Raw genomic sequence first — 57,671 nt, forward strand, 5'->3', positions numbered from 1 at the left:
GAAGGGGAATACACGGTTTCTTTCCGCACTTCGGAACGACATTTCCGCTACGTGTTGTCGATCGACAGTGTACAGGGCGCGTGCTTTTACGGCACTTTGCGTGCCGACACAGCCTTGTACAAAACGTTGCGCGATTTCGTACACGTAAAAGGAATGATCGCCGGCCACCGCAACTACGACTTTATCATGAAGCCGATGTTTAACAAAGGAATACCGTATACGCTGGGCTGCATTCCCAGTGACTGGCTATTCAACAACAAGGTGTATTTTTCCCGGAAGGAAAATAACCGGCTGGTAGGCTACATGGTCGTGTGTAATGAAAGGGCACCGTACACATTTAACTTTTACGGGATGAAACGTCCGGATGAAGTATCGCCCCCGTACCTGGCCGTTCGGCATAGATAATACGCCCGTTCACGATCGTTACCCCCTCTGCTATGTCTTCGGCCAACAGCAGCGGACCATCCATGTCGGTATAGTCCAGGTAAGGAAGTAAATGGGCTACGGCAGATGTGCCCACGGTGCTTTCATTCATGCTGCCTGTCATGGTTTTCATGCCGAGCCGTTTAGCGGTATCGATCATACGGCGTGCGGGGGTAATACCGCCGCATTTGGTGAGTTTGATGTTGACGCCGTGGAAGTAGCCCTGGCACTTCTCCACGTCCTGTTCCGTGATGCAGCTCTCGTCTGCGATCAGGGGGAGGGCGCTTTTTTCGTATACTTCCTTCATGCCGTCCCAGTTATCGGCGCGCATGGGTTGTTCTATGAACTCTACGCCCAGTTGTTTAAAGGCCGCGGCGTTACGGAGGGTTTCCTCTACGCCCCAGGCGCAGTTGGCGTCTACGCGGAAAATGGCGTCAGTATGTTTTCGCAACTCAGCGATAATGGCTATATCTTCATTCGTACCCAGTTTGATCTTATAAATCGGCCAGGGAAACTCCTGCAGCTTCTTCACCATGTTCCCGATGGTGTCGATGCCGATCGTATAGTCGGTGAGCGGGTTGCGCGAAATATCGAGGCCCCACACTTCATATAGCTTCTTATCCAGTCGCTTCGCATACAGGTCGTGCGCCGCCAGGTCGAGGGCGCAAAGGGCGAACATGTTATGTTGCAGCTTCGGGTACATGGCCGCCCAGAACGCCTCAGGCGTATCTAACTGATAGCTTTCGATGAAGGCGCGGTGTTTTTCCACTTCCTCCATCAGCATGGGTACGGTAATGTTGTAGTAGGAATTGTCGGCCGTTTCTCCCAGTCCTGTGAGCCCGTTCTGCGACAGGGCTATTACCAGCAAGGGCTGCACATCTTTCGATTTACGGGAGATGGTAAATGTGTGCCTGAACTTCAGGGCGACCGGGTAAAACTGTAATTCCATATCAGAAAGATAGGAGTATTTGCAGATTCGTGCAAACGTAGGATGAAAAAGTTGCAGAAAGACGCATTCCCTCTATTATTCATTCGGAGCAATGCAGGTCCGGGACCCAGGGTGACAACACTTGGCTCAATTGCTGGTTACCGGAATATGAGGCCTGCATTATACCATAATCCTGCAGGCACCGAATGGATATTGAGGCCCTTCCAGCGGGCCGCACGGGCAAGCGACACATAATTAACAACGCTTCGAAAGCATTCAAAAAAAAGGCCCCGGTTACAACGCCGGGGCCTTAAGACCAAATTCTATAGCTATTACGTCTATTTTACTTCTTCGTACTCAGCATCCGTAACCTGGTCGCCGGAAGCGCCCTGGTTAGGCTGGCCCTGGCCTTGCTGAGCGCCTGCATCGGCACCTGGCTGACCCTGGGTGGCTTTGTACATTTCTTCTGAAGCAGCAGTCCAGGCATTGGTAACTTCCGCGAGGGCGGCATCTACCTGTGCAATGTCCTGTGACTTATGCGCAGCTTTCAGTTTTTCGAGAGCAGCTTCGATCGGGGCTTTTTTATCGGCCGGGATCTTGTCGCCATATTCTTTCAGTTGTTTCTCGGTCTGGAAGATAGTGCTGTCTGCCTGGTTCAGTTTCTCGATATTTTCACGGGCAGCTTTATCGGCAGCCTCGTTAGCTTTTGCTTCGTTCTTCATTTTCTCGATATCGTCTTTGCTCAAGCCGCTACCTGCTTCGATACGGATGTTCTGGGATTTACCAGTACCCTGATCTTTCGCAGTTACGTGCAGGATGCCGTTCGCATCGATGTCGAAAATTACTTCGATCTTAGGCGTACCGCGTGGCGCCGGTGGAATATCGGAGAGGATAAACCTGCCGAGGGTACGGTTTTGTGAAGCCATCGGACGCTCGCCTTGCAGTACGTGGATTTCCACGCTCGGCTGGCTGTCAGCAGCAGTTGAGAACACCTCAGATTTTTTAGTCGGGATGGTCGTGTTAGACTCGATCAGTTTGGTGAATACACCGCCCATGGTTTCGATACCCAGCGACAGCGGGGTTACGTCCAGCAGCAGTACGTCTTTAACCTCACCGGTGAGTACACCACCCTGAATGGCAGCACCTACGGCTACAACCTCGTCAGGGTTCACACCTCTGTTAGGTTTTTTACCGAAGAATTTCTCTACCACTTCCTGGATTTTAGGGATACGGGTAGAACCACCTACCAGGATCACTTCGTCGATTTCGGAAGTAGATAAGCCTGCGTCGCTCAGGGCTTTCTTACAAGGCTCCAACGTTCTTTCTACCAGCCTGTCGCTCAGTTGCTCGAACTTCGCGCGGCTCAGTTTTTTCACCAGGTGTTTAGGCACACCGTCGATCGCCGTGATGTAAGGCAGGTTGATTTCTGTTTCCTGGGAAGAAGACAGTTCGATTTTCGCTTTCTCTGCTGCTTCTTTCAAACGCTGCCATGCCATTGGATCTTTATGCAGATCTACTGCTTCGTCTTTCTTAAACTCTTCGGCCAGCCAGTCCATGATCACTTTATCAAAGTCATCACCACCCAGGTGGGTATCACCGTTGGTAGATTTCACTTCGAATACGCCATCACCCAGTTCGAGGATAGAGATATCGAAGGTACCACCGCCAAGGTCGAATACGGCGATCTTGCTGTCCTGATGTTTTTTATCCAAACCGTACGCCAGGGCTGCTGCCGTAGGTTCGTTGATGATACGGCGTACATTGAGGCCTGCGATTTCGCCGGCTTCTTTGGTCGCCTGACGCTGTGCGTCATTAAAGTAAGCAGGTACGGTAATAACCGCTTCGCTCACTTCTGTGCCCAGGTAGTCTTCCGCAGTTTTCTTCATTTTCTGAAGGATCATTGCAGAAATCTCCTGAGGCGTATATTGCCTGCCATCGATGTCGATGCGGGGAGTGTTGTTATCGCCTTTTACTACTTTGTAGCTCCAGTGGCCAGCTTCGGTCGAAATTTCGTCGAAACGACCGCCCATGAAGCGTTTTACCGACATGATGGTATTAATCGGGTTGGTGATCGCCTGGCGCTTTGCAGGATCGCCTACTTTCCTTTCCCCGTTCTTCAAAAAAGCCACCACGGAAGGCGTCGTTCTGCGTCCTTCATCGTTGGCAATCACTACCGGCTCGTTACCTTCCATTACGGCAACGCAAGAGTTGGTAGTTCCTAAGTCAATACCTATGATCTTTCCCATGATTATTTAGTTCTCCTTTTAGTTGTAAGTGTAAAACCTGTTGTCGCAGATTTGCTATGGTTAGTCAATGATTATGCCAAGTGACAAAATGCGCAATATTGTCAGTACACCCTCAATAATGCCTGATTTTATTACAGTTACGAGACTGACACACCGACTTTTCGGCTCACCCGTTTCGTATATAAAAAACACAGTATTGAAATAAATGGCACGAATGCTGTACCGGAACAATCGAACGGAACTATTCATTTTAGAAGAAACGAAACACCAGCAGCTGAACAATCTATTACCGTACGAGGCGACAACCGCTGCCGTACGTCCACACCCGTTAAATATTTCAACCAACTCCCATGAAAAGAAAATTCCTCGCAATGGCCGCGCTATGTATAGCCGCCCTCGCCCCGGTCCACGTTTTCGCTCAGGACGAGCCGATGTCTGCTACAGACAACACTGTCACTACCACGCCGGCCGGATTATTTAAGGGCACCGAAGGCTACCGTAAGTGGTCTATCGGCATCAATGCCGGCTTATTGGCCCCTGTTGCCTTTACCGGCGGCCACAACGATTTCACCAAATGGCTCGTCTCCTATGGGTATGGCGGCTACGTTAAGTGGCAGGTTTTACACATGCTGTCACTCCGCGCCGACTTCCTGGGTGGACAATTAAAAGCTAATAATGAAAAAAAACTGGGTAACGGCAGCACCTCCTCCAGCCCATACAACCAGTTCGAAACCATGTTGCAATGGTCAGGCAGCCTGAACGCAGTGTTCAACGTAGCCAACATGAACTTTTTCGCCAAACGGAACTTTATGCAGCTGTATGTATCGGCCGGTGGCGGACTGGCAGGCTACAAGCCCACCCTCACCACCAATGGCAACGTAACGTTCGACTACAAACCCGATGGCAGCATTAAAGAGTTTTATGTACCTGTGGGTGCCGGTCTTAAGTTCAAACTGTCAGAATCGGCGAATTTCGACATCGGCTACACGATGCATTATCTCGATGGTGACAACCTCGACGGCGTAGTGAACAGCAGTGGCCGCGACAAGTTTTCCTACGGCTATATTGGCGTGGAGTTCCCGCTGGGCCGCAAAACCAAACCACAACTGGCCTGGCATAACCCGATCGCGGAAATGTACGACGACCTGGCAGCACAGCGCGACCAGGTAAGACTGGAACTGGATGCACAGAAAGAAGCGAATGCCAAACTGGCCGCCGATTTCGCTAAACTGACGGCTGACAGTGACAAAGACGGCGTATCAGACCAGTTCGACAAGTGCCCTAATACACCGGCAGATGTAAAGGTAGACGGCTCCGGCTGTCCGCTCCCTCGCGACACGGTAGCGCCTAAAGAGGTGAAAATCTTCGTAACCGAGGCCGATAACCGCCTGGTGAGAGAAGCGATCGCCAACCTCGAGTTCGAAACCGGCAAAGCAAGCATTAAACCGTCTTCTTTCCCTTCCCTCGACCGGGTGGCAGAGCTGCTGGTTAAAAAAGGCTTCAGCATTAAACTGAGTGGCCACACCGATAATGTTGGTCGCGACGATAGCAACATGATCCTTTCCAAGCAACGCGCCGAAGCCGTAAAAGCGTACCTGGTGCAGCGCAACGTGAATGCTTCCAAAGTTGAAGCGGTAGGCTACGGTGAAACCCAGCCGATCGCCAGCAATAAAACGGCGGCAGGCAGGCAGCAGAACAGAAGGGTAGAATTTGTACTTTATTAATCTGAATGTTACTAAATAGAGAGAGGCTGACCGAAAAAGCAACAATGCTTTTCTGGTCAGCCTCTTTTTTTGAGAAGTATAGGCTGGCGGCTTCATAGGCACTCCAGGCGTAAGGGTTAGTTTTATGACTTACGTAGCGGAATAGCCCCCGCAAGGAAAAGGTTGTTTTTATGGCCTGCTAAGCCCTTCCCCTCGAAAGTAGCGGCGGAGCCAATATTTCACCCGATACCGCCGGACAACATGGCACTCCTCACGCATCCGCTTTCACCTGCGCCGTCATACGCTTTGCCACCGGCACTTTATTATTTACTGGTTTCTTCTTCTTTTTCCTGCCCCACCATACCATAAAACCCGTAACAGGCAACGACGCGGAGATGAGCGCCGCGAAGAACATCGCGATACGTCCAGGTAATCCCGCAATGCCACCTACATGGATGTCATAGTTCATGCGTACCACTTTTTCCGCGAGGGAGGCATCGGCATATTTACCCAGGTACGATGCAGGTATCTCTTTTCCGGTATACTGATCAAAATAGCGATGATCGGCGTCGTGAAACCATTGCCTGTTAGGATAAGCACGGGCATGTATGGCGGCAGAGTCGTTGGCAGGCAGGGATAGTGTGTGAGCTGCTGCATCGGGATACATCTTCATAAACTCCGTAAAAACGCGGTTGATGGCGGTACTGTCTTTTATGGGCGTATTCCTGTCAGACTTAACCACAATGGCTGCAGGCCTGGTTTTCCCGCCGCTGAAGACCCAAAACTCAGCCTGCGCCACCCATTGGAAACTCCAAACCAGCCCCGTTAAGGCGGCGAACAATACGATCCAGCTGGCATAGAAACCTAACACATTGTGCAGGTCATAATTAAGGCGTTTGGGAGATGCGTCCCATTTAATACGGTAACTTGTCTTTCTGCGCGCCTTGTTGCGGGGCCACCACAACACGATGCCGGTTACCAGCATCACCAGGAAAATGAGCGTGCCGTAGCTGACTACGACATGGCCAAGGTCTTTGGGCAGCCAGAGATACATATGCCCCTCGATGATAAAGCTGAAGAACTCGTCTTTCCGGTCCAGCACCTTTTGCACTTTGCCGGTGTAAGGATTCACATATACATTAAAATAGTAGTAGGGTTCTTTTTGATAGAACTGAACCACGGGCGCCTTGCCTGCCTCTTCATACAGGATCCGGAACGCTTTTTTACCGTTCATGGCCTGCTCCGCGGCGGCGCGTATATCCGTCACCGGTTTGTAGGGTTTATTTTCTACCGTAACGAAACGATAGGGCTGCGTGAATTCAGAGATTTCGGGCTGCCAGGCATAAATGGCACCGGTAATAGATATGATAAATACGACGATTCCCGAAACGAGGCCCAGCCACAGGTGCAGCCAGCCGAAGATCTTTTTCATGTTCATACGCGATATGTCAGTAACGTAAAATGAAGATACCTGCCTGGTATCTTCATTTTACGCCGGTTGGCCAATGTTTAGAATTTGATGGTGAGGTTCACCGCCCAGTTACGCGGCGGCTGCGGCTCGCCCCAGGGGCCCCAGTACATTACGTCGGTAATGTTGTCCAGCTTCACTCCTACACGGTAACCCGGACGGTCGTAAAAGATCGTACCGTTCAACACCGTATAGGCGGGGAAGTAAGTGAGGTTGTTATTGTCGAATACGATGTCACCATTGTACACGCCACCGGCGCCGATACCCAGGCCGGATACTTTTCCGCTGCTGATGCGGTAGCTGATCCAGGTGTTGGCCATGTGTTTTGCGCCGGATGCCGGGGGACGTTTGCCTACAAAGTCTTTCGCCTTGGTGATCTCGATTTCGTTGAAGCCGTAACCAGCCAGGATGTTCAGGCCGGGAATGGGATTGGCAATCACCTCTGCTTCAAAGCCCTTGCTCTTCCAGGTGCCATCCTGGTAATAGATGGTGAGGTCGGCAGCATCCTGGCGGATTTTATCTTTTACGGCGATGTCGTAAGCGCTCAGCGTTACGCTTAATTTACTTTTGAGTAGATCGGCCTTAATACCGCCTTCCCACTGGTTCGCCTGCTCCGGCTTAAACACATTGCCGTTACGGTCTACCTGTGCGGAATAACTAAAGCCGTTCTGGTAGTTGGCGAATACAGACAGCTGATCTTTCACCACCTGGTACACCGCACCAAATTTGGGTGAGAAGGACGACTTGCTGTAGCTGCCAGTAGTCGCGCCGGTCACCAGGGAAGTAGATCCTTTCGCATCTACTTTATCCCAACGCACGCTTGCCATCACGAGCAGCTGCCCGGTAAGGTTCACCACATCGGACACATAGATGCCGTAACGGTCTGTATGGTTTTTGAAATAGTTCGTCGGCTTCATACCTGCCAGGCGCCTGTCCACATCTTCTCTTAACAAGATAGGTGTTGATGCGGTGGTCGATACCGTATCATGGATATAGGCAAGGGTATAAGTAGGCTGCGTAATATCCGCCAGGTAATCGGCGCCCACCAGTACGCGGTGTTTGATTGCGCCCGTGTGAAACTCTCCGTTCAGGTTCTGCTGAATCTGGATGGTGTTGTAGTTATGGCTATACTTCTGTACACGCCTTGACAGCGTTTCGCCGGTGCCTAACAATGTGCCCATGAATTGATACTGTTCACGCGCATTTACACCGCCGGTAGAAAATATGGTGGTCGTATTCCATTTGCTGTTGATCTTATAGTTCATGTTAGCAAACAGGTTGTAGCCGGGGAATACAGACACCAGGTCGTTGGAGTAGAACGTTCGTTTGTAATACTTCGCCATAGCGGCTTTATAATCGGCCGGGGCGCCTAACGGGTTCAGGTAGGCGATAGACTGTGTGCCGGCGTTGCGGAACATCTCCACGTCTATGAGAAACGAGAGGCGGTCGCTCGCTTTATAAGCGAAAGAGGTAGCCAGGAAGTAATTACGCCTGAAACCTGCTTCCTGGAAGCTTTCCTGCCCCCAGCGACCAAAGTTCACCCGCAGCAGCGCGGTTTTGTCTTCGTTCAATGGTGCGTTGATGTCCGCAGTGATGCGGTTCAGTCCCCAGCTGCCCGCCGTAAAGTTCAGGTCTGTCCGGAAGGTTTCGAAAGGTTTTTTGGTCACCCTGTTCACCAGGCCGCCGTAAGAAACTGCGCCGCTACCGAACAAAGTACCGGAAGGGCCCTTCATCACTTCGATGCGCTCCAGGTTAGCCATGTCGACGGTGATCAGCTGGTTGGCCACCATGCCGTTACGGATGTAGTTGGCAGTACGGAAGCCACGGATGATCGTTGACGTACGGCCGTTGCTCACCGTTTCGGTAGAGTTAACACCCGCCACGTTTTTGATCGCGTCTTTATATTCGAGGATGCCCTGTTCTTTAATGAGTTCGGAGGTTACGATATTGTATACCTGCGGGTTTTCCAGGTTTTTCAGTGGCATACGGGCCACATAGTCACTCTCTTTTTTAGCGAATTTATTTTTACCGCTGGCGATGATCACTTCCTGGAGGGTTTGCTGTGACGCTTTCAGCTGAAAGTTTTGCTCCGCGGTTTGGCCTGCGGTGATGGTCACGGTGAAGCTGATCATATCATGACCTGCTACGAACGCTTCTGCCAGGTAGGTGCCGGGTGCTACGTTGCGAATAATATAGGCGCCGTTTTCGTTGGTAACCGTTTGCTTACGGGCGTCTTTCAGGCGAACGCCTACGCCTGGCACTTCCGTGCCGTCTTCCGCCGTTACGCGGCCTTTGAGGGTGCCCTGGCTGGTTGTTTGTGCGGTTGTTGTGCCGATCATTATGAGCATGAACAGGCATAAGATAAAAATTACTCTCATGGAAAGATGTTAAGGTTAGGCTTTTGGCGGAAATCAATAATCGAGGCGCAAAGGTATCAGGCGAACGGAGGGGTAGTAGATCAAATGCGGAATTTGATTTGCGCTAAAGGGAAAAAACTTAAGTTATAAAAAACAAAAGAAGGGCGACCCATGTCCGCCATATCGCTAAAATAGTATCACATTACAGACAAATCTGCATTCGCAAAAACGGCCAGATAACTTTCCGATAACTTGACATAACTCTCGCACAACTTTCACATAACTCTCACATAACTCTCACATAACTTAAACGCCACCCCGACGACTTTTTTTTATGATATAGAATTACCAAACTTACCGGTATCTACTCCCCCATTTCCAGCAACGGTCTGAAACTCAATTCCGGCAACACCACCTTCGCCACTTCCTTCAATCGGCCCGTTTTATCATTGAACGCCACGCCCGTCGAAGCATGTGTGATCATACACATGTCATTTGGCCCGTCGCCTACGGCCACGACCTGTGCGGCAGCGAAGCCGTGAACGCCCATCATGTAGCGCATCATATTGGTTTTACAGTATACGTGCTGGCAGGAACTATCGGCCTGGTGCAGGAAGGCGGGCGGGATGACTACTTCGCCGGTGGCCATATCTTCCAGGAAGATGAGTTCATTGGCACAGGCGAAATCCATGCCCAGGCGTTGGCGCAGGTAGCCGGCCACACAATCGTAGCTGTCGCTGATAATACCCAGGGTGTAGCCACGGCCCTTCAGCTCCTTTACCACGGCTTCGGCATCTTCCACTAAAGGCATGGAGGTGGCTACATCCATTATATCACGCCGGTCGACGCCTTTCAGCAGGGTGGCGATCTTACGGGTGCGGGGAATATCGTCCAGGCCTTCGGCGACGATCGACACGAGCTGGTCGTGGAAGCCAAACTCCCGGGCGGCGGTGTAGATAAAACTGTGCTGCAGCAGGGTGTTATCCATGTCAAAGATCATCATCTTCCTGAGCCCTGTTTCGTTTCCTGTATGCATGTATAAATGGTCTTTAAAATGGATATAAGCCCGTGCCTCACAATGTCCGGATTTCCGATTACCTTTGCCGTCTGACAATTTTTAACAATTATCTACAGCATGAGTGTTGTATCTGCCATCAAAAATGCTGCCGCGGCAGCCGTACAGGAAATATACCAGCAGCCGTTTACGGCGCAGGACATAGCCGTGAATATTACCAAACCCGAGTTTGAAGGGGAATATACTGTTGTGACCTTCGGTTTTACTAAGATGAGCCGGCAAAGCCCTGAAGCTACCGGGCAGGCCATCGGCGAAGCGCTGGTGAAAGCCAACCCGGAGCTGATCGCGAAGTATAACGTGGTAAAGGGGTTCCTGAACCTCACTATCCACGATAACTACTGGACTAACTTCTTACAGGCATCATATAACAATAAGTTAACGGCGCAGAAACCGGCTAACGGTAAGAAAGTGATGGTAGAGTACTCCTCTCCCAACACCAACAAACCGTTACACCTTGGGCACCTGCGTAATAACTTCCTTGGCTACTCGGTAGCAGAAATCCTCAAAGCCAATGGCTATGAAGTGATCAAGGCGAACCTGGTAAACGACCGTGGTATCCACATCTGTAAATCGATGCTGGCCTGGCAGCTGTTCGCCCATGGCGACACGCCGGAAAGCACGGGTATTAAAGGAGATCACCTGGTAGGTGATTACTATGTAAAGTTCGAGTCCATTCTCAAAGAACAGGCAGAACCGATCATCTCCCGCGTACTGGAAGGTAAGTTCTCCGACTTCGACGGCGAAGACCTGGAAAAGGTGCGGAAGCTGCATGCGGCTTTCGTAAAACCGGAAAACCAGGGCAACGACGAGAAGCTGGGCAAGATCGCCGACGAGGTGAAAGAACTCGCGCGTAACAAGACCGAGATCATGGTACAGGCCAAGATCATGCTGCAACAGTGGGAAGCCGGTAACCCGGACGTTCGCGCGCTGTGGAGCAATATGAACCAGTGGGTGTACAAAGGTTTTGACGAAACGTATAAAAGACTGGGTATCGACTTCGATAAGATGTACTACGAAAGCGAAACCTACCTGTTAGGTAAAGCAGTAGTAGAAGAAGGCCTGGAAAAAGGGGTGCTGTTCCGCAAAGAAGACAACTCCGTATGGATCGACCTGACGGCCGACGGCCTGGACCAGAAGCTGCTGCTGCGTGGCGACGGCACTTCGGTGTACATGACCCAGGACCTGGGCACGGCGCGCCTCAAGTACGACGACTATAAAATGGACCAGAGCATGTACGTGGTGGCCGATGAACAGGCGTATCACTTTAAAGTGCTGAAACTGATCCTGGAAAAGATGCAGGAGCCTTGTGCTTCCGGCATTCACCACCTCTCCTACGGTATGGTGGAACTGCCACATGGCCGTATGAAAAGCCGCGAAGGCACCGTGGTGGATGCAGATGATATGATCGATGAAATGCTGGCTACTGCGAAACAACAAACGCAGGAACTGGGCAAGGTGAAAGACTTTACAGAAGATGAACTGACCCAACTTTATGAAACCATCGGTTTGGGTGCGATCAAATTCTTCCTGCTGAAAGTGGATCCGCGCAAGCGAATGATCTTTAACCCGGAGGAGTCGATCGACCTGCATGGTTTTACTGCTCCTTTCATCCAGTATGCGTACGCCCGTATCCGTTCTATCCTGCGCGAGTTTGGTACCACGGGGATGTCGGACAACTATGCATACATGGCGGAACTGTTGCCGTTGGAGAAAGACCTGATCGTACTGAACGAGCAGTTCGGCAACGTGATCGAAGATGCGGCAAAAGAAACCAGTCCGGCTGTAATTGCGAACTACGCGTTCCAGCTGGCACAGAGCTTTAACTCCTTCTATGCAAAGAAAGAGAACGGCCGTTATGTGTACTCCATCATCGACGCGGAGAATGAAGAAAAGAAACACCTGCGTTTGCAGATCGCATCGCTGACCGCCAACACCATTGCGCAGAGCCTGAAGCTGCTCGGCATTAGTGTACCGGAAAGGATGTAAGAATATTGACTATAAAACAGCAAGGGCCGCGACGATCGCGGCCCTTTTTTGTTGCTCCTTCTGCAAAAGAAAAGGGATGTTCTGTTACGAACATCCCTTTCAAAAAAATACCACCGGAAACACAAGAACAGTTTGTCGGAACGCTTGCCATGTTCCGGGCCGACCTGTGTTTTTAAGCCCCGTGGCGTAATCGATATCTTATTTCACGTCGCCTAACGCCAGCGCCTGATCGCAGATTTGCTGACCTTTGGCCAGCTGGCCAGCACCGATGTACGATTTGCCGAGCATAAACATGGCAAAGGCGTTCATGGGTTGCATCACCAGGATGCCGTTCCATTGCGTGAGCGCGTTCGTGTAATCTTGTTTTTTATAGTACGCATTCGCGAGCGAAAGCATCGTGCGAATATCTTTCGGACGCAGGGTAAGCGCAGATTTCAGGTGGCGAATGCCTTCTTCTGTTTCTGATTGCCGCAAACAGGCGTTGCCAAGATTGTAATAGTAGTCCGCATCTGCGGGGCGACCTAAAGCGTTGGCTTTTTCGAAGGCGCCGGCGGCATGTTTAAATTGTGCCATGTTGTAATGAATCATTCCAAGTTCATAAAATAAGTTGGCCTGGGTGCTGTCTATCCGGAGGGAAGCGTGGTAGTATCCGATACTTTCTTCGTAGCGCTCTTGAAGTGCCAGCACTTGCGCTAATTTGTAGGGAACCGCCGGGTTTGCCGGCTCTTCATCTAACGCTTTGGTAAGATGGCGTATTGCGTTGTCGGCATGGTCGAGGTGATAATAACATAGGCCAATCATCCTTTCCATCCTTCCCGCGCCAGCTTCCTGTGCCTGTTGTGCATAGGTGAGTGCGTCTTCGAAGGCTTGCTGCTCGTAATAAAGTTCCGCTACGTTTTGCAGCGCCACTTTATGGAACGGTTCCTTTCTTAAAAGTACGAGAAACTGCTGCTTCGCAGATTCAGTCTGTTGCTGCAGGCGGTACACCAGCGCCAGTTCCAGATGTGCGCCCGTAAGCCCCTCATCTTCCCTGATCGCCGCGGTAAAACACGCCGATGCGGCATTCAGCTGGCCTGATTGTTTCAGTGCCAGACCTTCTTTATACAATTTCTTTGCCTTGTGATCATTCTCGGGTGAGGATGCTATTGCAGGGTTGCCGGCAGAAAAAAGCAGCAACTGCAGCCATAGGATACAGGTTCGGGATACGGTCATAAAGCCAGGGAGGTTTAAGCCCTGTTTCACAAATATAAATATAACATAATTTATAAACTAGTCTTTATGCATAACGTTTGTGTTATTTCTGTGTTATGCACTTTCGGTTATTTCATACTGCCCGCTGTAAAAGAGAAAGGCAGTATATCCTGCACAGTATTCAATAACCATACCGGACCAGTTTGTCCGCCCAGCAATATACGGATCGGCTTTTGCTGCCGCTGCTCGTACTCCAGCAATGTTTGCCGGCAAATGCCACAGGGTGAAATAGGCACCGCACCTCCCCCTGTTCGTTTTGATAACTGACAGCAATAGCTTCGATACCTACGCCGGGATACACGGCGGATGCGGCGGATAGGGCCGTACGTTCTGCACAGATGCCCACCGGGTAAGACGCGTTCTCCTGGTTGGTCCCCGTAATCGTTTCACCATTATCGAGTTTCACCACGGCGGCCACGCGAAAGTTGGAGTAAGGAGCATAAGCATGTTGCACACCTTGGCGCGCCTGCACGATCAGCGCAGCATCTTCGGGGGCAAGGAATTGCAGGTCGTCGGCCTGCAGGTATTCAAATGATTGCGTGACTTTTTTCATCCTTTACAATTTAAGGAATAAAAAGCAAAGGGATGAAAGTTGCCCTTCATCCCTTCGACTGTAATATTGTAAACTGGTTAGTGAATACCGCGGAACAGGCGGCTCCAGCGGATGCCGTCTTTACCATAACTCATCCAGATAAGCCAGGCTTTGCCCACTACGTGATCTTCCGGCACAAAACCCCAATAGCGGCTATCGAGTGAGTTGTTGCGGTTATCACCCATCATCCAGTAATAGTTCATTTTAAAGGTGTACTGGTCGGTAGCCTGACCATTTACATAGAACCCTCCGTTCTTCTCTTCCAGGGTGTTGCCTTCGTACACACCGATGATGCGGCGGTAGAATGCGATGTTGGAAGCGCTCAGTTTAATAGTGGCACCTTTCTTTGGCACCCAGATCGGGCCAAAGTTATCGCCGTTCCAGCCCAGCGCAGTGTCATGCGGGAACATGGAATCGGGGTTAGGTTCAGCTACACCGGGTTCGTAACGCAGGTACGGTTGTACATTTACTACCGCAGGTTTCATCTGCTGCAATACAGGTACGTTCTCTGTCGTTAAATTGTATACAAAATTGTTGTTGCCAACAAAACTGCCGTCGATATTGTCTACACCCATTTCCTCGAGGCGGGTGCGGTTCAGTTCACTGCCTGATGTGGTAACGATGTACATATGTTCACTCTGCGGCGGTACAGGCGCAGGCTGACCATTCACGTACACCACCGTGTTGATCATTTTCACCGAATCGCCACCGATGGCAATACAGCGTTTAATATAGTTTTCGCGTTTATCTACCGGTCGGGAAGTTACCTTGTAATCCTGCCACACCTTTTCGCGACCTTCGGCACGTACCAGCGCATAATAGCTCTGGTCCTGCTTTTCGAGGGCAACCGTATCGCCTTCGGGGAAGTTGAATACCACTACGTCGTTCCGTTTAACGTCGGTAAAGCCCCACCAGCGGCGGTATTTCCACTGCACCGCTTCGGAATAAGCTTTGCTGTATTTGGTGAAAGGGAGGGTGTGATGAGTAAAAGGCACCGCCAGCGGCGTCATCGGTACGCGCGGGCCATAGCTGATCTTGCTCACGAAGAGAAAGTCGTTCACGAGGAGCGTTTTCTCCATAGAAGGAGTAGGAATGGTGTAAGCTTCAAAAATGAAAGTACGGATCAGCGTGGCTGCGATGATCGCAAAAACAGCCGCGTCGATCCACTCGCGTAGGGGCGACTTCTTTTTCTGCTGTCCATCTTTCTTTCTCCAAAATGCAAGATTCATTCGGTGACTTTTAGTTGTAGTTTAAGTGCTTTAAGCAACAAATATAATATTCTGTTAATTCTAACCAGCTTTATCCAATATAAAGTTTTCATAAAACCGTGAAAAGGCATAAAAAAATACCACGTTCGTTCAACTTCTTAAGTTATATTTTTGTTTAATTCTACACGTATTACTTTGAACAGTTTTTCCATAAAAGATATTGAATTGCTCACCGGCATCAAAGCCCACACCATCCGGGTGTGGGAGCAGCGCTATAACCTGCTGAAGCCGAAGCGTAAGGATACAAATCACCGGGTGTACGACAACGACGATCTTAAACACATTATGCGCGTATCTTACCTGTACCACCGCGGTGTTAAAATTTCCAAGATCGCGGAGATGACGGAAGACGAGATCCGCCACCGCTCGCTGGAAGAAAAGATTTCCGAAGATCTGTTCCAACCCTTTAGCAACCAGCTGGTAGAAGCCATGATCGACTTTGACCAGCAGCGATTTGAAAAGGTGTTTAACAATGCCCTGCTGCGATTTGGCTTCGAGAAAACGATCCTGCAGGTGATTTACCCGTTCCTGCAGCGCGTGGGGCTGCTTTGGCTCAACGACTGCGTTAATCCCGCACAGGAACACTTTGCTTCGCTGATCGTGCGCAAGAAAATGATGGTGGCTATCGACGGGCTGGAGCTACCGCGCGACAACACACCGAATCAATTCCTGCTCTTTTTGCCGGAAGGTGAGTATCACGAAATCCCCCTCCTCTTTATACAATATTTGCTGAAACAAAACGGCAGCCAGGTGGTAAACCTCGGCCCGAGTGTGCCTCTGGAAGACCTTAAGTTCTTCACGGACCGCCGCCGCGTTACGCATATCTACACACATATGCTCACTTGTTTCGATCATAAAGACATGGACGCCTACCTGCAACAGATGGCCGGGATGTTCCCGGATGTACACATTATTGTATCCGGACCGCAAACGGAGCGCATTGCGCATACCTTGCCCGCCAACATCAGCGCGTTACATTCGCTGGATGAAATACTGGAATTTACGAAAGGAAAAAAGCAGTTAGTTCGCGAGCGACTCGCGGAGGATCGCATTGATCTCTGCTGCGCGATTCAGTACCATGAAGTGTCCGCCGCCATTAATGCGGTGCGTCGGCTGCAGGTAACGGATCGGGAAGGGACGATCTTTGGTGCCGTGTATATGCACGACGGATTCGGGCATCCATTCATTTTTCCACTGGCAGATCACACACATCGCCCAGCGGGTGTAGGCGTAATCTTTTTTAGCCAGGTACTCGCGCACCAGTTGCAGTTCATACTTTGTTTTCGTTTGCAGGAAAAACTCCACGATGAGGCGCCGCCGGCCAAACAGGAGACTGTCGGGCATTTTGCGGAGTACGAATTTGGAGAAGAGATTGTAGCTATAGTAAGGCGGCCGCTCTTTCTTATGTTTGATACTCGAGAGCAGGATCACCTGTTGTGCATTGACGATGCGCGCAATTTCCACACACATCATACCGCCGAAAGAAAGTCCGAGAAGAATGGGGTTATCATGTTTGATTTCCTGCGCCATGCGTGCAGCGTATTCCGCGATGGATTCGTCGGCACTGGCAGGTTTAATCCAGGGCAGGTAATGCGTTTCATACCCTTCAGGAAACTCAAGGTTGCCAAATACACGGCCATCTGCCCCCAGGCCGCTGATCATGTAGATATGTTTACTCATCGTCTGCCCCGGATTTTTTTATCCCGTAGCGTTCCAGCTTGTTATATAAGTGACTTCTCTGTATGCCGAGTTCCTGCGCGGTATGCGTCATGTTCCAGGCGTTCTTGCGTAGCATGAACTCAATGAAAATGCGCTCTACCTCTTCGCGAAACTCGTGCAGCCGGTTAAAGTCTAACAGCTCGTCACTCAGGTAGTTGCTTTTTTTGTCGTGATTCGGCACTACGTAATTGTCAACATCATCGGCCACGATCGTTTTGCCCGAAAGGATCACCAATCGTTCCACCACGTTACGCAGTTCCCGGATGTTGCCCGTCCAGTTATGCGCCTGCAACGCCTTGATCGCGTCTTTGTCCACCTGCTTACGCGCAGTGCCATACTCATTGCAGATGCCGTCGAGGAAGTGTTCTACCAGCAACGGAATATCTTCTTTACGGTCGTTCAGCGAAGGCACGTGGATCAGGATCACACTTAAACGGTGGTATAAGTCGAGGCGGAAGTTTTTGTCTTCCACTTCTTTCAGCAGATCTTTATTGGTAGCGGCTACCACCCTTACGTCCACACTAATCTCTTTATCACCGCCCACGCGGGTAATTTTGCCTTCCTGTAAAGCACGCAGCACTTTGGCCTGTGCACTCAGGCTCATATCGCCTATTTCATCGAGAAACAGCGTACCGCCGCTGGCCTGCTCGAACTTACCGATGCGTTGTTTCACGGCGGAAGTAAAGGAGCCTTTCTCATGACCAAACAGTTCACTTTCGATCAGTTCGCCGGGGATGGCGGCACAGTTCACCTCCACCATCGGACCGCTGTTGCGGTTGCTGTGGGCGTGAATCCAACGGGCTACCACTTCTTTACCCACCCCGTTTTCGCCGGTGATGAGTACGCGTGCGTCCGTAGGGGCTACTTTCTGAATGGTGTCTTTAATCTTCAGGATCGCAGACGCTTCGCCGATCATTTCCGGGGTTTTGTTCACCTTCTTACGCAGCGTTTTGGTTTCGGCCACCAGCGTGGTTTTGTCCATCGCGTTACGCAGCGTGATCAGTAAACGGTTTAAGTCCGGCGGTTTGGAAATATAGTCGTACGCGCCTTTTTTTACCGCCTCTACCGCGGTATCGATATTACCGTGGCCCGATACCATTACGATGGGCACGTCTGGATTGATTTCTTTTGCTTTTTCGAGGAACTCGAGGCCGTCCATTTTAGGCATCTTAATATCGCAGAGCACCGCGTCATACGATTTGCCCTGGAACATCTTAAAACCCTCTGCGCCGTCGGCCGCTTCATCTATCTTATACCCTTCATAGGTAAGAATTTCCGAAAGCGTTTTACGGATACTTTTTTCATCGTCGATAATCAGGATATTGGCCATAGTGTGCTGTCCATTATATTAAACAGTGCCAAAAATAACACAATGCGATTAAATAGCCGTTAAAAGTCTTTTTTTTGCTGATACACGTGTTACGCCGGCGAAGTTATAACGTAAAAGCAACCTGAATATTGAAGCTGTTAGCCCCGGTTTGTGAAAGGATTTGGCAAAAGTCTACCAACTTTACAGACTTAAAGACTAACTTTATCATACAGCACCAAGAAGGTAACTGTTCCATATATGAAAGATTTACTGCAACAACTCAGATTGCGGCATGCCGAAGCTGCGGCCAACGCGTACCCGTCGACCGACATGGTGAACGCCTTCAGTAACAACTTCATCAACTGGTTATTCCCGGAGCATACCGGCCAGGTGATGGAAGCTTCGCAGCTGGAGGTTTATCCCGCAGTCCTTGAGCACCAGCTCACTACCCTGCTGCAGGGCATGCAGCAGCGCCTGCCCGGCGATGCCGCGGAATTAAGCCGTCAGTTCATGGCCCAGGCGCCGGGTATTTATGAAGACCTGACCAAAGACGCCGAAGCCATATTGCAGGGCGACCCAGCCGCCACCTGCCTGTACGAAGTGATACGCGCCTACCCCGGCTTTCATGCCATTGCCGCGTACCGCGTAGCCCATGCACTGCACCTGCTGCAGGTACCGCTGCTGCCGCGTATTATTACTGAAACCGCGCATACCCGCACCGGTATTGACATACACCCGGCCGCTGTAATTGCGCCGTACTTCTGCATTGACCATGGTACGGGCATCGTGATTGGCGAAACCACCATCATTGGCAGTCACGTGAAGTTATACCAGGGTGTAACCCTCGGGGCGCTGAGTATCGATAAGTCGATGGCAAAAGACAAGCGCCATCCGACAATTGAAGACCATGTAGTCATTTACGCCGGCACTACCATACTTGGTGGTAAAACGGTAATAGGACATCATAGCGTAGTAGGGGGAAACGTGTGGCTCACTAAATCTGTGGCGCCCCTCTCCCGGATTTATTATAAAGCAGACGGCACGATAAACGTGATCGAAAACAAGGTAGTATAATATGAGATCCATCCTCGACCTGGTGGGCAACACGCCCATGGTAGCACTCAAACATATTCCGGTGAACCCGAACGTGACCATTTACGCCAAACTGGAGGGTCACAATCCCGGCGGCAGCGTAAAAGACCGGGCTGCCTACGGCATGATCAAAGGCGCCCTGGATCGTGGTGAACTGAAGCCCGGCATGAAGCTGATAGAAGCCACCAGTGGCAATACCGGCATTGCCCTCGCCATGATCGCCAACCTTTTTGGCGTAGAGATCGAGATCGTGATGCCCGAGGATGCGACCAAAGAACGGGTGCTGAGCATGGAAGCCTTCGGTGCTAAAGTTGTGCTTACCGCGAAAGAGGCTTCTATGGAGGGGGCGATAGACTATGCGAACGAGCAGCTCGCCAAAGGCGGCTACTTCAACCTGAACCAGTTCGCCAACCCCGATAACCACGGCGCCCACTACCGCAGCACCGGCCCCGAGATCTGGCGCGACACCAACGGCCAGGTGACCCACTTTGTAAGCGCCATGGGAACTACCGGCACCATTATGGGCGTATCCCGTTTCTTAAAAGAACAGAACCCGAAAGTCCAGATCGTAGGCTGCCAGCCGACCGACGGCTCTAAGATCCCCGGCATCCGCAAATGGCCGGAAGCTTACCTCCCCAAGATATTCGACCGCTCCCGTGTAGACCGCATCATGGACATCTCCGAAGCCGACGCCCGCACCATGGCCCGCCGCCTGGCCCGCGAAGAAGCCATCTTCTGCGGCATGAGCAGCGGTGGCGCCGTATCTGCCGCCGTAAAGCTGGCGGAGGAACTGGAGCATGGGACGATTGTTTGTATTATTTGCGATAAGGGGGACCGGTATTTGTCGACGGATTTGTTTGCTTAGTCGCTGACAGGGCGTTGCCGCTGAAGTGAGTGACACAACGGCGGCTGATCAGAACCCCTGAAGCTTGCCTCACCTCTCTAAAACATCCTATTCATCAGCATTTCCGGGAAATGACACCCTTTAGACTCAAGCCAGGAAGGAGCTTAGCCCTTTCCGGGCCCTTTCGGGGCCCTTTCCGCAGGTTATTCGACGCATGGTTTGCGTAGATTAATTTGCGGGTGCGTCGATAAGATGCTGGACGGCTTCCGGGAAAAACTCACTTCCTCAAAATGGGGGCTGATCATGAAAGTATCGCAGGATACTGCCGTACGCGACATCCAGGACTTGCTGGAACGCGGCCTGCTCGAGAAATGCGAGCCTGGCGGCAGAAGCACGAGTTACGTTTTGCGCGAACCATAAAAAAAGGCCGCTCCTCCCGGAACGGCCTCTCTTATATCGTCAACTTTGCAGTTTACTTCTTCATGTACATTACTTCCTTCACCAGTTTCACGGTACGCTCGATATCAGGCAGGTACAGTTTTACCAGGTTGGGGGCGTAGTGCATAGGTGCATCTACGGCAGTGATACGGCGGATAGGAGCATCCAGGTAGTCAAAGCCTTCTTTCTGAATGCGGTAGCTGATCTCGGAAGAGATGCTGGCGAATGGCCACTGCTCTTCTACGATCACCAGGCGGTTGGTCTTTTTAACAGACTCCAGGATGGTGAACCAATCCAGCGGACGGATGGTACGAAGGTCGATCACTTCTGCTTCGATACCCTCTTTTGCCAGTTCCTCAGCGGCGCCGAGGGCTACTTTCATCATTTTATTGAAAGAAACGATGGTTACATCACGGCCGGCGCGTTTGATGTCGGCTTTACCGATCGGGATGATATATTCCTCTTCAGGAACATCGCCCATATCGCCGTACATCTGCTCACTTTCCATGAAAACAACCGGATCGTCGTCGCGGATAGCTGCTTTCAGCAGGCCTTTAGCATCGTATGGGTTAGATACGGAAATCACTTTAAGACCCGGAATGTTGGCATAATAGCTTTCGAAGGCTGTGGAGTGTTGGGCACCGAGCTGACCGGCAGAACCGTTCGGTCCGCGGAAAACGATCGGGCAACCTACCTGGCCACCGCTCATGGCGAGCATTTTGGAGGCAGTGTTCAGGATCTGGTCCAGCGCCAGTACGGCGAAGTTCCAGGTCATAAATTCCAATACAGGACGCAGGCCGTTTTGCGCTGCACCTACGCCGATGGCAGTAAAGCCTAACTCCGCGATCGGTGTGTCAATTACACGTTTAGGACCAAATTCGTCCAGCATTCCCTGGCTCACTTTATAGGCACCGTTGTATTCTGCCACTTCTTCTCCCATGAGGAATACGCGGTCATCCCGGCGCATTTCTTCCTGCAGGGCTTCCCTTAAGGCTTGTCTGAAAGCTATCTGACGCATTTGCTTAGTAATAAGTTATGAACGTTAATTGCCACTCTAAAAATGGTAGGCAAAAATATTGTTTGTTGACGAAAAAGCAAACATTATTGTTCAAATATGTTAATCGGATACGATATTATACCCTTTCGATGATCATCGCACTGGCTCCGCCACCACCATTACAGATGCCCGCAACGCCATATCTGCCCTTGTTATGTTGCAGGATGGAGGTAAGGGTGATGAGGATGCGCGCACCGCTGCAACCGATCGGGTGACCCATAGAAACGGCGCCGCCCCAAACGTTCAGCTGCTCGCTGCCCAGGCCCAGCTCCTGCTGGTTAGCCATGGCCACGCACGAAAACGCTTCGTTGATCTCGGCAAAGTCCATATCGGTGATTTCCAGCTTGGCCTTACCCAACGCGCGGTTGATCGCTTTTACCGGGGTGGTGGTGAACCACTCGGGGGCCTGTGAGGCGTCGGCGAAACTTACGATACGGGCGAGCGGGGTCAGGTTATATTCTTTTAGTACGTCTTCGCTTACCAGCACTACGGCGGCAGCGCCATCGTTCAGGTTAGAGGCGTTGGCGGCGGTGATCGTTCCTTCTTTTACGAAGGTGGGCTTCAGGCTGGGGATCTTGTCGAAGTTTACCTTCTTCACGTCCTCGTCCTCACTCACCACCACAGTTTGTTTACCGGTAATTTCCACCGGGGCGATCTCGCCTACGAAATAACCTTTCTCCTGGGCGGCGGCGGCTCTTTTATAGCTCTGTACCGCGTAGGCGTCCTGGTCTTCGCGGGTAAATTTATAAGTAGATGCGCATAATTCGCCGGCATTGCCCATATGATAATCCTGGTACGGGTCCCACAGGCCGTCGCGGATAATACCGTCGGTGATGGCGCCATGTCCCAGGCGGTAGCCGTTACGGGCTTTGTCGAGGTAGTAAGGCACATTGCTCATACTTTCCATGCCGCCGGCTACAACGATCTCGTTGTCGCCCAGCATAATGCTCTGTGCGCCAAGCATGATCGCCTTCATGCCAGAGGCGCATACTTTATTTACGGTGGTGCAGGGCACATTTACCGGGAACCCGGCGTAAATGCTGGCCTGGTTAGCAGGCGCCTGTCCCAGGTTGGCGCTGATCACGTTGCCCATAAATACTTCCTGTACTTTGTCGGGCGTTAAACCAGACCGCTGAAGGGCGGCTTTCATAACGCCGGCTCCCAGCTGGGTGGCCGATAACGAGGAGAGGCTTCCGTTGAAACTGCCAATCGGGGTACGTGCAACTGCTGCGATAAAAACTTCTTTCATGTATGGTTTTCTTTTTAAAAGCTTCCAAATTTAGGGAAACGGAAATTGTGTTGAGGCGATTGTGGATAGAAGGTTTTTAACTAACGCGATGTTTGATTAGTGCATCGCTAAGATTTGCGAAGGTTTTTAGATAGCGGTTGAGCGGATGGGGGCCTATGCCAACTTTTCCTTAAGTTTGCAGTTCGACTTCCCGGCCCTTGATTACACAAAATACCATACAACAAATCCTCCAGCGCATCGACATTGTCGATGTGGTTGGCACTTTCGTAAAACTGAAGAAGCGGGGTAACGGTTACCTCGGCCTTTGCCCTTTCCATAACGAGAAAACGCCCTCCTTCACGGTTTCGGCCAGTAAGGAGATTTATAAATGTTTCGGTTGCGGCAAAAGCGGTAACGGCATCAACTTCATCATGGAGCACGAAAAGTACTCCTATGTAGAAGCGCTGCGCTGGCTGGCCCAACGGTATGGGGTAGACGTGGAAGAAACGGAACAGAGCCCGGAACAACGGCAGCGTGCCCAGTTGTCGGACAGCCTGTTCATTATCAACGGCTTTGCGCGGGAGTACTTTACCAAAACGTTGTTCAACACCGAAGAGGGGCAAAACATCGGCCTCAGTTATTTCGAGGAAAGGGGGTTTACGAAGGAAACGGTGGAGAAGTTCCAGCTGGGGTATTGTTTGAATACGCGCGACGCCTTCGCTAAGACCGCCATTTCCAAAGGTTATAACCTGGAGTACCTGCAGAAGCTCGGACTGGTAACCATGCGGTACGAGCAGCCGGCGGATAACTACCGGGGCAGGGTGATCTTCCCGATCCATAACCAGAGTGGTAAGATATTAGGCTTCGGGGCGAGGATATTGGGTAAGGCGGACAAGGCCCCCAAGTACATCAACTCCCCGGAGAACGAGATCTATTATAAGAGCCGCGTACTGTACGGCACTTACTTCGCGCGCCACTCGATCGACAAGCTCGACGAATGCCTGTTGGTGGAAGGCTACACGGATGTTATATCCCTGCACCAGGCCGGCGTCGAGAACGTGGTGGCCTCCAGCGGTACGTCGCTTACACAAGACCAACTGAGGCTCATCCGCAAGTACACCAACAATCTCACGATCTTGTATGATGGCGATGCGGCGGGTGTGAAGGCGGCCTTACGTGGCCTCGACATGGCGGTGGAAGAGGGGCTGAATGTAAAGGTAGTGCTCATCCCCGACAAGGAAGACCCGGACAGCTATGTACAAAAGATCGGTGCGGATGCGTTCCGTAAGTTTATTGCGGACAATAAGCAGGACTTTGTACTCTTTAAACTACAGGCATCGTTGCTGGACGCGGGCAATGACCTGAACAAGAAATCGAAACTGGTAAGTGAGATCGCCGAAACGATCTCCAAGATCAATAAAACGGAAGGCTTTACCCGTCAGCAGGACTACATCCGCCAGAGTGCGGAGATCCTGAAGATCGACGAGGAAGGCATGACGCAGCTGGTGAACAAGTTCATCCGCGAAAAGATGACGAAGCTCGAAAAGGAGCTCACCAAAGGTAAGAACCCGGAGTACGATGTGCCGGAAGAAGACCTGCCGCCTATACCGGAGGAGTATCTCGATGATACGAGCAATATTTCGCTCTTTAACCCGCACGAAAAGCAGGAACAGGAATTGGTAAAGATCCTGTTACGCTTTGGCAGTAAGGTATTTTCCGAGGAAGATAAGAGCAATGTAGCAGACTACATCTTCCATCTCCCCTACGACTTCGAATCACTGTCGGATAATGAAATGGTGAAACGTATCCTGCACGAATACAAACAGGAATACGACAAGGGCAACCTGCTGGATGCCCGCTGGTTCCTGTATCACAGCGATCCGGAAATTGCGAAGGCGGCCACCGCTATCATTGAAGATAAGGAAGCAGAGCTAAGCACGAACTGGAAAGAGAAGTTCGAGATCAACACCAAGTACGGCGACAATGCGTATGTTACTGACACGGTATCGACTACGAATTATCTCATCCTCCGGAAGATAAAAAAGCTGATGATAGAGAACCAGGAAGAAATGAAGAACGCCACCGAATACGCCGACCAGTTGCGCTGTCTCGAAATGGCGAAACACCTGAAGGAGATTGAGATGGAACTGACAAAGACGGTGAATACAGTGATATTGAAATAAAGAGTTACTTCCTCTCCCACACTTCAAACGTATACGCATGCGCGTGTTTCTCATCCGCCTCATGCGCTTCCGACTTCACCAGGTGCCAGTGATCGGTATTAATTTCCGGGAAAAAAGCGTCGCCTTCTACTTTTGCGTGTACGCGTGTAAGATAGATGCGGTTCACTGCGGGCATGGCCTGTATAAAGATCTCCGTACCACCGGTAATGAAAATCTCGTTTACATCGTATACCAACGCTTTATCGATCGCTTTGGGAATGGAATTTACCACCTCTACCCCGTCCGGCGCAAAGTCGGGCTGGCGGGTGATCACGATATTGGGACGGCCTTTCAACGGCACGCCACCCATAGATTCGAAGGTTTTGCGGCCCATGATGATGGGCATGCCCCAGGTGGTGTTCTTAAAGTATTTCAGGTCGTTCGGCAACTTCCAGGGTAACTGGTTATGTATGCCGATCACGTTATTTTCAGATGCTGCTACTATAATTGAAACCATCATAATCTATACGGCTACCTGGGCTTTGATGTGAGGATGCGATTCGTAGTTCTCGAGCGTAAAGTCTTCGTACCCGAAAGAAAAGATGTCTTTCACGTCGGGGTTCAGCTTCATCACCGGCAGCGGGAAAGGTGTACGGGTGAGTTGCAGTTTAGCCTGCTCGATGTGATTGTTGTACAGGTGCACATCGCCAAAGCTGTGAACGAAGTCGCCGGGCTGCAAACCGCAAACCTGCGCGACCATGAGGGTCAGCAATGCATACGATGCGATATTGAATGGTACGCCCAGGAACACATCTGCACTACGCTGGTAAAGCTGGCAACTGAGTTTCCCATCGGCTACATAAAACTGGAACAGGCAATGGCAGGGGCTCAGGGCCATCTGCGGCAGATCGGCTACGTTCCAGGCACTGATGATCAGGCGGCGGCTGTCCGGGTTCTTTTTGATCTGGTCGATAAGATCAGTCACCTGGTCTACCACCTTACCGTCCGCACCCTGCCAGCTTCTCCACTGGTGGCCGTATACAGGCCCCAGGTCGCCGTTAGCATCGGCCCACTCGTTCCAGATGCGTACGCCGTTGTCGGTGAGGTATTTGATGTTGGTATCGCCTTTCAGGAACCAGAGCAGTTCGTAGATGATCGATTTGAGGTGCAGCTTTTTGGTGGTCACCAGCGGAAAGCCCTTCTGCAAATTGAAGCGCATCTGGTAACCAAAGCAGCTGATAGTGCCGGTGCCGGTGCGGTCTGTTTTCACCGCGCCCTTATCTATAATATGTTGAAGTAGATCGAGATACTGTTGCATACAGGGGGCAAGTTACTAAAAAGCGGGCGTCTGCATGACGCTTTCTTTTCAACAGCTTATTCTATAGGCATCGTATATGGTGTGTATCCCCAAATCCGCTGAAACCCGCGTCCCTGCTCTCCGTACCTATACAATGCTTATACGATGGATACCCTGGCCAGGGCGGCACCGAAGCTTAAATACCCCTGCGCTTCATTTCCTTACGGATGAGCCCCAGCTCGCGGCCCATTTGTCCGGCGATGGACGTATTCTCCTGCGCACGGCGGATCAGGTAAGGCATTACGTCTTTTACCGGACCATAAGGCAGGTACTTGGATACATGGTAGCCGGCATGCGCCAGGTTAAACGTAATATTGTCGCTCATACCGTACAGCTGCGAAAAGCTGATGCGCGGGTGATTGGGAGGCAGGTGCTTTTCGGCCATCAGTTTGGTAACCAGCAGCGTACTCTCCTCGTTATGGGTACCTACGAACAGGCCCAGCTTGTGAATATGATCGAGGCAGAAGTGAATGGCTTCGTTATAATCTTCGTCGGACGACTTTTTATCCGGCTGAATAGGCGACTCGTAGTTTTGCTCATCGGCGCGGCGGCGTTCTTTTTCCATGTAAGCACCCCGTACCAGTTTGGCGCCCAGCAGGTAACCGCCTTGTTCTGCCTTTTGGTAGGATACTTTCAGGAACTCGAGGCGGTCGTGGCGGTACAGCTGGAAAGTGTTGTATACGATCACTTCCGAACGGTTGTAACGCGCCATCATGGCGTCGGCCAGGTCGTCTACCGGCTGCTGTATCCAGCTTTCCTCGGCATCGATCAACACGCTTACTTTGTGAAGGGCCGCCGATTCCGCGATGGTATTAATACGGGCACGAACACGCTCGTACTCGTGCTGCTCATCCGCAGTAAGTGTTTCACCACGGTGCAGTTTTTCGAGCAGGGCAAAGCGCGCAAACCCGGTCACCTTCATGGCGATGAAAGGAATGTGTTTTTTACCGGCAGCAAATTCGATCGCCCTGATAAACTCAGGTACCGCATGATCATAATTGATTTCGCCCTCCATCGCTTCCACTCCATAGTCCAGCACGGCGCCTACGCCGAATTTGCTGAGGCTTTGGGCAGTAGCCGCGGCTTCCTGCAGATTTTCGCCTCCGCAGAACTGGGAAAAAATGGTGCTTTTGATGATCCCCTTCACTGGAAGTCCCAGTTTAAAGGCAAGTGGCGTAGCGAAAGCGCCGAACTTGACCAGCCAGGGCTTCCCGATATTGGAAAAAAGGAAGTTTGCTTTTTTTAACGACTGGTTGCTTCGGTGCTCAAATGCAATGGCGGTATTCTCGAAAGAAATTAATGGCTGCGTTTCCATGGCGGGCAAAGTTAGGGTGCTCCTATGTCATTACAAAAACTATAATGGCCCATCCATTAACACATATTGTCTTTTTTATGCAGTTAAAAAATAATCGTATTCAGGCTCACCCTAATAGGTCAACATAGTATACTAATTGTAGATATTTTAATGAATTGTTAAAAAATACTCAAAAGTGAGTATAGGGCAAAGGTGGAGCGGCGATTACCTTTGCAGTAAGTATTCATCCAATTCCCCCAACGAGAGCAATTTGAGTATAAACAGCCGGATAATCCCTAGCCTTTCAAAGCCGAATTTTATGGCCTCGACCTGGTGATTAAGAACGCTGACAACCTACAGCAGAAGTGAGCAATGAGACGCGCTAAGTCATCTCAACCTGTTACAGGTATATTCTACGGAATAATATCATTTTCAAAATATTCGGGCTAAACGCCCCCATCAGCCATGTAGCTTGCCCCAAGGATTTAAGCTGTCTTATCTGTGATGTGTCTTTTAAAACAGGGCCTATCGCAACATAAGGTGGCTTATAATCATTTAGGGGGTATCCAATTGTTTAATGCGGTTAAAAAATTTCTTACTTTTAAGGCGGGCAATCTATCCAACCAAATGGCACTACAATCGCTTTTGACCGCTAAAGGTGAACACGTTATGAATTTGTACAAACGTAAAAGACACTCCTGGCAACCGTTTACCGCCGGTATCATCCTGGTAATGCTGCTGGCATCGGGGTTCGTGTATTACGACCGTGACCGTGTGCAGCGCCCCAGTAATGCAGTAAGCGCCGAAGAACTGCGCGCTAATTATAAAGCGCACCATTGCCAGCCGGGTAGCCGCAAACAGCTGACGCTGGAAGATGGTACGCGTGTAACCCTCAACTCGCAAACCACACTTTACGTTCCCAAGGATTATAACAACGGTAAGCGCTCGCTCGTGCTGAACGGCGAAGCCTTCTTCGAGATACCCGCCAGCCGTAACCTGTTTACCGTAAAGTCGGATAAGCTGATCACCACGGGTTTCAGCGGCGCCCTGCGCATCCGCTCGGCCGATGCTCAGGCGGGCGCCACGATACATGTACTGGACGGACAATTCACCGTTACCAAGGCCTATCACTCCCCCACCGACAACCAGCCGGAAATGCTGCAACGCGGTAATGAAATACTTTTCAACCGCGACATCGACCTGATGGAGAAAGAAACGTACGACGTTGCATCGCTCGAAGAGTGGAAGTCGGGTAAACTGGTGTTCGACAACGTGCCGGTACAGGCGGCGATCAATAAACTGCAGGATTGGTATGGTGTAGAAATCGCCTGGCGGGGCGATGCACAGCGCGTGCAGGGTGTTTCCGGCACTTTTGATAACATGCCATTGCAGGAGGTGCTGGCTACGCTGAAAGACCGTACGGGTTTGAAGTATAATATCCGTTAGCGTTGCAGCCTGTCGAACGAGAACACGTCTGCTAATTCATTCTTTTTACCGAGGATATGATCTGTAACGATCTTAGCCGCCACCTGGCTGAAGGTAATTCCATTGCCGCCGAAACCCAGTGCGAACAAGGCATGTTTCATGGGTGGATACACGCCGATGTAAGGCAAACCATCTTTGGTGGTACCAAAGGTACCCGTCCATTCAAACTCGGGTAAAAATTCCATCTTCGGAAACAACTCATGAAAGTCATTTACCAGCTCCCTGGATTTACGGGGAAGCAGTTTATCTCTTTTACGGGGATGATAAAAGTCCACATCACGCCCGCCGATGAGCAGGCGGTTGTCGTAGGTGGAACGCATGTAGCGGTAAGGCTGTTTGGTTTCCCAGATCAGGCAGTTGCGGTGCCAGAATTCCGTTTGCGTATGCGTTTCGCTGAGTACGGCATAAGTGGCATGCAGGTCCACGATCTTCTCCTTAATGTATTGCACCGATTCGTAACCCGTGGCAATCACCAGCTTCTTTGCCTGTATGCGTTTACCGTTGTGGGTAGTGAGCGTTACACTGCGTGGATTCATTTGTACTTCCACCACATTAGTGCGGTCGTACACGGCGGCGCCTTGCTTAATGATGTATTGCAACAGCGCGTGGGTCAACGTATATGCATCTGTGTAAGCAGCGCTGTGCGAGTAAATGGCGGCCGGCGCTTCGAAACCCATGTTGCGTTTCACGGCAGCGGCGTTCCAGTACTCCACATCAAAGCCATACTTTTCGCGGGCAGCAAACTCTTTTTCTATAAGAGAAAGGTCTTTGGTGGCGGAAGCGAAATACAAACTTTGCTTACGTTCAAACTCCTTTACTTTCAGCTTTTTAGCGATGACCTCAATCTCGTCGATGGATTCGCGGCAGGCATGGTAGGCCTTTACTGCATGATCTACGCCTACTTTGTCCATCAACTGATGCAGGGGCACATCTATTTCATATTGCAGCAACGAGGTGCTGGCGCAGGTACTGCCAAGGCCTACCGTACGGGCGTCTACCACGGTGCAGGCAATGCCGGCGTTGGTAAGTGCATAAGCAGTTAAGGCGCCGGAAATGCCAGCGCCAATAATTACTACGTCCGTACGTATATGTTGTTCAAGTTTCGGATAATTGAATGGAAGACCGTACCGCACGAGCGAATAAGGCAACCCCGAATGCAATATCATATAGGGATAAAGTTAGGGGCTAGTCACGCACACCGAAAGTGGTGTTTTCGTAGCTCTTATGTACACTCATTTTACGGATGAAGTTGTAAAAGGTATCACCTTCATAATCAGCGTACGCGCCGAATGCGTTCATCAGGTAACCGGTGTTGCCAGCTTCGTCTTCAATGAGATACACTACAGCAGGATCTGCGCAGCGGGAACCTGTTGGGATCTGAAGCGTTTCGATGATGCGGAGTTCTTCGGGGGTGTATTTACGTGTATGCTCCTGCAGCTTCGCGCGGCCATCGTTACGTACAATAAATTCCTGCCCAAATCCGCGGGCTTTCAATTCTGCTTTCAGGCTGCTCAAAGAGGCCGTTCCGGGGGTGTTAAGTTGCTGAGCCATACTCTCTTGGTATTTATATTTTAAAAAATCGGTTTCTGATCGTTTCCGTGCTAATGGAGATTGAGGAGTGCAAAAAGCAGACCATCTGCCGGGGTTTAAATAATACTGGGGTTTATGACTACAAAGAAAGCATTTTTTGCCGATAATAAGAGGCATTATCCTGCAAAACCGATCAGATTGAGGATTTTAGGCAACAAATAGCCCGAAACCGTCAATAGATTGCACAAAAAAGCCGGGCCTGCTGCGGCCCGGCGAACTATATTAAGGATTTGTTATTTACGCAAGTTGTGCGCCTACCTTTCGCAGCAGGTCGCGGGTCTTTTTAATACCCTCGTCCTCCGACAGTTTGCTGCCTTCATACTCAATACCAATGTGGCCGGTGTAACCCGCCTCTTTTACGATCTTCAGCATACGGGCATAATCTACCTGAACGGAGTTGCCGGCATCGTCGAAGTCGTAAGTCTTGGCGCTCACACCTTTTGCGAAAGGCATCAGTTCCTGTACGCCCTGGTATTTATCGTATTCTTCCAGGCAGGTGGTTTTAGCCCAGGCCTCAGGTGTTTGGGCTTCTGGTTTCGTACGGTTGATGCAGAAGTTGCCAAAGTCGGGCAGCGTGCCGCAACCCGGGCGGTTCACCGTTTTCATCACATCGCTCAGCCACTTGCCGTTGGAGGAGTAGCCGCCGTGGTTTTCAACGATCACGCCGATGTTGAAGTCTTTCGCAAAGTCGGTGAGTTTACCCAACCCGTCGGCCGCGTTCTTCGCTACTTCTTCGGCCGTACCCTGACCGGCTGCGTTTACGCGAATGGAGTGGCAGCCCAGGAACTGGGCGGCTTCTACCCATTTATAATGATTCTCTACGGCTTTCATACGGGCCTTGACGTCTTTATCACCCAGCTCTCCTTCCCCATCGCACATAATGAGTACACTTTTCACCCCGTTGTCGTCGCAACGCTTCTTCATTTCGCCCAGGTAGTTCTTATCCTTTGCCTTGTCTTTAAAGAACTGGTTCACATATTCCACTGCATGGATGTCGAACTCCTTCTTCGCGCGGATGGCGAAGTCGAGGTGGTCCATCTTTTTAGCGAATAATGCCTGGTGGAACGACCATTCGGCAAGAGAGATCTGGAAGAACAGGTCTTTGGGTAGCCCTGCATGCTGACTGGAGTCTGCACCGGAAGCAGCGCTATCGGAACCTGGCGTTTTGCCGGCGTTGTTACAGGCTGTTAGAAAAGCGGGACCCAGGCTGATACCTGCTGTAAACACGCCGAGGTGCCGCAGGAAACTCCTGCGGGTGTTATTGTTCTCATTCATGGGTTGTTGTGGTTTTTAGATGGTGAGTCACTATGTAACGTGGATTGATATGTGATTCTGAAAATACGTATTTATTTTGAAAAAAATGCTGGAAAGTGAGATGGTGTACAAGTGTGCGACGCAACGGGGGCTGAAGGAAGAAGGAAAAGAGGATGACACAAAAATAAAAATGCCGGCCCTCTCTAAAGGGCCGGCCGCTGTTAGGATTTTCAACCAAAATTACAAAGCGCGAAAGTTAAATAGGCTTGCGGGCTACGCCAGTATGCATGGTCAACGTCCACGTACCGCCGCCATAAAAGGTAACCGAAAAAGTGGCGTTCACGTTACGCACGGCTTCCGTAAAGGCAGCCGGTATGCGGTAGTACGACGACACATCGTTATTCACCATAAAGAACGGGAACTTCGCCAGGTTCGGATGACCAAATTCGATGGTACTATCGGTGCGTTCCTCTTTAAAGAACGGATTGTATTTCTGGAAATGCGGACGGTCGCCGCGGTAAACGATTTCGCCCATTTTAGGATTGAAGTTTTTACCGTTCTTGTCCTTAAACTTCAGGATGATGCGGTGCGGCCCCGCGGGATCGCGATCGATGGTGAGCGGCATTTGTCCGCCGGCATACACATCCTGGAAATTGGTTTCGCTGCCGTTATCCGAAGTAGTTACCGTGCGGCGCACCACTTCGTAATACACCTTCGGGTTCAGCAACACCTCGCCCACGTTTTTGATCGTGCGCGTGCCGCGAATGTTGGTCACCTGCACATCGAACACATACCGGCCGGTATCCCAATATTCGGTGCCGGCAGTGAGTATAATACGGCCACCGTTTTCCTGTATTTCAAAAGGCCGCTTCATACCGCGCGACAGCTTTTTGTTCAGCAGTTCGAGGGTAGTATCGGTGGGCAGTAATTCCGCCAGGTAAGTGGTGATCTCGCGCGGCCTGAGATCGTTGCTGTCGAGCACTTTACCGGTTGATTTATCGCGTACTTCGAGCAGTTTAACGGTTAATGGCAGTGTTGACCCATCGGCTTCGATGGAGGGCGAGTAGGCCGTTAAGCCCTGCATGGCGATGAACGGATTGGGACGGTAGGCGAACTTATCGCTGATGTAACCTTCGGGCACCTTTTCGCAGGCGGCGATACCAGCAACGGTGATGCCTAGTGTGATGATGATATATTTAAGTTTCATACAGATGCGTTTTTAAAGATTCAATACCTTACAAATTGATGCTTGTTGGTCAGTACATGCAGAATAGGCCCTTTTCCATTCTCCGTTTCAATACCGGTCGTCTGGCAAAGGACGCTTTGGTCGAAGTTGGGATCGGAGCCCAGCGGCGGATTGTTCGGATCATCGATCGTGCCTTTCACGCGGATCAGGTACGTGAAGTAAACGGGCGTCACAGTGGTGTTGTAGCCCTGTTGTTTCACTTTGCGATAAGCCATTTGCTGCCCGAGTTTGTTTTTGATCCCCACGGGAAACTCGTTCTCCAAAGCCGCTACGGTCAGTTTATCGGGGTAAAAGTACTGTCGTACCGAATCGGCGGTGATGTCTTTGTACAAACTGTCCAGGGTATACTTTGCATTCTCGTCGATCTTTTGTTTCTGGTCTCTTTTATATTCCATGTACAGGTTTACCGAGCGGTTGGTGGGTACGAACATCGTTCCTGTACTGTTCAACTCCTCCTGCAGGTTATAGTGATCGATGATCATCACCAGCGTGTCGAAACTTTTCCAGGGATGCGATTTCAGGAACTCGTAGGCGTTGAGCGGTGTTTTCGCTGAATGTACGCCCTCGTCGGTAAGATAGTCGGCCTTGCTGCAGGCTGTAGCAAGCATCAGTGCAACGCCGGCGACCAGTAAGCCTATATTGATTTTCATGATAAGCGATTTTGTGGTTAAAACTTGGTGCTCCAGTAAGCTGTTTGCGTAAGCCTGGCGCTCAGGTTAATGAGTACCGGATCGAGCGGCCAGTAATACTTGCCTTGCGCAAACTCTGTTTCGGTCAGCTTCCAGGAAATTTTATTCGTTCCTGTCTTGCGCAACAGCCGGATAATATCGAAGAAGCGATGTCCTTCCAGGTACAACTCTCTCGCCCGTTCTTCCATAATCTCCTCGAACAGTTGACCGTCTGTAGCAGCAGACGCGCCAATGCCTGCGCGGCTGCGGATCAGGTCGAGGTCTGTGCGGGCCTTGCCGTACTGGTTAGTCGCGGCCAGCGCCTCCGCCCTTAACAGGATGATATCGGACAACCGGAATACAACGAGGTTGTTGCGGGACACGGCGCCGGTGTTGTTCGGCAGCATGTACACCACGTTCGAGTATTTGATACAGAAGGCTTCCTCGGTGCTGTTGTAAAAAGCAAAACCACTGCGAAGGCGTAGGTCTGTCGTATCTGCGAACAGGCGGTGGAGGCGAACGGTATCTATGCCGAACGACGGGTTACCGAGAATCGTGCGCATGTAAGGTGTACGCAGGGTGTAAAAGGAAATACCCTGTACGGTACCTTCACTTTCGTCACTCATCGCGATCTCGAATATGCCTTCGGTAGAATGTTTTGCAAACATGGCAGGCACGTTGCTACGGTCTGCCAATGCCAGTCCGCCCCTTTCGATCACCGAATCGGCTGCGGGTACACATTTGGCATAGTCGCCCATCCACGCATAAATATGCGCTTTCAATGCAAAAGCGGCTGATTTGTTGGCGCGTACACCGGCATCGGCCGCATTGGGATTGGTGTATTGCATATTGGCAATCGCCAGGTCCACATCTTTTAAGGCCTGCGCCAGCACTTCGGTTTGCGGGGAACGGGGCAGGTCTTCGGCATCGGCAATGTTATCGGCCGACTTCAACACCACGGGCACATCGCCCCATACGCGGGCCATGTAGAAGTAGGTGAACGCGCGCATGAAGTATGCTTCGCCCAGGTAGCTGTTACGTGCCCGTTCCGCGTTGCTGGAAGTGAATTTGTCCAGGGGTACGGTGGGCACCCATTTAATACACCGGTTAGCCTGGTCGATTACGCGGTAAAAGTTATCGTACCGGCGGGCCACCATCATGCTGCGCCAGGTGTTGGACGCCTGTATCGGCAAACTCCAGTTCATGAGCGCAATCTCACGCGAGTCGCCAAACATGCGGGCAGTATTAAATTCATCGGACGGGAAATCGCCGTAGTCGAAAAACATTGTACCATTTTCGCCGGCGTTGAACGCCTTACGCAATAGCGCGTACATGGCAGCGGTGCCGGAGTTGGCCTCTGCTTCGTTTTTCCAGAAGTTCTGGTCCGTAGCGGTACTGATCGGCTCCAGGTCCAGGAAGTCTTTACAGGCGCTGAAGTGGAGCGACAGGCAGCCTAGTAGTATATAAGAGAATATCTTTTTCATGTTGATGCAGTTTTTTAGAAGATCACGTCAAGGCCAAGGGTCAGTTTTTTCGGGATGGGGTAATCGTTGCCGGATGAGTAACCGTCATAACCTACCGCTTCCGGATCGGGCACTGTGGCATTGGAAATGATGAACACGTTGTCGAACATGCTGTAGAACCTTACAGACTTCAGCTTCGCACGGCTGGTCCATTTTTCGGGCAGCATGTAACCGAGACGAATGTTCTTCATCCGGAAGAAGCTCGCATCTTCCACAAACAAGCTTTGGGCGATATGCCATTTGTCAACGGTGTTGGTCACCAGGGCCGGATAAGTTGCATTGCTGTTAGGGCCTGTCCAGAAGTTTACACCTTCGCCAAACTGCGAGGCCGGACCAGAGCTACCGCCCCATACGGCATAAGGATTGTCCGTACCGGCGTCCTGCAGCTTGTCGGACAGGTAACCGTTCCAGAGTTTACGACCGGCGAAGAAGGTGCACAGCACATCCAGCGTAATCCCTTTCCAGGAGAAGGAATGCGTCATACCACCATACAGTTTCGCATTCGGGTTGCCATGGTTTACTTTGTCCAGGTCGTTGATCACGTAATCACCGTTCTGGTCGCGACGTTTCGGATCGCCTTTACCAAACTGCGCACCGCCATACCAGCTGATGCGGCGGCCGGAGAGCGGATCAACCGGTACTTCTTCATTGGAATTATAGATACCATCCACTTCCCACACCGAGAACTGGAACAGTGGCTGACCAACAGTAAGCACCCGCTGCAACCACGGATCGCCGAACTTAAAGTCGCGACCACCCTGCGGCAGTTTGGTCACCATGTTCTGGTTCAGGCTCAGGTTAAAGTTGGTGCGCCACTGGAAGGCCGATTTAGGAGAGAGGTTCGTGGTGTTGACCGTCAGCTCGAGGCCCTGGTTCAACACATCCACATAGTTGTCGCTCACCATGGTATAACCGGAAGTGATTTGCACCGGTATCTTAAATACTTTGGAGGCGGATTTACGATGGTAGTAATCACCGGTAAACTGCACGCGATCGTTAAACAGGTTCAGGTCGATACCGATGTTGTATTGCGGGCTTCGTTCCCAGCTGATGCCGCGGGCGGCGCTGGAGTTATAATAATCCGGGTATACAACGGTTACACCGTTATAAGTCGTCATGGCCGACGAGCCTCTCACAACACCGTCCAGGCTGGAGCCGTTGTACGCTGCGTTGGTGATGAGGGGTTGATACTGTGCATAGTATTCACCCGGGTCCATACCGGTAACGCCATAACTACCGCGGATCTTGAAGAAGGATACAATGTTTTTCAACGGCGCCATAAATGCTTCGTCCGTCGCTACCCAACCTGCCGACACGGAGGGAAATTCACCCCAGCGATTGTCCCTGCTGTAGCGGGAAGAGCCGTCCATACGATAGTTGGCCTGTATCAGGTATTTGCCCTGGAAGTCGTAACCAAAGCGGCCGAAGAAAGATAACCGCGCGCGTTGTGACAGGAACGACCCACCGGTGAGGTTCGGACCAGCCGGCACGCCCGCTACGGTTTTCACCGCATCCACCGAAATACCGGAACCGAATAATTGTGTGGAAGCATTGGACTGCCGCTCCATACCCTGGCCCAGCAACGCAGTAATGGAGTGTTGCCCCATGGTTTTGTTGTAAGACAGGTAGTTTTCGATTTCATAACGACGGTTCTGGAACACTTTGTTCTCTGCGTAGTTGATACCGTCGTTGATAATAGCAGGTTTAAAATAGTCGCGACGGGAATTGATCAGGTTGAAGGATACGTTCGTATTCCATAGCAGGCCTGGCATAATGTTGTACATGATGCGCGTGTTGCCGGTGAAGGACTGCACCCGGTCATCGTCCATCAACGCCTCGTAATCGCCGGTATACAACTCGCGGTCTTCGTCGGTAATTTTATAGAACGAAGACGGGAAGCCCCAGATGTAGAACGGATACTTACGCTCATCACCCCGGCCGTGGCGCGACTTCACGAAGGAGAGAAAGAAGTCGTTCGATATCTCCACTTTTTTATGTGGCTTCAGGGAAAGGTACAGGCGTGGTGTAGAGCGTTCGATATCAAAGCCCTTCATCACCCCTTCTTCCCGGTAATAGTTATACGAAAGGCGGTAAGCGAACGTTTCGCTGGCTTGTCCCACGCTTACGTCAACATTATTGATCATGGCGCGTTTAAGGAACAGTCCCTGCCAGTCGGTAGCGTTATTGAATGCAGGGTTCAGGCTGTCGGTAAGCATCATGCTCAACTCGTTCGTATTACGGAACCAGTCGCCCATATCTTTGAGCAGCTGCATCTTCATACGACGTTCGGCCGCGCCTACAATAATCGGTTTCATGGCAGGTTTATCGGCCACACCGGTATAAGTGCCTACGCGAAATTCCGCCTTCCCGTTCTTTGGTCTTTTTGTTTTAACGATGATCACCCCGTTGGCTGCGCGGGCGCCATAGATCGCAGACGCCGAAGCATCCTTGAGAATGTCGAGCGATTCGATATCATTTGGGTTGATGCCGGAGAGCGGGTTGGAAAATGCATACGTACTGGAGATATCACTCACGTCGAAGATCACCCCGTCGATTACATACAGCGGCGCACTCACACCGGTAGGATCTACACTGGTGGAGCCGCGTACGTTTACGATGCTCGAGCTGCCCGGTTCGCCCGTGGTACTTAATACCGACAAGCCCGCCACACGTCCCTGCAACATCGCGTCGAAGGTGGCGTACGGTGTATTCTCAATTTCTTTGCCTTTAATGGAAGCTACGGAGGACGTGGTCTTGCGGCGCTGAATGTCCTGGTAACCAATGATCACCACATCGTTCAGGGATTTCACATCCTCTTCGATCGTGATGCTGATGTTGCTGCGGCCGCCTACCGGAACGGTTTGCGGAAGGTAACCCATGTAACTGATCAGCAGTTGTGCATCGCCAGACTTTACCTCCAGCGAATAACCACCATCTGCCCCGGTAGTAGTACCTTGTTTGGTGCCCTTTTCGCGAACGACAACACCCGGCACCGGGGTGTTGTTCTTTTTATCGGTAACCTTACCCGATATTTTAAACTGCGCCAGGGCGGCCAGTGGTAACATCAGCAGGCAAAGGACCGCCGCTGCAAGCACCCGTTTGTAATTTGGTTGATACGTCATTGTTGTTGTTATTAGTAGATGAAAGTGATTGTAAAAAGGATAGGGCAATACGAAGCCTGGAGCATTGCTCCTGCATATTGTGGAATATGAAATGTTGTTACGATTCCCCTGCGCACACGGATATGCACCCGCGGCGGTATTTTGGTTGATAATGTTACGACGCGCTATTTCATTTTATGTAGGCGGCGTATTCTTTCTTAATTAGTTGTTTAAGCAAAAATCAATTCGTCGTCATCCATTCCAAGGCGTTAGAAAAGAATAACCCTGCGTATTCACTGTGTGATTGTAATTCGATTTGTGGTTGATACATTGTTAAGTGACAGTCGCTATTCCAGGGGCTTTTTCACAAGACTACCAAACGTTCAGACTCATACATAATTGTCACTATGACACTATAAAACTAGCATGAAGACGGCCGTAACGCTTTACGTATTTTACCATCTTATGTGCGGATATTACTAAATTAAATGTGGGTGTAAACGAGACACTTCTGGGCCATTATTGTTCCTGCTCCTGCAACCATTGATGATAACTGATCACCGCGCGTATCTCACCATAGGAGAACTGGTCGCCCAGCCGTTCTTTGATCGGGCTGAGGGCTTCTGCACCCAGGCGGTCGATGGCTTCAATGATCGGCGGTATCTTTTGCCTCGGCACCAGTTCATGCACATCCAGCTCCCCGGTGCGGATGAATGCCGCCAGGTGCGCCTGTATGGTATTGGGCGCCAGGCTGCGCAGGTGCGCCACATCGTCGACAGAGTTGCCCTCCAGGAACAGTTGCAGGGTTTGGCGCTGGGTATTGCTGTTACCGGGGGATGCCGGCTTCTGTTGCTTTTTTGCGCTGCTACGTTTAGGCGTAGAGGAGGCAGATTTCAAATGGATTTGTGTGGGCACACGGTTTACAATGCAGTAATCCTGCACAGTCTGTAAAAAGGCATCACCATATTTTGCCAGCTTTACATCACCAAAGCCGGATATTTTGGAAATATCGGTTAAGGTAAGCGGCAGATAGGTGGCCAGCTCTACCAACGTTGCGTCGGAAAACACGATGTATGGCGGTACATTGTCGCGCACGGCAAACTCGCGGCGCACGGCTTTCAGTTGCTTCAACAGCTCGTCATGCTGTGGCGCCTTCGGCCTGCCGCCGGCATTGCCCGTCGTCACCACTTCTTTAGCCGTTTCCGCCTGTTTGGTCAGCAACACCTGTTGCCCGCCCTTCAACACTTCCCAGCTGGTGTCGGAAAGTTTGAGGACAGGGAACTCGTTGCCTGACAACTGCAGGTAGCCTAATTGTAATAGCTCGCGGCCGTACAGCTTCCATTGTTCTTTGCTGTACTCGCGGCCGATGCCGTAGGTCTTAATGTCTTTATGGAAATCTTTCACGGACGTGCTGCCACGTAAAAAGTCGATCACGTAATTCATGCCCCAGCGTTCCTGCAGGCGGTATACGGCGCTCAGCATCTTTTGTGCAGCAATGGTCGCATCTTCCCTCTCCCCTTCCGTCATACACCGGTCGCAGCTACCACAGTTGTCGGGTGCTGCTTCATCAAAATAGTTGAGCAGGTATTTACGGCGGCACATAAAGGTTTCGCACAAACCGGCCATCTGGTCCAGCTTCTTGAGCATGATGGCGCTTTGGGCCTCGTTGCCGTCCACCGTAGCAAAACGTTTCAGTTTAAATACATCGCCCGGACTGTAAAACAACACCGCATCGCTGGGCAGCCCGTCGCGGCCGGCGCGTCCTGTTTCCTGGTAATAACCTTCGATGTTTTTGGGCAGGTCGGTGTGGACGACGAAGCGCACGTTACTCTTATTGATGCCCATACCAAAAGCGATCGTAGCCACCATGATGCGGATATCATCTTTCAGGAACTTCTCCTGTCGTTCTTCCCGCAGGTTCCTTTCCAGGCCGGCATGGTAGGCGGCCGCGAGAAATCCTTCCCGTTGCAGGTCTTCCGCTAATGACTCGGTGGATGCGCGGGACAGGCAATAAATAATGCCGCTGTCGTCTTTCCGCTCTTCCAGGTAGGCCGTCAGCTGATCGAAGTAATTTCTTTTGCTGCGGATATAATAGTTGATGTTGGGGCGGTTAAAGGAGTTTTCGAACACCTTGTACCTGCGCAGTTCCAACTTCTCAATAATATCTTTCTTGGTCAGCGAATCCGCCGTGGCGGTAAGTGCGATTACCGGCGTTTTTGGGAAAAGCTGCTTCAGCTGCCCGAGCCCGAGGTACTCCGGCCTGAAGTCGTGGCCCCACTGGCTGATACAGTGCGCCTCGTCGATGGCGAACAGCGATACGTTCAGGGATTGCAGGTATTGGATGAACTTGCCGTCGCCCAGTAGACGTTCGGGCGCTACATATAAAAGTTTGATGCTTTTGTTACGCAGCTGCTGCGATACCGTTTGCTGCTCGGCCATGCTGAGCGTGGAGTTGAGGAAGGCAGCGGAGATGCCGTTTGCTTTCAGCGCATCTACCTGGTCTTTCATTAAAGCGATGAGCGGCGATACTACGATCGTGATGCCCTCAAACACCAGGGCCGGCAGCTGGTAACAAATAGATTTACCGCCGCCCGTAGGCATTAATACCACCGTATCTTCCCCATTCAGCACGTTCTCCACGATTGCCTGCTGGTTGTGACGGAATTGCTCGTACCCGAAATGATGTTTAAGTAGAGTTAACACAGATTGCATATCCCCTGTCTCCCAAATTGCTTTAGCGGCAAATATAAGCGTAAAAAACAAACTCCGCACCACCCCGGTAAAGGAGCGGTACGGAGTACACTTATCGGGAAAAACTATGCTAGTTGATCTTTTTGCTGATATATTTCGCGAGTGCTTTACCTGTAAGCGCATACGCTTCGGAAATACGCACACCCGAATCATAATCGAAACCGAATACATCGCCGCCCGGGGTATCGTCTACCGTAAACTTCACCAGTTCCTTTGTCGGGTTAGCCGTTTCCACGAGGGTAATCTCTGTATCCACCCGGGCGCGCTCGCGGTGAATGCCTACGTTAAAGCCGGGCTCGATGAAAGTGGTATTCACCAACAGTGTGTACCTGGCCGTCTTAAAATCGCCGGCAGCATGTTCGCTTGTTTTGCTGAACAATTCATTGAACTTCGGCTCGTAGCGGGAGCTGCGATCTTCCTTCCAGGCTTTTTCCCAGGCGTCGCCTTTACCGGCTTCCTTCTTGTTATAGTCAGCTTTCTTGCGATCGATGTAATTTTTTTCATCGCCTTCCTTACCCACTTTCAGGTTGTTGTAAGTGAACACGGTGTTGAAGGTGTCGATGTTTTTAAACGCTGCCACATCGCCGCTTACTACTTTAATTTTTTGGGCCATTAACAGTTGGGGCGCCAGCATAATGGCCAGCAGCAGGAGCTTCGGAGCTTTGAGGTACTTGTTCATGATTTGAGGTTTTATGCGGCAAAAGTAGTCTACATCTGTATAAGAGATTGATACCTAGTGGTTAAAATCCGTTTATCGTATATATTTGCGGTTTACACGCAGCCGGACCAAATTCTGGCATAGATAGTGCGGCAATCGCATCTTTTATTTTACCATCAAGCACAGCGCGGAAGAGGTACAGCCTTTTTTCGTAACTTCAGGATAATTGTTACACACCCTGCAAGTATCGCTTATACAAACCTACGAACTGATGCAAAACGACACCGCAACGATCAGCGCACTTTTTAACGCGGCAAACGTGGAAGTGGAAATGGGCAACCTGGAGGAAGCAGGCGTATTTTTAAGAAAAGCCATCTTATTGAAAGAGAGTACCACGCCCACCGATCCAGGCCTTTCAAATGATTACTTCGATCTTGGCTTAATGGAAAAGGCCCTCGACAACCTCGACGCCGCCCGTTCCGCCATGTACAAAGCAATCGAACTCGAATCCGCCGCCGGCAGGCCCCCACGCGACCTGTCCGACATCTATTACCACCTCTCTGCTGTAGAGAACAACCTCGGCAACTTCTCAGCAGCCAAAGCCCTGGTAGAAAAAAGCCTGCCCGGCATCATTGCCCGTTACGGCGAAAATGACCTGCGTACGGCCAACCTGTATTACCACCTGTCGCTCACCGAAGACGAGTTGGGTAATGCCAAAGCTGCGAAAGCCGCTATCGGACAAAACATTCGCATCGAAGAAACGCACTACGAAGCCACACACCCTTCGCTGGGCAAAAGTTATTACCAGCTGGCCATGATCGAACGTAAGCTGGGCAACTTTCCCGAAGCGCTTACGTACATCAGAAAAACACTGGAGTCCGACTTCGCGCAGGAAGAGGTTTCGGCCATCGAAACCGGCATACACTTCTGGAGCCTTTCCGAAGTCACGCTCGAAATGGGCGATCGCGAGGAGGCCAAAAAGATTGGCGTACATTGTTACAACATGATCGACGAAGAAATACCGGAAGATCACATCCTGAAGCGCGACGTGTACCAGTACCTGTTCCGCAACTTCCCTGAACTTTTTGAAGAAACCGTTTAAGCGTAACGGGGAGGGGTCATCATACCGTAAGGGCAGCCACACCGGCTGCCTTTATTTGTTAGTACAAACCGGTATAGAATATGTAATCTCCTGTAGTATAGTCATGTGAAGCAAACAACACCGACTATAGGATAACCTGAATGAAAAAGCGGGTCCGGAAGCCCTAAAACGGCTGCCGGCCCTAGTTACAGCGACAAACATTGAGTTATTTGCCTATTATTGTTATAAAATATACCAGATTGATCTGTGGAAAGTAAATGTGGAACAACCTCCACAATGATTTTTAAACAATAACAATAAACCATTTGACAACTTGGAAACGCTAACCTGTCTGCTTATAGACGATGACGCAGATGACCTTGAATTTTTTACGCTCGCCATCCAGCGACTGAAGGAACAAGTCCATTGTATCGCTTTTGATGACGGTGCCGAAGCGTTGAAGAAACTTTCGGACGACACAACGCTGCGGCCTGATTTCATTTTTCTTGACCTGAACATGCCCAGGATACAGGGCAAACAAATACTAAAGGAGATGAAAAAGTTGCAAAGGCTCGATACGATACCTGTCATTATTTATTCCACTTCGTCGGAAACGCACGATATGGAAGAGACGAAGGCGCTCGGTGCAGCAGATTATATAGTGAAAGCGCCAAGTATTAAACTTTTATCTGAACGCCTTGAACAAGTGATTAATCTCCATAAAAAGCCCTTTTCGTCCATATGACCATTAATGAACAGACTGTACCCGGGTTTTTGACCGGCGGAGGCGAGCTGGGCGAGCTGATTCGCACAAAGGACTGGTCTTCGACACCACTCGGACCAGTAGACACCTGGCCGCAAAGCCTGCGTACCTGCGTTCGCATCATCCTTACCTCTTCCCAACCGATGTTCGTTTGGTGGGGGCCCGACCTTATTAACCTGTACAACGACCCGTACAAAGCCATTGTTGGTGGCAAACACCCCGAAGCATTAGGCCAGCCTGCCAAACAGGTATGGGCGGAGATCTGGAATGAATCCGGCCCGCGCGCCGAAACGGCCCTCAGTAAAAACGTGGGCACATACGACGAAGCTCTGCTGCTCATTATGGAACGCAACGGCTACCCCGAAGAAACTTATTACACCTTTTCCTATAGCCCGGTGCCTGGCGACGATGGCGTGCCTACGGGCATCATCTGCGCCAACTCCGACGATACAGCGCGCATCACCGGCGAACGGCAGATGCGTACGCTGAAAGATATTGGTAACAACACCCTCGAATCGAAGAGTGTGGCGGAAACGTACGAGAAAACACTCAACGCCCTTAGCCAAAACCCGCAGGACTTCCCCTTCGCAGCCATCTATCACTTTGAAAATGATTGCACGGAAGCACGCCTCGCTGGTAAGACCAGCACCGATTTAACGGCATCCATGATGCCGACGTTCCTGAAGCTGAACGAGCAGGTGCCCGATAACTGGGGACTGAGCGACATTTGCCGGGAGAACAAAGCGATCGTGAAAGAAAACCTGGGAGAATTGTTCGGACCACTGCCTACGGGCAGCTTTTGGCAGCGCAGCCCGAATAAGGTGCTGATCATGCCCATACAACAAGCCGGACAAAAACTACCGATCGCCGCGCTGATCGTAGGATTAAGCCCTTTCCAGCAGGCGAGTGAGAAATACATTGGCTTCTTCAGACTGGTGGCCGACCAGATCGCCTCCAGCATTGTGAATGTAACGGCTTATGAAGAGGAACGTAAACGTGCAGAGGCCTTACTGGAGATCGACCGTGCGAAAACGACGTTCTTCAGCAACATCAGCCATGAATTCCGTACGCCCCTTACGTTGATGCTCGGCCCGTTGGAAGAGCTGCTGAATGATCCAAACCAGGTATTGCCTGAACAACATCGCGCCAACCTTGCCTCCACGCACCGCAACGCGTTACGTTTGCTGCGCCTGGTGAATACCCTGCTCGACTTCAGCCGTATAGAGTCAGATCGTTTGCAGGCGAGTTTTTCGCTGGTAGACCTTTGCCAGTTCACGAAAGACCTGGCAGGAAGCTTCCGCTCGGCGATAGAACATGCAGGCCTTACTTACGAAGTGATTTGTGAAACCCTGCCCCTGCCTGTTTATGTAGACAAACAAATGTGGGAAAAGATCGTATTGAATTTGCTTTCAAACGCATTTAAATATACCCTAAACGGCAACATCACCCTCCGGCTTACCAGCGAGAATAACCATGCGGTACTGACGGTGCAGGATACGGGCATCGGCATCCCGGAGGAAGAATTACCGAACATGTTCGAACGCTTCCACCGGGTGGAGAACGCCACTGGCCGTACGCATGAAGGCACCGGCATTGGCTTATCGCTCGTGAAGGAGCTGGTGAACTTACATTATGGTAAGATCAAAGTGGAGAGCGAAAAAGGTAAAGGCAGCAAGTTCACCGTTACCATCCCGATGGGCAACGCACACATTCCTACCGGCCGCATCACCGATACGTCGGCAGAGGCATACGAATCCATGTTGCCAGACATGTACCTGAAAGAAGTGCAAAGCCTCACTGGTGCCGAGCTTTCCGGTGCGCAGCCTGAACACGAAGCCGCTAACAGCAGAAAGACGACACACATCCTGGTGGTCGACGACAATATCGACATGCGCGATTACATTGCCCGCCTGTTACAGAAGGGCTATCGCGTATCCACCGCAGGCCACGGACAGCAGGCGCTCGAAGAGATCGCCAAAGACGCGCCAGACCTGGTGGTATCGGATATCATGATGCCTGTAATGGACGGCATCGAGTTGTTACATCACATCAAAAACAATCCGGCCACCGCGGCTATACCGGTCATATTATTATCCGCCCGTGCAGGCGAAGAAGCGAAGATTGAAGGCTACGACATCGGTGCAGACGACTACGTGGTAAAGCCTTTCTCAGCCAGAGAATTGCAAGCAAGGATCAAAGCACAGATAAAGATATCGACTACACGAAGAGAAACGGAGCAACACCTGCGTAACCTCTTCTCACACACTCCGTTCCCCGTAGCTATCTTCCGCGGTAAAGATATGATCATCGAACTGGCGAACGAGCGCATGCTCGGCTTCTGGAACCGCCGCCAGGAACAGGTATTACATAAGTCACTGGTAGATGTGTTCCCGGAAATCAGTGAACAATCGCCCTACCTGCGGCTGAAGGAAGTATACGAAACCCGTGAGCGTGTAGTGGAAAGCGAACGACTCATCACCTACCGGAAAGATGAGCACCTGCACAATGCTTACTACAACGCAGTATACGAACCTGTGCAGGATGAACAGGGCAACATCACCCACATTATTGTGATGACCCAGGACATTACTGACCTTGTGATGGCCAGGCAGCTGGCTTTAAGCAGTGCCGAAGACCTGGAACATAAGATCACCGAACGCACGGAAGAACTGCGGCAATCGAACGTATTGCTTACCAAATCGAACCACGAGCTGGAGCAGTTCGCCTACATCGCCAGTCATGACTTACAGGAACCGCTACGCAAGATCCAGGTGTTTTCTGAATTGCTGAAAGAGCATCTTACAGAAAAAGATGTGGCAGATAAATATTTCGAGAAGATCAGCGACTCGGCCCGGCGCATGGCGTCGCTCATCCGCGATGTGCTGCATTACAGCCGCCTGAGCAAAACGCCTGATCAGCTCAACAGCATTGATCTTAACAAAGTATTGCAACATGTGATCACTGACTTCGATCTGCTCATCGAACAGAAAAAAGCAGTGGTAAAAATATCGGAGCTGCCCGTCATCAAAGGCGTTCGCCTGCAACTGCAACAACTGTTCGCCAACCTGATCGGCAATGCCCTCAAGTTTGCCGACAAGGCCACGCCAGAGATCAACATCAGCGCAAGACCATTAAGCCCGGAAGAAGTAGCGCAACACGAGCAGCTCGAACCCGGACAACCTCACGTAAAGATCACCGTGGCCGACAATGGCATTGGCTTCGAGCAGCAGTATGCGGAGCAGATATTCGTCATCTTCCAGCGCCTGAACGATAAACAAACGTACAAGGGTACGGGTATTGGGCTGGCATTATGTAAAAAGATCGTGGAAAACCACCATGGCATTATTACCGCGAGCGGTGTGCCTGGTGAAGGCGCTACGTTCGAAATGATATTTCCTGCTTAAAATAACAAGCGGCTGCAATCTTAGGATGCAGCCAGGCAAATGAAAGGGGCTGACCAACAAGTAATGGTCAGCCCCTTTTATTCGGATACCGGATGGAGCTCATCCTGGTTTGAAGCGATTCTCGAAGCCTTCATTTGACTTTTTAGTCGGACCCCGTTTTAATATTTAGCCGGCGTTCCCGCAGCTGGTATCGCCTTCTTAATAAACGTTCTCAGGTTCTCGTTGCTGGACGCGAGATCTACTTTACGCAGGTACATCATATGCCCGCTGCGATAACCTTCCCAGGAAATGCGTTCCTTCAGTTTACCGGAAGGGTCCATCTGCCAGATGTTGTATTTCGCATTGAAATAATCACACGCACCGTCATAGTAACCGGATTGCACGAGTAAGTGCAGGTAAGGGTTCTGTGCCATCGCCTGACGGAGGTTTTCCCCGGTATGGTCGCCATTACGGTTCCAGGGGTGCACGGGGCCGAACATGTAGTACTTCATATCGGTTTTATAGTTCAGCTCTTCGCGCAGGTACATGTTGATCGCCGGTGTAAACGAATGCAGCCAGGAGGTAAGCTCCGCATTGTAATCCGGCGTCGTGCCTGCATCCTGTTTGTCGATGCCGCGGTAGCGGGAATCCAGGCGGCCTACGGTGAAGCTTTGGTCACGAAGCAGCTCCTTCCAGAAGAAGTCGAAAGGAATGTTCAGGTTGTATTGTAACACTACTTTTTCGGAGAGGCCGGTGTAACGGGCGACCTTCGCCGCCACTTCCTTCTTTTTCGCATCTTCCAGCGTACTGCCTTTAGCGATAGCAGGCAGCAGTTCGTTTACCGTAAACGCCTCTACTTCGGGCAGCATTTGTTCCAGGTCTTTGCTTTGCAGATCAGCCGGTTGCTTCTTATGATACCAGGCAGTGGCCGCAAAGTAAGGGATACGCAGCGCTGCTTCTACCGGGCCGGAACGTTCGATGCCCAGCTCCGTGGGAGAAACGAGCACCACGCCGTTCAGGTACATCCACTGCGACTCCTGCAGCTCTAATGCCAGGCCGGATACGCGCGTAGTACCATAACTTTCGCCGATCAGGAACTTTGGAGATGCCCAGCGGTTATAACGGTTCACGAAGGTATTGATCCACTCTGCGAGATAACGGATGTCTTCGTTCACGCCGAAGAACTGCGCGCGATCTACGTCTTTATTCGCCATACGGGAGAAGCCTGTATTCACAGGGTCTACGTACAGGATATCGGCCACATCCAGGATCGAATGCGGATTGTCGCGCAGGCCGTATGGCTGTACGGGATAACCTTCATCGTCAACTTTCAGGATACGCGGACCGGTATAGCCAATCTCCATCCAAACGGAAGAAGTACCCGGGCCACCATTGAAAGAAATCACAAGCGGACGCGTGCTTCTGTCTTTTACATCGCTGCGCTCGTAAAAAGTATAGAACACGCCGGCAATCGGCTTGTGCTCGTTATCCCACACGGGAATCGTGCCTGCGTAGGCTTTGTAGGGCACATTTACTCCCTTTATCGTTACCTGGTGGCTGGAGGTTACCGTTCGGTCCATATCCGGCGTACGGGACATTTCTACCGGTTTATCGGCTGATTTCGGCGCATTCTGGGCGTTGGCCTGCAGTAACACGCCGCAGGTAAGCAGGGGAAGGATTAGATTTTTGTACATCTGACTGGATTCTGATTATCTGGCGATTAAAGTAATATGTTTACCGCAGATTTCGCTGAAAATTAGGACAGATGGCGTCAGCGCGGTGCTGTTGAAGCGTGCGACGTAAGAATGTCAAATAGACATATACGGCTCAGTGCATGATTGACATATCAGAACAGGTTGCCTGACAGGGCGGCATTTTCTTTAACAAATCGTTCACTTAAACGTCAGAAAAATGTTAAGATTAGGCATAAAGCTCTGCCATAACGCGCTGTGGAACAATATTTAAGCGTTGTTAGGTGTTTAGAGAGAACCGTATCTTATTTTTTTACCAAACAATCTATTTATTGCATGAAGTTGAATTTGCGTAAAGTAAAACCTGCCATCTTTGCTATCACCCTTGTCACTTTAGTTGTTGCTACTCACCTTCCGAGCAACGGTAATAAAACCGAAGCCACGAAAGCAGCCGTTACTAAAGAAGTTACTGTTACCCGTACGTCCGCAAAAGCGGCCCTGTACGATCAGCTTGCGCTTGATTCGATCGGCCTTTCCAAAGAGGCATTCGATTATGCGCTGGCCGGCTACGAACAGCTGGTTAAAACGGGTAAAGTAAAAAATGACGATGTGATATCGATCGTGGATTTCAGTTTGCCTTCCAGCAAAAAACGCCTGTTCGTGATCGACCTGGAGAATGGCAAGCTGCTGTTCAACACCCTGGTATCACACGGCAGAAACTCCGGTAAGGGCGAAGCCACTTCCTTTTCCAATGCACACAACAGTTTTAAAAGCAGCCTTGGTTTCTACATCACCGGCGCTACTTATTCCGGCGAACATGGATATTCACTGCGCCTGAATGGGGAAGAGAAGGGCATCAATGACAACGCGCTTTCCCGCGGTATTGTAATGCATTGTGCCGATTATGTAAACGAAGGCCTGGTACGCAGCCAGGGTTATATCGGCCGCAGCCTGGGTTGCCCGGCGATTCCTACCGCCGTGCATAAAAAAGTGATCCAGACGATCCGCGACGGCTCCTGCCTGTTTCTTTACAGCCCGGATAAAGGTTATATTGCACGTTCTAAAATGATCAATTTCACGAAACTCGTATAAAGAGCGTTGTAGCAAGTTTGCTATTAAAAGTGACGCGGCCCGCCCTTGTGCGAGCCGCGTCCGCTATTTTAAGGAAGTTTATTCCGGTTGCGGATCTTCAAACATCTTCCTGGCTACTGCGCCATCGTGATTGTAGATATCGTCGCGGAAGTGCAGGGTCTTATTATCGTCTACCCATGCGGTATAATAAGTGATCATTACCGGCAGCGGATCTTTTATCTTCACATACTTTTCCTTACCTGCGTTCATCGCACTGTCGATCTTCTCTGCCGTCCAATCGGGATTATCCTGCAACACATAGTTCGCCATTTTAGCCGGATCGCTCAGGCGGATGCAGCCATGGCTGTACGCGCGGTTGTCGCGGTTGAACAGGTCTTTGGCAGGCGTATCATGGAAGTAGATGTTGAAGCTGTTGGGGAACAGGAACTTCACCTTACCCAGTGAGTTTTTCGGTCCGGGCTTCTGGCGCACCACCGGTAAGCCGTTACGTTCGCCGGTTACTTCCATGTTATTGTTCTCGAGATAACTGGCGTTGCGGCCCTGGGCAGGCAGAATTTCCTTACGTACGATGCTGGCGGGAATGTTCCAGTAAGGGCTGAACACCACCTGGTTCATGGCACCAAAGAACATCACCGTGCTATGCCCTTCCTTACCTACCACCACCGGCATATCGAAAGCCGATTTACCGTTTTCAGTAGCGTGCAGCATAAACTCAGGAATGTTAACCATCAGCAATTTGCCTTCCGGACGGGCGGGCAGCCAGCGCATTCTTTCCATATTGATTAGCAGCTGCTGGATGCGTGTTAACACCGGCACATTCATCTGGCGGATAAGTGTATCGCTCACCACACCCGTGCCCGTATAACCATGGCGCTGCTGGAAGATCTTCACCCCGCTTTCCAGGGCATCGTCGAACACAGCGGAGGTATCCGCAGCGTTCAGCTCACCGGTAACGGCCAGGCGTTTTTTGATCGCGAGGATTTCAGGCCCCTGATCGCCTTTCTTAAATCGTTTCTTTTTATCTATTTCAAGTGCAGGCCAGCCACCCTTCTGCGCGATCTCGCGGTAACGGGCCAGTTGTTCTTTTAACTCACCGTAGTTACCGTTGCTCTTTGCATACCGGCGGTTTTCTTTATCCGCCAGGATGCTATCGGCCATGGGCAGTATTTTATTTTTGCTGATGGGAATGAAGTAGGCCAGCTGCTCGCGACGGATATTCTCATCCTCGAACGTTTTTTCCGCATACTGTAAAAAGCGTTGGGTCAGCTGCAATTCGGTTTTAATGTAACCGGCGTCACCTGGCGTTACATCCACGCTATCTTCCCCGACGAGATCGTCCAGCTTAGCTTCCAGCGCCTTACTTTCAGAGCTGTCTTTACTGTAATCGTACAAGCTGCGGAAACCAAGGGCCTGTTCGGACAGTCCTTTCGACGAGAACCAGGCAAACTGGTAGTTACGCGCGTTGTAGAAACTTCTCATCGCATTGGCAATGGTGTCGTTCAGTTTGGCAGTGCCGATGTACTTTTCCATGGCCAGACTGTCGAGAAAGATGTCGTTGTACGCGTTAGCGGGTGTAATCGCATAGTTGCGGGGAACGATGGATTCTTTCGCACCCGGATCTTTTTTGGTGTTGCTGCCGGTACAGGCGGCCAGCATACACAAGCTGATTGATATGGTCAGGATTTGTTTCATGCCGGTATTGAAACAAATCACATGCCTGAGCAGGCTCAGTTCGCCGTAATGGCCGTATTACGGCCCATCCGCTGGGCAATGGCGCTCGCGAAGATGATCTGTAAAGCGTGGTATAACATCAACGGTAATAACATAAGCCCGATAATATCCGGGGTGTGGGCAAACAACACCTTCGACATCACGGTGCCATGGATCAGCGACTTCTTGGAACCGCAGAACACCGCGGTAATGCGGTCCTCCCGGTTAAAACCGAGCAGGTTGCAAATGAGGGTGATGAGATAAAAAGCGATGAAGAACAGCATTACCATGCTCACCCCGATGATCACGATGTTCATGGCACCGAATCCATCAAACAATCCATTCTCGAAACTTTCGCAGAAGGCCGTGTAAACGATGAGCAGGATCACGGTTTGGTCCATTTGCCGCAACCGGGTTTTATGTTTTTCGGCGAAGGCACCGAAACGTTTGTTAAGCAGCAGGCCGAGGATGACAGGCAGCAATACCTGCAAACACAACTTACCCATGATCGGACCCAGTTCCATATCCCCGCTTGAAGTAGAAGTGATCAGCGTCATGATTACCGGCGTAAGAAAAATCCCCATCAGGCTGGAAATGCTGGCGTTGAAGATGGCTGCAGGAATATTACCTCCTGCGATCGACACCATCACTACAGAAGATGATACGGTAGAAGGTAACGCCGCCAGGAAGTAGATACTAAGCCAGGTTGGCTCGGTCTGTGGCGTCATGAATAAGGCGCGGGCGCCGAGTACGATCAGCGGGAAAAGCAGGAAGGTACTGAGTTGTACGACGATATGCAGCTTCCAGTTACGCAGGCCCGATCGCAATTTTTCAGGACTCAGTTTCAGGCCGTAAAAGAAAAAGATGAGTGATACGCCGTAACCAGCCAATGCGGGTAAATCCCAGGCACCATCTCCCACGCCGGGTTGCGGCCAGATGCGGGCGAGTACGATCACACCTATCAGCAATAAAACGAATGCGTCCAGTCCGGCTTTCTTCATAGCAGCTCCAATCCGCCCCATCACTCCTTTTTTTCCACGTTTTCCATCCTTAATCATTAAAACTTAACACAATAGCAGCCACATCTACCACATTAGTGTTAGGGCTTACTATTGCAAAATACAAGAACTTTGTGTTTATAGACAGTTTAGTTAAAAAGCAGAGATTTGGCAGATCTAAAATCCCGTATACCTTTCACGTGGAATCAACTCGTGGGTGACAGCAACCAATTTTCGAGGCAGAACCGCGCGTTTAATTCCATTAGCGTATTAACGTTGTTTCTTCTGTGCTTCCTGCTACCTTTCAACCTTATACTCGGTTTACAGGAGGTATCGCTGGCGCTGGTGATACTCATCGTGCTGCAGGCCTTCTTCTATTACCTTTCCCGTTTTAAGAAGCGGTACAAGGCAGGCTCTGTATTCTACATCGCGGCTACCTACCTGGTAATGATCGTCACGTTCTACTACAATTCAGGTAGCCTGGGGCCCATCATGCTGCTTTTCTTCCTGTCTTTCAACCTGCTCATCGCGTTCACACCGAGGCGTACACACTACCTCTGGGCCATCTTACACCTGGCGTTGCCAATAATACTGCTTACCGCAGAATACCTGTACCCTGATCTTATCAAAGATACTTACAGCAATCGCCAGGAGCGTTTTATCGACATCCTCAGCAGCTACCTCGTTACGCTGGTTTGTGTATACCTCATCACCAATTACCTGCGTAACAACTGGGAGCGCGAAAAGGTAACAGCAGAAGAACGGGCAGATAAGATCGCCCTGCAAAATGAACACATTGTACATCAAAATACAAACCTGGACGAGCTAAACCAGAAAAAGGACAAGCTTTTCTCGATTATATCCCACGATTTACAAAGTCCGCTGCACTCGATCCTCAGCACACTGGAACTGCTGGCCGAGTTCGACCTGTCGGAAGCCGATCAGAAAAAACTTGCCGAAGGCCTGCTGATCATGACGCGCAACACGGCCAATATGCTCAGCAACCTGCTCACCTGGTCTAAAAACCAGATTTCCGGCGTCAACTTCAGTTTAACAGAAGTGAGCATTGCTACGCTGGTAGAGAGGGTATTAAGCGTACAAACCTTGCTGGCCCGCAAAAAGGATTGCCGCGTGTCCACTTACATTGATGCCGCTGCCGTAGTGCATACCGACATCAATATGCTGGAACTGATCGTGCGCAACCTGATCAACAACGCCATCAAGTTTACCCGGGAAGGCGGCGAAATCATCATCCGCACGGAGCTTAAAGCCGGCGAATGCATCTTATCGGTGAAAGATACCGGCATTGGCATGACGCGTGAACAGGAAGCCAACCTTTTTACCCTCAGCTCCCGCTCTACCTACGGTACTAATAACGAAAAAGGTATTGGTCTCGGGCTGATGCTGTGTAAGGAACTCACAGAACTCCTGAACGGAAAACTCTGGTACGAAACCATCGAGGGCGTCGGCACAACATTCTACCTCTCCCTTCCACAGGGCAAACCGGCTTCAAAGTCGATCCCGCAACCTGCCAGGAAGCTCGTCGACGGGAAATAAAAAACCCGCCAATCGACATTGACGGGGCCTTTTCTTGTTTGGTATAAACAACTTATCTAAACATATTGCTGATGTAATTTACGGGTTCGTCGTATGGCAGGGATACGTGTGTAGACAGATAGCAAGAATGTGTCGACGAGTGACAAAAAAAAGGCAGCCCGTCCGGACTGCCCCCCAATAATATATACAAGCTTGCTTACACGATCGACCGCACCAAACCACCGTCTGCACGTAACGCAGCACCGTTCGTAGCGGCCGAGAGCGGACTGGCCACATACGTTACCAGGCTGGCGATTTCCTGCACATCCGCAAAACGCTGTATCAGCGAGCTGGGACGGGCGGTTTTGAAGAAGTCGGCCTCCGCCTGTTCGGGTGTTACGTTCTGCGTAGTGGCTAACTGTTGAATGAACGTTGAGACCCCTTCGGAACGCGTGGGGCCAGGCAGTACAGCGTTCACCGTTACGCCCGTATTCTTAGTAAGTTCAGCAAGGCCGCGGCTGACAGATAACTGCGCGGTTTTGGTCATGCCATAGTGAATCATTTCCTCCGGGATCATAATCGCTGATTCACTGGAGATGAAAATGATACGGCCCCAATCCTTCGCCAGCATTTTTGGGAAGTAATGACGCGCCAGGCGGATGCCGCTCAATACGTTTACTTCAAAAAAACGCAGCCACTCTTCATCAGCGATGTCGGTGAAGGCTCTCGGCTCAAAGATGCCTGCATTGTTAATGAGAATATCTACATCTGGCAGCTGCGTAATCAGTTTATCAACATCCGCCGCTTTCGAAAAGTCGGCAGCAATGCCGTTTACAGTGGCACCGTGAACCAGTTCTTTCAGCCTGGCTATCGCTTCGTCGATACGCTCCTGTTTACGACCGTTGATGGTCACGATGGCACCTTCGGCCAGTAATTGTTGTGCGATGGCGAAGCCTATTCCTTGTGTGGAACCGCTTACGAAAGCGGTTTTACCTTTTAATTTCAGATCCATAGCTAATAATTATACAGTACAAAATTGAAGCATTTTCAACTATCCGGGAAATAGTAGGAATTATCGCGAGGTATCAGAATAATGATAGGAGCAGAAAGAAAAACAGCTTTGCGGGAGAGCAAAGCTGTTCGAAGTGTTTTATTTTTTCCAGCCGGCCTTGTTAGACTTCGTGGTGATGTTATGCTGTGAGTTGCGTTCGATGTCTTCGTCGTATTTATCGGCGTAAACACCGTAAGCGAGAAAACCGATGCCTTCCGCTTCTATGTCGGAGTACAGTATTTCAGGGTCCTGGTCTGCTTTGTCGTAATACGCTTCGCCCATGCCTACGATGAAGCAGCGGCAATAAAGAAATCCTTCTCCGTTACCTTCTGTACGGGCCTGGATGTCGCGGCGGTCAATGTGGTACAGGCGTTCTTCCATATGATGGATAAAGCTGGCCAGGTCGTCGCGGTCAAGCTCATACAGTTTCTCTGTTAAAGCGTCAGCGATGTTGTCGGCCACTTCATCACCCAGGGTGATAATGTCTTCCACATCGTTTTCTTCCAGTGCTTTGGTACGTAAAGCCTTCGCTTGAGGGTACTCGTCCCAGGCCGATTCAATGATCTGCCAAAACTGTTTTTGATCCATAATTTCTGTTGCTATAGGCTGCAAGATATAATTTCTCGCTAAACTGATCAAAAACCGGGCGCACTTAAAGAGAACGGTTTATCTGTTTCCGCCATGCCACGGCCTTTCGCAGGCTCAGGCCCCATTTGCAGCACCAGCCGCCCGCCAGCGGTAATATCGCTGTGGGTGATGTAATGTTTGCTGTATGGTTTCCCATTAAGCGTAGCTGATTGGATGTACACGTTTTTGCGGTTGTTGTTCAACGCTTCCACCACAAACTGTTTACCGTTTTCCAGGGTGATAGTGGCCTTGCTAAACACCGGGCTGCCGATCACGTACTGATCTGTTCCCGGGCACACGCTATAAAATCCAAGGGCGCTCAGCACATACCAGGAAGACGTTTGGCCCTGGTCTTCATCGCCCGGATAACCATTCGGCCCGGCGCTGTATACTTTGTCCATCACGTTCCGCACATGGTACTGTGCTTTCCAGGGTTGACGAGCGTAATTGTACAGGTAAATCATATGCTGAATCGGCTGGTTGCCATGCGCGTACTGTCCCAGACCGGCCACCACCATTTCTTTCATTTCATGGATCATCGATTTGTAGGACCCTACATTTACGGAATCCGATAACGAGAACACCGAATCGAGCCGCGCCGCGAAACGCTCCTCGCCGCCTACCAGGTTAATCAATCCCTGTGTATCGTGAAACACCGACCAGAGCCAGTGCCAGGCGTTGCCTTCCACGAACGGGCCGCCCCATTCGAACGGATCGAACGGTGTATGCCAGCTACCATCGGCCTTGCGGGCACGCATAAAACCGGTAACGGGATCGTATACGTTGCGGTAATTATACATCTGCTTCGCGAACAGCTGCTCGTAAAATTTGTTGCCCGTCGCCTTCGCCAGCTGGTAAGCGCAGAAGTCGTCGTACGCATACTCCAATGTTTCCGACACCGCACCATATGGCCCAGGGTACGATACATATCCTAACTGGAAATAATCCTTCCAACCTTCACGACCGTTCGACGGCCCATGCGGACCTTTATTCGCCGCCTCATGCCAGTAAGCCTTCAGCGCCTGTTCCGGATCGAACGTACGTATCCCCTTCATCCACGCATCGGTTAGTAAAGAGATGGCATGATTGCCCACCATACTGCCGCCCTCGCCGGGAAACGACCAGGAAGGGAACCAGCCGCATTGCTGCTGTGCATCCAGCAAAGCTTGCATATAACGGCCTTCCATCTGCGGATGTAAGATGGTATTGAGCGGGAACTGCGCGCGAAAAGTATCCCAAAAGCCATTGTCGGTGTACATATAGCCGTTATGCACCTGTCCGTCATACGGACTGTAATAATAAGGCTCCCCCTGTTCGTCATATTCGAAAAACTGGTGGGAGAAAAGGTTGGCGCGGAACAGGCAGGAATAGAACGTAGCTTTCTCTTCCTCTGTGCCGCCTTCTACCAGCACGCGGTTAAATAGTTTGTTCCAGCTTGCCTCTGCCGCTTTTTTTGTGGAGGCAAAGTCGCCCTTCAGCTCCTGCTGTAACGTACGCAGCGCCTGCGCTTCGCTGATATAGGAAGATGCGACCTTCACTTGTACTGTCGCTCCCTTTTTGAAGCGAATGTAAGCACCGGCGCCCCTGCCCTCTTGCCCGGCCTGCCCTTCGTGCGTTTCGTTGCTTTTATTATCCCAGGTCCCGAACACCTCGAACGGCTGGTTAA

At 50.9% G+C, this 57,671-nt stretch carries 43 protein-coding genes and 1 pseudogene (2 of these 44 running past the window's edge); 14 read left to right on the forward strand and 30 right to left on the reverse strand.

Annotated elements, in window-relative coordinates:
- Positions 1-405: the 3' portion of a hypothetical protein gene (locus MKQ68_RS14645; RefSeq protein ID WP_264279778.1), read on the forward strand. 123 nt of this gene lie to the left of the window's left edge; the window shows 405 of its 528 coding nt (coding positions 124-528); its start codon lies beyond the left edge, outside the window; it ends in the stop codon at positions 403-405.
- Here MKQ68_RS14645 and MKQ68_RS14650 read toward each other — a convergent pair.
- The gene (locus tag MKQ68_RS14650; RefSeq protein WP_264279779.1) at positions 338-1,372 is read right to left on the reverse strand and encodes a dipeptide epimerase; all 1,035 of its coding nucleotides are present in this window, start codon (positions 1,370-1,372) and stop codon (positions 338-340) included. The two genes, MKQ68_RS14645 and MKQ68_RS14650, sit on opposite strands and share 68 nt — an antisense overlap.
- Before the next feature lie 317 nt (positions 1,373-1,689).
- Positions 1,690-3,597: a molecular chaperone DnaK gene (gene dnaK / locus MKQ68_RS14655; protein ID WP_264279780.1), complete on the reverse strand. Its 1,908-nt coding sequence runs from the start codon at positions 3,595-3,597 to the stop codon at positions 1,690-1,692.
- Between the two features lie 350 nt (positions 3,598-3,947).
- On the opposite strand from dnaK, the gene MKQ68_RS14660 reads away from it, so the two are divergent.
- Positions 3,948-5,321 (forward strand): OmpA family protein, encoded by a 1,374-nt coding sequence (locus MKQ68_RS14660; protein WP_264279781.1) that lies wholly within the window; start codon positions 3,948-3,950, stop codon positions 5,319-5,321.
- Positions 5,322-5,571: 250 nt separating this feature from the next.
- Here the strand turns inward: MKQ68_RS14660 and MKQ68_RS14665 are convergent, their stop codons facing one another.
- The 3 genes from MKQ68_RS14665 to MKQ68_RS14675 form a co-directional block, all read right to left on the reverse strand.
- Positions 5,572-6,732 carry a PepSY-associated TM helix domain-containing protein gene (locus MKQ68_RS14665; protein ID WP_264279782.1) on the reverse strand — a complete coding sequence of 387 codons (1,161 nt, stop codon included), beginning with the start codon at positions 6,730-6,732 and terminating at the stop codon, positions 5,572-5,574.
- Between the two features lie 77 nt (positions 6,733-6,809).
- The gene (locus MKQ68_RS14670) at positions 6,810-9,146 is read right to left on the reverse strand and encodes a TonB-dependent receptor (protein ID WP_264279783.1); all 2,337 of its coding nucleotides are present in this window, start codon (positions 9,144-9,146) and stop codon (positions 6,810-6,812) included.
- A 343-nt stretch (positions 9,147-9,489) separates the two neighbouring features.
- A complete protein-coding gene (locus tag MKQ68_RS14675) occupies positions 9,490-10,161 on the reverse strand; it encodes an HAD-IB family phosphatase (protein WP_264279784.1) in 672 nt (223 codons plus the stop codon).
- Between the two features lie 99 nt (positions 10,162-10,260).
- On the opposite strand from MKQ68_RS14675, the gene argS reads away from it, so the two are divergent.
- Complete coding sequence (gene argS, locus MKQ68_RS14680; protein WP_264279785.1) at positions 10,261-12,186, forward strand: arginine--tRNA ligase; 1,926 nt, start codon at positions 10,261-10,263, stop codon at positions 12,184-12,186.
- A gap of 198 nt (positions 12,187-12,384) precedes the next feature.
- Here the strand turns inward: argS and MKQ68_RS14685 are convergent, their stop codons facing one another.
- From MKQ68_RS14685 to lepB, 3 genes are all read right to left on the reverse strand, one after another.
- Positions 12,385-13,398 carry a tetratricopeptide repeat protein gene (locus tag MKQ68_RS14685; RefSeq protein WP_264279786.1) on the reverse strand — a complete coding sequence of 338 codons (1,014 nt, stop codon included), beginning with the start codon at positions 13,396-13,398 and terminating at the stop codon, positions 12,385-12,387.
- Between the two features lie 160 nt (positions 13,399-13,558).
- Positions 13,559-13,990: a cytidine deaminase family protein gene (locus MKQ68_RS14690; RefSeq protein ID WP_264279787.1), complete on the reverse strand. Its 432-nt coding sequence runs from the start codon at positions 13,988-13,990 to the stop codon at positions 13,559-13,561.
- Positions 13,991-14,067: 77 nt separating this feature from the next.
- The gene (lepB, locus tag MKQ68_RS14695; protein ID WP_264279788.1) at positions 14,068-15,258 is read right to left on the reverse strand and encodes a signal peptidase I; all 1,191 of its coding nucleotides are present in this window, start codon (positions 15,256-15,258) and stop codon (positions 14,068-14,070) included.
- Between the two features lie 237 nt (positions 15,259-15,495).
- Between lepB and MKQ68_RS25935 the strand changes: the two are divergent.
- Positions 15,496-15,852 (forward strand): annotated as a pseudogene (locus tag MKQ68_RS25935) (MerR family transcriptional regulator); the annotation flags it as partial.
- A 465-nt stretch (positions 15,853-16,317) separates the two neighbouring features.
- Here the strand turns inward: MKQ68_RS25935 and MKQ68_RS14705 are convergent.
- Positions 16,318-16,977, reverse strand: coding sequence for an alpha/beta fold hydrolase (locus MKQ68_RS14705; RefSeq protein ID WP_264279790.1), 660 nt, complete (start codon positions 16,975-16,977; stop codon positions 16,318-16,320).
- Positions 16,970-18,346 carry a sigma-54-dependent transcriptional regulator gene (locus tag MKQ68_RS14710; protein WP_264279791.1) on the reverse strand — a complete coding sequence of 459 codons (1,377 nt, stop codon included), beginning with the start codon at positions 18,344-18,346 and terminating at the stop codon, positions 16,970-16,972. Before MKQ68_RS14710 ends, MKQ68_RS14705 begins: the two co-directional genes overlap by 8 nt.
- A 237-nt stretch (positions 18,347-18,583) precedes the next feature.
- On the opposite strand from MKQ68_RS14710, the gene MKQ68_RS14715 reads away from it, so the two are divergent.
- The 3 genes from MKQ68_RS14715 to MKQ68_RS14725 all read left to right on the forward strand — a co-directional run bounded on the left by MKQ68_RS14715 (position 18,584) and on the right by MKQ68_RS14725 (position 20,681).
- Entirely contained in the window at positions 18,584-19,399 is an 816-nt protein-coding gene (locus MKQ68_RS14715; RefSeq protein WP_264279792.1) for a serine O-acetyltransferase, read from the forward strand.
- Between the two features lies 1 nt (position 19,400).
- Positions 19,401-20,282, forward strand: coding sequence for a cysteine synthase CysM (gene cysM, locus MKQ68_RS14720; RefSeq protein WP_264279793.1), 882 nt, complete (start codon positions 19,401-19,403; stop codon positions 20,280-20,282).
- A gap of 198 nt (positions 20,283-20,480) precedes the next feature.
- Complete coding sequence (locus tag MKQ68_RS14725; protein WP_264279794.1) at positions 20,481-20,681, forward strand: hypothetical protein; 201 nt, start codon at positions 20,481-20,483, stop codon at positions 20,679-20,681.
- A 52-nt stretch (positions 20,682-20,733) separates the two neighbouring features.
- On the opposite strand, the gene MKQ68_RS14730 is transcribed toward MKQ68_RS14725, so the two are convergent.
- Positions 20,734-21,717 carry a pyruvate dehydrogenase complex E1 component subunit beta gene (locus MKQ68_RS14730; protein ID WP_264279795.1) on the reverse strand — a complete coding sequence of 328 codons (984 nt, stop codon included), beginning with the start codon at positions 21,715-21,717 and terminating at the stop codon, positions 20,734-20,736.
- A 115-nt stretch (positions 21,718-21,832) separates the two neighbouring features.
- Positions 21,833-23,005 (reverse strand): acetyl-CoA C-acyltransferase, encoded by a 1,173-nt coding sequence (locus MKQ68_RS14735; protein WP_264279796.1) that lies wholly within the window; start codon positions 23,003-23,005, stop codon positions 21,833-21,835.
- A 197-nt stretch (positions 23,006-23,202) separates the two neighbouring features.
- Between MKQ68_RS14735 and dnaG the strand changes: the two genes are divergently transcribed.
- Positions 23,203-25,167: a DNA primase gene (gene dnaG / locus MKQ68_RS14740; protein ID WP_264279797.1), complete on the forward strand. Its 1,965-nt coding sequence runs from the start codon at positions 23,203-23,205 to the stop codon at positions 25,165-25,167.
- A 4-nt stretch (positions 25,168-25,171) separates the two neighbouring features.
- On the opposite strand, the gene MKQ68_RS14745 is transcribed toward dnaG, so the two are convergent.
- The 3 genes from MKQ68_RS14745 to MKQ68_RS14755 all read right to left on the reverse strand — a co-directional run bounded on the left by MKQ68_RS14745 (position 25,172) and on the right by MKQ68_RS14755 (position 27,818).
- Entirely contained in the window at positions 25,172-25,666 is a 495-nt protein-coding gene (locus MKQ68_RS14745; protein ID WP_244839445.1) for a dihydrofolate reductase, read from the reverse strand.
- 3 nt (positions 25,667-25,669) lie between these two features.
- Complete coding sequence (locus tag MKQ68_RS14750) at positions 25,670-26,464, reverse strand: thymidylate synthase (RefSeq protein WP_264279798.1); 795 nt, start codon at positions 26,462-26,464, stop codon at positions 25,670-25,672.
- Positions 26,465-26,639: 175 nt separating this feature from the next.
- Positions 26,640-27,818 (reverse strand): proline dehydrogenase family protein, encoded by a 1,179-nt coding sequence (locus tag MKQ68_RS14755; RefSeq protein ID WP_264279799.1) that lies wholly within the window; start codon positions 27,816-27,818, stop codon positions 26,640-26,642.
- Positions 27,819-28,466: 648 nt separating this feature from the next.
- Between MKQ68_RS14755 and MKQ68_RS14760 the strand changes: the two genes are divergently transcribed.
- Positions 28,467-29,243, forward strand: coding sequence for a FecR family protein (locus MKQ68_RS14760; RefSeq protein WP_244839448.1), 777 nt, complete (start codon positions 28,467-28,469; stop codon positions 29,241-29,243).
- Here the strand turns inward: MKQ68_RS14760 and MKQ68_RS14765 are convergent.
- From MKQ68_RS14765 to MKQ68_RS14805, 9 genes are all read right to left on the reverse strand, one after another.
- On the reverse strand, positions 29,240-30,448 hold the full coding sequence (locus tag MKQ68_RS14765) for an NAD(P)/FAD-dependent oxidoreductase (protein WP_264279800.1): 1,209 nt from the start codon (positions 30,446-30,448) through the stop codon (positions 29,240-29,242). The genes MKQ68_RS14760 and MKQ68_RS14765 overlap by 4 nt on opposite strands.
- A 19-nt stretch (positions 30,449-30,467) precedes the next feature.
- Positions 30,468-30,833: a hypothetical protein gene (locus MKQ68_RS14770; RefSeq protein WP_264279801.1), complete on the reverse strand. Its 366-nt coding sequence runs from the start codon at positions 30,831-30,833 to the stop codon at positions 30,468-30,470.
- Positions 30,834-31,109: 276 nt separating this feature from the next.
- Positions 31,110-32,147 carry a sugar phosphate isomerase/epimerase family protein gene (locus tag MKQ68_RS14775; protein WP_264279802.1) on the reverse strand — a complete coding sequence of 346 codons (1,038 nt, stop codon included), beginning with the start codon at positions 32,145-32,147 and terminating at the stop codon, positions 31,110-31,112.
- A 235-nt stretch (positions 32,148-32,382) separates the two neighbouring features.
- Positions 32,383-33,333, reverse strand: coding sequence for a DUF5007 domain-containing protein (locus tag MKQ68_RS14780; protein ID WP_264279803.1), 951 nt, complete (start codon positions 33,331-33,333; stop codon positions 32,383-32,385).
- 20 nt (positions 33,334-33,353) lie between these two features.
- Positions 33,354-34,022, reverse strand: coding sequence for a hypothetical protein (locus MKQ68_RS14785; RefSeq protein ID WP_244839456.1), 669 nt, complete (start codon positions 34,020-34,022; stop codon positions 33,354-33,356).
- A 17-nt stretch (positions 34,023-34,039) separates the two neighbouring features.
- The gene (locus MKQ68_RS14790) at positions 34,040-35,524 is read right to left on the reverse strand and encodes a RagB/SusD family nutrient uptake outer membrane protein (RefSeq protein WP_264279804.1); all 1,485 of its coding nucleotides are present in this window, start codon (positions 35,522-35,524) and stop codon (positions 34,040-34,042) included.
- Positions 35,525-35,538: 14 nt separating this feature from the next.
- Positions 35,539-38,685 carry a SusC/RagA family TonB-linked outer membrane protein gene (locus tag MKQ68_RS14795; protein ID WP_264279805.1) on the reverse strand — a complete coding sequence of 1,049 codons (3,147 nt, stop codon included), beginning with the start codon at positions 38,683-38,685 and terminating at the stop codon, positions 35,539-35,541.
- A 498-nt stretch (positions 38,686-39,183) separates the two neighbouring features.
- Positions 39,184-41,367: a DNA helicase RecQ gene (gene recQ, locus MKQ68_RS14800; RefSeq protein WP_264279806.1), complete on the reverse strand. Its 2,184-nt coding sequence runs from the start codon at positions 41,365-41,367 to the stop codon at positions 39,184-39,186.
- 118 nt (positions 41,368-41,485) lie between these two features.
- Positions 41,486-42,094: a hypothetical protein gene (locus MKQ68_RS14805; protein ID WP_264279807.1), complete on the reverse strand. Its 609-nt coding sequence runs from the start codon at positions 42,092-42,094 to the stop codon at positions 41,486-41,488.
- 250 nt (positions 42,095-42,344) lie between these two features.
- Here MKQ68_RS14805 and MKQ68_RS14810 point away from each other — a divergent pair, with 250 nt between their 5' ends.
- From MKQ68_RS14810 to MKQ68_RS14820, 3 genes are all read left to right on the forward strand, one after another.
- Positions 42,345-43,175: a tetratricopeptide repeat protein gene (locus MKQ68_RS14810; RefSeq protein ID WP_244839464.1), complete on the forward strand. Its 831-nt coding sequence runs from the start codon at positions 42,345-42,347 to the stop codon at positions 43,173-43,175.
- A 313-nt stretch (positions 43,176-43,488) separates the two neighbouring features.
- Positions 43,489-43,899 (forward strand): response regulator, encoded by a 411-nt coding sequence (locus MKQ68_RS14815; protein ID WP_264279808.1) that lies wholly within the window; start codon positions 43,489-43,491, stop codon positions 43,897-43,899.
- Complete coding sequence (locus tag MKQ68_RS14820) at positions 43,896-47,321, forward strand: ATP-binding protein (RefSeq protein WP_264279809.1); 3,426 nt, start codon at positions 43,896-43,898, stop codon at positions 47,319-47,321. The genes MKQ68_RS14815 and MKQ68_RS14820 overlap by 4 nt, the downstream gene beginning before the upstream one ends.
- A gap of 158 nt (positions 47,322-47,479) precedes the next feature.
- Here MKQ68_RS14820 and MKQ68_RS14825 read toward each other — a convergent pair whose 3' ends face one another.
- Positions 47,480-48,994 (reverse strand): S10 family peptidase, encoded by a 1,515-nt coding sequence (locus tag MKQ68_RS14825; protein WP_264279810.1) that lies wholly within the window; start codon positions 48,992-48,994, stop codon positions 47,480-47,482.
- A 333-nt stretch (positions 48,995-49,327) separates the two neighbouring features.
- Here MKQ68_RS14825 and MKQ68_RS14830 point away from each other — a divergent pair, with 333 nt between their 5' ends.
- Positions 49,328-50,083, forward strand: coding sequence for a murein L,D-transpeptidase catalytic domain family protein (locus MKQ68_RS14830; protein WP_264279811.1), 756 nt, complete (start codon positions 49,328-49,330; stop codon positions 50,081-50,083).
- Positions 50,084-50,161: 78 nt separating this feature from the next.
- On the opposite strand, the gene MKQ68_RS14835 is transcribed toward MKQ68_RS14830, so the two are convergent.
- A complete protein-coding gene (locus MKQ68_RS14835; protein WP_264279812.1) occupies positions 50,162-51,775 on the reverse strand; it encodes a L,D-transpeptidase family protein in 1,614 nt (537 codons plus the stop codon).
- A gap of 35 nt (positions 51,776-51,810) precedes the next feature.
- A complete protein-coding gene (locus MKQ68_RS14840; RefSeq protein ID WP_264279813.1) occupies positions 51,811-52,815 on the reverse strand; it encodes a bile acid:sodium symporter family protein in 1,005 nt (334 codons plus the stop codon).
- Positions 52,816-52,959: 144 nt separating this feature from the next.
- Between MKQ68_RS14840 and MKQ68_RS14845 the strand changes: the two genes are divergently transcribed.
- Positions 52,960-54,348 (forward strand): sensor histidine kinase, encoded by a 1,389-nt coding sequence (locus MKQ68_RS14845; RefSeq protein ID WP_264279814.1) that lies wholly within the window; start codon positions 52,960-52,962, stop codon positions 54,346-54,348.
- 196 nt (positions 54,349-54,544) lie between these two features.
- Here MKQ68_RS14845 and MKQ68_RS14850 read toward each other — a convergent pair whose 3' ends face one another.
- The 3 genes from MKQ68_RS14850 to MKQ68_RS14860 form a co-directional block, all read right to left on the reverse strand.
- Positions 54,545-55,339 (reverse strand): SDR family NAD(P)-dependent oxidoreductase, encoded by a 795-nt coding sequence (locus MKQ68_RS14850; RefSeq protein WP_244839481.1) that lies wholly within the window; start codon positions 55,337-55,339, stop codon positions 54,545-54,547.
- Positions 55,340-55,477: 138 nt separating this feature from the next.
- Positions 55,478-55,966: a DUF4240 domain-containing protein gene (locus MKQ68_RS14855; RefSeq protein ID WP_244839482.1), complete on the reverse strand. Its 489-nt coding sequence runs from the start codon at positions 55,964-55,966 to the stop codon at positions 55,478-55,480.
- A gap of 47 nt (positions 55,967-56,013) precedes the next feature.
- Positions 56,014-57,671, reverse strand: partial view of a GH92 family glycosyl hydrolase gene (locus tag MKQ68_RS14860; RefSeq protein ID WP_264279815.1) — the 3' portion only. Its footprint extends 604 nt past the window's final position; 1,658 of the gene's 2,262 nt are visible here — the last part of the coding sequence; its start codon lies off the right edge, out of view; the stop codon is at positions 56,014-56,016.

Source organism: Chitinophaga horti (genome assembly GCF_022867795.2).
GTDB lineage: Bacteria > Bacteroidota > Bacteroidia > Chitinophagales > Chitinophagaceae > Chitinophaga > Chitinophaga horti.

Coding starts and splice junctions, on each gene's coding strand:
- MKQ68_RS14650 (WP_264279779.1), bottom strand. CDS start 1,372: ATGGAATTACAGTTTTACCCGGTCGCCCTGAAGTTCAGGCACACATTT.
- dnaK (WP_264279780.1), bottom strand. CDS start 3,597: ATGGGAAAGATCATAGGTATTGACTTAGGAACTACCAACTCTTGCGTT.
- MKQ68_RS14660 (WP_264279781.1), top strand. CDS start 3,948: ATGAAAAGAAAATTCCTCGCAATGGCCGCGCTATGTATAGCCGCCCTC.
- MKQ68_RS14665 (WP_264279782.1), bottom strand. CDS start 6,732: ATGAAAAAGATCTTCGGCTGGCTGCACCTGTGGCTGGGCCTCGTTTCG.
- MKQ68_RS14670 (WP_264279783.1), bottom strand. CDS start 9,146: ATGAGAGTAATTTTTATCTTATGCCTGTTCATGCTCATAATGATCGGC.
- MKQ68_RS14675 (WP_264279784.1), bottom strand. CDS start 10,161: ATGCATACAGGAAACGAAACAGGGCTCAGGAAGATGATGATCTTTGAC.
- argS (WP_264279785.1), top strand. CDS start 10,261: ATGAGTGTTGTATCTGCCATCAAAAATGCTGCCGCGGCAGCCGTACAG.
- MKQ68_RS14685 (WP_264279786.1), bottom strand. CDS start 13,398: ATGACCGTATCCCGAACCTGTATCCTATGGCTGCAGTTGCTGCTTTTT.
- MKQ68_RS14690 (WP_264279787.1), bottom strand. CDS start 13,990: ATGAAAAAAGTCACGCAATCATTTGAATACCTGCAGGCCGACGACCTG.
- lepB (WP_264279788.1), bottom strand. CDS start 15,258: ATGAATCTTGCATTTTGGAGAAAGAAAGATGGACAGCAGAAAAAGAAG.
- MKQ68_RS14705 (WP_264279790.1), bottom strand. CDS start 16,977: ATGAGTAAACATATCTACATGATCAGCGGCCTGGGGGCAGATGGCCGT.
- MKQ68_RS14710 (WP_264279791.1), bottom strand. CDS start 18,346: ATGGCCAATATCCTGATTATCGACGATGAAAAAAGTATCCGTAAAACG.
- MKQ68_RS14715 (WP_264279792.1), top strand. CDS start 18,584: ATGAAAGATTTACTGCAACAACTCAGATTGCGGCATGCCGAAGCTGCG.
- cysM (WP_264279793.1), top strand. CDS start 19,401: ATGAGATCCATCCTCGACCTGGTGGGCAACACGCCCATGGTAGCACTC.
- MKQ68_RS14730 (WP_264279795.1), bottom strand. CDS start 21,717: ATGCGTCAGATAGCTTTCAGACAAGCCTTAAGGGAAGCCCTGCAGGAA.
- MKQ68_RS14735 (WP_264279796.1), bottom strand. CDS start 23,005: ATGAAAGAAGTTTTTATCGCAGCAGTTGCACGTACCCCGATTGGCAGT.
- MKQ68_RS14745 (WP_244839445.1), bottom strand. CDS start 25,666: ATGATGGTTTCAATTATAGTAGCAGCATCTGAAAATAACGTGATCGGC.
- MKQ68_RS14750 (WP_264279798.1), bottom strand. CDS start 26,464: ATGCAACAGTATCTCGATCTACTTCAACATATTATAGATAAGGGCGCG.
- MKQ68_RS14755 (WP_264279799.1), bottom strand. CDS start 27,818: ATGGAAACGCAGCCATTAATTTCTTTCGAGAATACCGCCATTGCATTT.
- MKQ68_RS14760 (WP_244839448.1), top strand. CDS start 28,467: ATGAATTTGTACAAACGTAAAAGACACTCCTGGCAACCGTTTACCGCC.
- MKQ68_RS14765 (WP_264279800.1), bottom strand. CDS start 30,448: ATGATATTGCATTCGGGGTTGCCTTATTCGCTCGTGCGGTACGGTCTT.
- MKQ68_RS14770 (WP_264279801.1), bottom strand. CDS start 30,833: ATGGCTCAGCAACTTAACACCCCCGGAACGGCCTCTTTGAGCAGCCTG.
- MKQ68_RS14775 (WP_264279802.1), bottom strand. CDS start 32,147: ATGAATGAGAACAATAACACCCGCAGGAGTTTCCTGCGGCACCTCGGC.
- MKQ68_RS14780 (WP_264279803.1), bottom strand. CDS start 33,333: ATGAAACTTAAATATATCATCATCACACTAGGCATCACCGTTGCTGGT.
- MKQ68_RS14785 (WP_244839456.1), bottom strand. CDS start 34,022: ATGAAAATCAATATAGGCTTACTGGTCGCCGGCGTTGCACTGATGCTT.
- MKQ68_RS14790 (WP_264279804.1), bottom strand. CDS start 35,524: ATGAAAAAGATATTCTCTTATATACTACTAGGCTGCCTGTCGCTCCAC.
- MKQ68_RS14795 (WP_264279805.1), bottom strand. CDS start 38,685: ATGACGTATCAACCAAATTACAAACGGGTGCTTGCAGCGGCGGTCCTT.
- MKQ68_RS14805 (WP_264279807.1), bottom strand. CDS start 42,094: ATGAACAAGTACCTCAAAGCTCCGAAGCTCCTGCTGCTGGCCATTATG.
- MKQ68_RS14810 (WP_244839464.1), top strand. CDS start 42,345: ATGCAAAACGACACCGCAACGATCAGCGCACTTTTTAACGCGGCAAAC.
- MKQ68_RS14820 (WP_264279809.1), top strand. CDS start 43,896: ATGACCATTAATGAACAGACTGTACCCGGGTTTTTGACCGGCGGAGGC.
- MKQ68_RS14825 (WP_264279810.1), bottom strand. CDS start 48,994: ATGTACAAAAATCTAATCCTTCCCCTGCTTACCTGCGGCGTGTTACTG.
- MKQ68_RS14830 (WP_264279811.1), top strand. CDS start 49,328: ATGAAGTTGAATTTGCGTAAAGTAAAACCTGCCATCTTTGCTATCACC.
- MKQ68_RS14835 (WP_264279812.1), bottom strand. CDS start 51,775: ATGAAACAAATCCTGACCATATCAATCAGCTTGTGTATGCTGGCCGCC.
- MKQ68_RS14840 (WP_264279813.1), bottom strand. CDS start 52,815: ATGGGGCGGATTGGAGCTGCTATGAAGAAAGCCGGACTGGACGCATTC.
- MKQ68_RS14850 (WP_244839481.1), bottom strand. CDS start 55,339: ATGGATCTGAAATTAAAAGGTAAAACCGCTTTCGTAAGCGGTTCCACA.
- MKQ68_RS14855 (WP_244839482.1), bottom strand. CDS start 55,966: ATGGATCAAAAACAGTTTTGGCAGATCATTGAATCGGCCTGGGACGAG.